Source organism: Bifidobacterium parmae (genome assembly GCF_002860365.1).
Classification (GTDB): Bacteria; Actinomycetota; Actinomycetes; order Actinomycetales; family Bifidobacteriaceae; genus Bifidobacterium; species Bifidobacterium parmae.
The window spans coordinates 278,603-325,665 of sequence record NZ_NMWT01000028.1 but is presented as its reverse complement, the minus strand read 5'-3'; the positions used below and the strand labels follow the sequence as shown (position 1 = coordinate 325,665).

At 66.6% G+C, this 47,063-nt stretch carries 39 protein-coding genes, 1 tRNA gene and 2 rRNA genes (1 of these 42 cut by a window edge); 31 read left to right on the top strand and 11 right to left on the bottom strand.

Going from position 1 to position 47,063, the window contains the following annotated elements; genetic code table 11:
- Both Uis4E_RS10710 and rrf read left to right on the top strand, forming a co-directional pair.
- Window positions 1–448, top strand: a 23S ribosomal RNA gene (locus Uis4E_RS10710); the annotation flags it as partial.
- Between the two features lie 171 nt (window positions 449–619).
- A 5S ribosomal RNA gene (rrf, locus tag Uis4E_RS10705) occupies window positions 620–736 on the top strand.
- 384 nt (window positions 737–1,120) lie between these two features.
- Here rrf and Uis4E_RS10700 read toward each other — a convergent pair.
- Window positions 1,121–1,744 carry a DUF47 domain-containing protein gene (locus Uis4E_RS10700; RefSeq protein ID WP_101623120.1) on the bottom strand — a complete coding sequence of 208 codons (624 nt, stop codon included), beginning with the start codon at window positions 1,742–1,744 and terminating at the stop codon, window positions 1,121–1,123.
- 46 nt (window positions 1,745–1,790) lie between these two features.
- Entirely contained in the window at window positions 1,791–2,843 is a 1,053-nt protein-coding gene (locus Uis4E_RS10695; RefSeq protein WP_101623119.1) for an inorganic phosphate transporter, read from the bottom strand.
- Window positions 2,844–3,034: 191 nt separating this feature from the next.
- Between Uis4E_RS10695 and Uis4E_RS10690 the strand changes: the two genes are divergently transcribed.
- The 5 genes from Uis4E_RS10690 to Uis4E_RS10670 all read left to right on the top strand — a co-directional run bounded on the left by Uis4E_RS10690 (window position 3,035) and on the right by Uis4E_RS10670 (window position 11,254).
- Entirely contained in the window at window positions 3,035–4,516 is a 1,482-nt protein-coding gene (locus Uis4E_RS10690; protein ID WP_101623118.1) for a DUF1846 domain-containing protein, read from the top strand.
- 108 nt (window positions 4,517–4,624) lie between these two features.
- Window positions 4,625–6,514: a DUF6020 family protein gene (locus Uis4E_RS10685; RefSeq protein WP_133125458.1), complete on the top strand. Its 1,890-nt coding sequence runs from the start codon at window positions 4,625–4,627 to the stop codon at window positions 6,512–6,514.
- Window positions 6,511–7,992: a lipopolysaccharide biosynthesis protein gene (locus Uis4E_RS10680; protein WP_101623116.1), complete on the top strand. Its 1,482-nt coding sequence runs from the start codon at window positions 6,511–6,513 to the stop codon at window positions 7,990–7,992. Before Uis4E_RS10685 ends, Uis4E_RS10680 begins: the two co-directional genes overlap by 4 nt.
- A complete protein-coding gene (locus Uis4E_RS10675) occupies window positions 7,992–9,071 on the top strand; it encodes a glycosyltransferase family 2 protein (protein WP_101623115.1) in 1,080 nt (359 codons plus the stop codon). The genes Uis4E_RS10680 and Uis4E_RS10675 overlap by 1 nt, the downstream gene beginning before the upstream one ends.
- Before the next feature lie 68 nt (window positions 9,072–9,139).
- The gene (locus Uis4E_RS10670; protein WP_133125457.1) at window positions 9,140–11,254 is read left to right on the top strand and encodes a hypothetical protein; all 2,115 of its coding nucleotides are present in this window, start codon (window positions 9,140–9,142) and stop codon (window positions 11,252–11,254) included.
- A 46-nt stretch (window positions 11,255–11,300) separates the two neighbouring features.
- Here Uis4E_RS10670 and Uis4E_RS10665 read toward each other — a convergent pair whose 3' ends face one another.
- From Uis4E_RS10665 to Uis4E_RS10655, 3 genes are all read right to left on the bottom strand, one after another.
- Window positions 11,301–12,782 carry an ATP-binding protein gene (locus Uis4E_RS10665; protein WP_101623113.1) on the bottom strand — a complete coding sequence of 494 codons (1,482 nt, stop codon included), beginning with the start codon at window positions 12,780–12,782 and terminating at the stop codon, window positions 11,301–11,303.
- Window positions 12,783–12,869: 87 nt separating this feature from the next.
- Window positions 12,870–13,118 (bottom strand): helix-turn-helix transcriptional regulator, encoded by a 249-nt coding sequence (locus Uis4E_RS10660; RefSeq protein ID WP_101623112.1) that lies wholly within the window; start codon window positions 13,116–13,118, stop codon window positions 12,870–12,872.
- A gap of 11 nt (window positions 13,119–13,129) precedes the next feature.
- Window positions 13,130–13,930, bottom strand: a complete 801-nt coding sequence (locus Uis4E_RS10655) for an AIM24 family protein (RefSeq protein ID WP_101623111.1) — start codon at window positions 13,928–13,930, stop codon at window positions 13,130–13,132.
- Between the two features lie 262 nt (window positions 13,931–14,192).
- Between Uis4E_RS10655 and nhaA the strand changes: the two genes are divergently transcribed.
- Window positions 14,193–15,560 (top strand): Na+/H+ antiporter NhaA, encoded by a 1,368-nt coding sequence (gene nhaA, locus Uis4E_RS10650; protein WP_101623110.1) that lies wholly within the window; start codon window positions 14,193–14,195, stop codon window positions 15,558–15,560.
- A 137-nt stretch (window positions 15,561–15,697) separates the two neighbouring features.
- Here nhaA and Uis4E_RS10645 read toward each other — a convergent pair whose 3' ends face one another.
- Window positions 15,698–17,062 (bottom strand): nucleobase:cation symporter-2 family protein, encoded by a 1,365-nt coding sequence (locus Uis4E_RS10645; RefSeq protein WP_101623109.1) that lies wholly within the window; start codon window positions 17,060–17,062, stop codon window positions 15,698–15,700.
- 90 nt (window positions 17,063–17,152) lie between these two features.
- The gene (locus Uis4E_RS10640) at window positions 17,153–17,734 is read right to left on the bottom strand and encodes a xanthine phosphoribosyltransferase (protein ID WP_101623108.1); all 582 of its coding nucleotides are present in this window, start codon (window positions 17,732–17,734) and stop codon (window positions 17,153–17,155) included.
- 184 nt (window positions 17,735–17,918) lie between these two features.
- Between Uis4E_RS10640 and Uis4E_RS10635 the strand changes: the two genes are divergently transcribed.
- The 11 genes from Uis4E_RS10635 (at window position 17,919) to mltG (ending at window position 30,021) form a co-directional block, all read left to right on the top strand.
- Entirely contained in the window at window positions 17,919–20,600 is a 2,682-nt protein-coding gene (locus Uis4E_RS10635; RefSeq protein WP_101623107.1) for an ATP-dependent helicase, read from the top strand.
- Window positions 20,601–20,809: 209 nt separating this feature from the next.
- Window positions 20,810–21,202 (top strand): DUF4418 family protein, encoded by a 393-nt coding sequence (locus Uis4E_RS10630; RefSeq protein ID WP_101623106.1) that lies wholly within the window; start codon window positions 20,810–20,812, stop codon window positions 21,200–21,202.
- Between the two features lie 20 nt (window positions 21,203–21,222).
- Entirely contained in the window at window positions 21,223–22,440 is a 1,218-nt protein-coding gene (locus Uis4E_RS10625) for an ABC transporter permease (RefSeq protein WP_101623150.1), read from the top strand.
- 1 nt (window position 22,441) lies between these two features.
- Window positions 22,442–23,206, top strand: coding sequence for an ABC transporter ATP-binding protein (locus Uis4E_RS10620; protein ID WP_101623105.1), 765 nt, complete (start codon window positions 22,442–22,444; stop codon window positions 23,204–23,206).
- A gap of 206 nt (window positions 23,207–23,412) precedes the next feature.
- On the top strand, window positions 23,413–24,039 hold the full coding sequence (gene rpsD / locus Uis4E_RS10615; protein WP_101623104.1) for a 30S ribosomal protein S4: 627 nt from the start codon (window positions 23,413–23,415) through the stop codon (window positions 24,037–24,039).
- A gap of 167 nt (window positions 24,040–24,206) precedes the next feature.
- Entirely contained in the window at window positions 24,207–24,881 is a 675-nt protein-coding gene (locus tag Uis4E_RS10610) for a histidine phosphatase family protein (RefSeq protein ID WP_101623103.1), read from the top strand.
- Window positions 24,882–24,917: 36 nt separating this feature from the next.
- Window positions 24,918–25,310, top strand: a complete 393-nt coding sequence (locus tag Uis4E_RS10605; RefSeq protein WP_101623102.1) for a DUF948 domain-containing protein — start codon at window positions 24,918–24,920, stop codon at window positions 25,308–25,310.
- Window positions 25,310–25,546: a hypothetical protein gene (locus tag Uis4E_RS10600; protein ID WP_101623101.1), complete on the top strand. Its 237-nt coding sequence runs from the start codon at window positions 25,310–25,312 to the stop codon at window positions 25,544–25,546. The genes Uis4E_RS10605 and Uis4E_RS10600 overlap by 1 nt, the downstream gene beginning before the upstream one ends.
- A gap of 132 nt (window positions 25,547–25,678) precedes the next feature.
- Window positions 25,679–28,372 (top strand): alanine--tRNA ligase, encoded by a 2,694-nt coding sequence (alaS, locus tag Uis4E_RS10595; protein WP_101623100.1) that lies wholly within the window; start codon window positions 25,679–25,681, stop codon window positions 28,370–28,372.
- Window positions 28,373–28,377: 5 nt separating this feature from the next.
- Window positions 28,378–28,833, top strand: coding sequence for a Holliday junction resolvase RuvX (gene ruvX, locus Uis4E_RS10590; RefSeq protein WP_101623099.1), 456 nt, complete (start codon window positions 28,378–28,380; stop codon window positions 28,831–28,833).
- Between the two features lie 9 nt (window positions 28,834–28,842).
- Window positions 28,843–30,021 (top strand): endolytic transglycosylase MltG, encoded by a 1,179-nt coding sequence (mltG, locus tag Uis4E_RS10585; RefSeq protein ID WP_101623098.1) that lies wholly within the window; start codon window positions 28,843–28,845, stop codon window positions 30,019–30,021.
- A gap of 102 nt (window positions 30,022–30,123) precedes the next feature.
- Here the strand turns inward: mltG and Uis4E_RS10580 are convergent, their stop codons facing one another.
- The gene (locus tag Uis4E_RS10580; RefSeq protein WP_101623097.1) at window positions 30,124–30,582 is read right to left on the bottom strand and encodes a prepilin peptidase; all 459 of its coding nucleotides are present in this window, start codon (window positions 30,580–30,582) and stop codon (window positions 30,124–30,126) included.
- Between the two features lie 111 nt (window positions 30,583–30,693).
- Between Uis4E_RS10580 and aroC the strand changes: the two genes are divergently transcribed.
- The 11 genes from aroC (at window position 30,694) to Uis4E_RS10525 (ending at window position 43,636) form a co-directional block, all read left to right on the top strand.
- Complete coding sequence (aroC, locus tag Uis4E_RS10575; RefSeq protein ID WP_101623096.1) at window positions 30,694–31,887, top strand: chorismate synthase; 1,194 nt, start codon at window positions 30,694–30,696, stop codon at window positions 31,885–31,887.
- A gap of 8 nt (window positions 31,888–31,895) precedes the next feature.
- Entirely contained in the window at window positions 31,896–33,518 is a 1,623-nt protein-coding gene (locus Uis4E_RS10570) for a bifunctional shikimate kinase/3-dehydroquinate synthase (protein ID WP_101623149.1), read from the top strand.
- Window positions 33,519–33,543: 25 nt separating this feature from the next.
- Window positions 33,544–33,993 carry a type II 3-dehydroquinate dehydratase gene (locus Uis4E_RS10565; RefSeq protein WP_101623095.1) on the top strand — a complete coding sequence of 150 codons (450 nt, stop codon included), beginning with the start codon at window positions 33,544–33,546 and terminating at the stop codon, window positions 33,991–33,993.
- Between the two features lie 30 nt (window positions 33,994–34,023).
- On the top strand, window positions 34,024–35,436 hold the full coding sequence (locus tag Uis4E_RS10560; RefSeq protein WP_101623094.1) for a DUF2142 domain-containing protein: 1,413 nt from the start codon (window positions 34,024–34,026) through the stop codon (window positions 35,434–35,436).
- 63 nt (window positions 35,437–35,499) lie between these two features.
- A complete protein-coding gene (locus Uis4E_RS10555; RefSeq protein ID WP_034528073.1) occupies window positions 35,500–37,161 on the top strand; it encodes a CTP synthase in 1,662 nt (553 codons plus the stop codon).
- 236 nt (window positions 37,162–37,397) lie between these two features.
- Window positions 37,398–38,897, top strand: coding sequence for a Fe-S cluster assembly protein SufB (sufB, locus tag Uis4E_RS10550; RefSeq protein ID WP_034528076.1), 1,500 nt, complete (start codon window positions 37,398–37,400; stop codon window positions 38,895–38,897).
- Window positions 38,898–38,901: 4 nt separating this feature from the next.
- Window positions 38,902–40,137, top strand: a complete 1,236-nt coding sequence (gene sufD, locus Uis4E_RS10545; RefSeq protein WP_101623093.1) for a Fe-S cluster assembly protein SufD — start codon at window positions 38,902–38,904, stop codon at window positions 40,135–40,137.
- Between the two features lie 31 nt (window positions 40,138–40,168).
- The gene (gene sufC, locus Uis4E_RS10540) at window positions 40,169–40,948 is read left to right on the top strand and encodes a Fe-S cluster assembly ATPase SufC (RefSeq protein WP_034528082.1); all 780 of its coding nucleotides are present in this window, start codon (window positions 40,169–40,171) and stop codon (window positions 40,946–40,948) included.
- 99 nt (window positions 40,949–41,047) lie between these two features.
- Entirely contained in the window at window positions 41,048–42,319 is a 1,272-nt protein-coding gene (locus tag Uis4E_RS10535) for a cysteine desulfurase (protein ID WP_101623092.1), read from the top strand.
- 69 nt (window positions 42,320–42,388) lie between these two features.
- The gene (gene sufU / locus Uis4E_RS10530) at window positions 42,389–42,946 is read left to right on the top strand and encodes a Fe-S cluster assembly sulfur transfer protein SufU (protein ID WP_101623091.1); all 558 of its coding nucleotides are present in this window, start codon (window positions 42,389–42,391) and stop codon (window positions 42,944–42,946) included.
- Window positions 42,947–43,045: 99 nt separating this feature from the next.
- Window positions 43,046–43,636, top strand: coding sequence for a metal-sulfur cluster assembly factor (locus Uis4E_RS10525; protein ID WP_101623090.1), 591 nt, complete (start codon window positions 43,046–43,048; stop codon window positions 43,634–43,636).
- Between the two features lie 100 nt (window positions 43,637–43,736).
- Here the strand turns inward: Uis4E_RS10525 and glgC are convergent, their stop codons facing one another.
- From glgC to Uis4E_RS10510, 3 genes are all read right to left on the bottom strand, one after another.
- Window positions 43,737–44,984, bottom strand: a complete 1,248-nt coding sequence (gene glgC / locus Uis4E_RS10520; RefSeq protein ID WP_101623089.1) for a glucose-1-phosphate adenylyltransferase — start codon at window positions 44,982–44,984, stop codon at window positions 43,737–43,739.
- 142 nt (window positions 44,985–45,126) lie between these two features.
- Window positions 45,127–45,993 carry a TrmH family RNA methyltransferase gene (locus Uis4E_RS10515; RefSeq protein WP_101623088.1) on the bottom strand — a complete coding sequence of 289 codons (867 nt, stop codon included), beginning with the start codon at window positions 45,991–45,993 and terminating at the stop codon, window positions 45,127–45,129.
- 111 nt (window positions 45,994–46,104) lie between these two features.
- Window positions 46,105–46,196 (bottom strand) — tRNA-Leu (locus Uis4E_RS10510).
- Between the two features lie 100 nt (window positions 46,197–46,296).
- Between Uis4E_RS10510 and Uis4E_RS10505 the strand changes: the two genes are divergently transcribed.
- A protein-coding gene (locus tag Uis4E_RS10505) for a 16S rRNA (uracil(1498)-N(3))-methyltransferase (RefSeq protein WP_101623148.1) crosses the window boundary here: on the top strand, window positions 46,297–47,063 show its 5' portion. It continues 31 nt past the right edge of the window; the window shows 767 of its 798 coding nt (coding positions 1–767); it begins with the start codon at window positions 46,297–46,299; its stop codon lies off the right edge, out of view.

Sequence of the window (47,063 nt, the reverse complement as noted above, 5' to 3'; positions counted from 1 at the left end):
CTGATCATTCCCAAGAGTCCATATCGACGGGATGGTTTGGCACCTCGATGTCGGCTCGTCGCATCCTGGGGCTGGAGCAGGTCCCAAGGGTTCGGCTGTTCGCCGATCAAAGCGGCACGCGAGCTGGGTTCAGAACGTCGTGAGACAGTTTGGTCTCTATCCTCTGCGCTCGTCGGAATACTGAGGAGACCTGCCCATAGTACGAGAGGACCTGGGTGGACGAACCTCCGGTACGCCGGTTGTCACGCCAGTGGCACCGCCGGTTGGCTGCGTTCGGAAGGGATAACCGCTGAAAGCATCTAAGCGGGAAGCCCGCTCCAAGATAAGTATTCCCAGGGAACTACGGTTCCTGAGACCCCCCATGAAGAACACGTGGTCGATAGGCCGGACGTGGAAGCCCCGCGAGGGGTGGAGCCGACCGGTACTAACGGGGAAGCGCGACACACACATCCCAACCCCTGGTTGGGACGGCATCAACCTCTTCTGCGAATCATGAACGACACGGAGCAACCGTGACGACACGACACAACGAATCAGCAGGCGTCCACCATCCGGTCCCCAAACCACCAGCGTTCAGGATCACGGAACCACATGGTCCCGTCCCTGATAATTGAAGATTTGCGGCGGTCATAGCCCAGGAGAGACGCCCGGTCCCATTCCGAACCCGGAAGCTAAGACCTGGCACGGCGATGGTACTGCACCCGAGAGGATGTGGGAGAGTAGCACGCCGCCGCACCACACGTGAAACGGACCCCCGGTCGAGCCACACGGCTCCCGGGGGTCCACGCATACCCACACACACTCGCCCCCGCCGGCGGGGGCTCCCGCGAAGCGGGTGGGGGTGGCCGCCCGGACCCCGCAACCCGGACCACCCTCCGACGCGCTGCGCGCGCCACCTCCCGCCAGCGGGAGGAACACCGGACCACGCACCGGCGAACCCCCTCAGCATGCCCCACGCGGCAACCCCCTCAGCCGGCGAACCGGCAGCTCCCCCTTTAGGGGGAGCAAAGAAGGCCCCCATGACCACAGTCACAGGGGGAGCAAAGAAGACACGCGCCACTCAGGGGAGAGGGCGCGTGAAGTCTTGGCTTGAGTTTCGGACGGGGGCGGACGGGGCCGGTCAGCTGTTTTTCATGACGATGTTGTCGATGGCGTTGGCGGCGTTCTCGCAGTCGTCGGCGCACTGTTCGAGATGGCGGTACACGTCATGCCAGGCGAACACCTGCAGCGGATCGCCGCCCGTGGTGTGCAGGGTGCGCATCGACTTGACGAACAGATGGTCGGCATCGGTTTCGATCGTGTTGATGGCGAACACAAGTTCGCGCAACGTCTTCGACCGTTTGAACCGGGGGAGCTCGTCGACGAGTTTCTCCAGCTGCTCGCAGGCGCGGACGATCATATCCGTCATCTCGACGGCGTCGTCGCGCATATCGGTCACATTGTCGTAGTACAGGCGGTCGAGCACGCCTTCGATGCTGTCCGTCACATCGTCGAGCGCATGGCTCAGTTCGGCGATGTCCTCGCGTTCGAACGGTGTGATGAACGCGGTCACCAGCTCGTCCATGATGCCGTGACGGACCTTGTCGGCCGCCTGTTCGATGCGGTGCATCTCATCGGTGCGCGCTTCGAGCGTCGACGGATCGAAACCGTGCATCACGTCGGACAGCAGATGCGCCGCCTCGCACGCGTAGGCCGCGCTCCTGCGGAATCCGTCGAAGTAGAAGGCGTCGTTCTTTCTCGCCATGAGTGGTTCTCTCCTTTGCACATACCGTGGATACGGGTCGGGATCGTTAGAACACGACCATGAACAGTTTCGCCATGATGAAGCTGATGATGCCGCAGCCGGGGAACGTGAACACCCAGGTGAGCATCATGTCGCGCACCACGCCGAAGTTGATGGCGGACAGGCGGCGTACGGCGCCGACGCCCATGATCGCGCTGGTCTTCGTATGCGTGGTGGAGACGGGAATGCCGAGCACCGTCATGACGAGCAGGCATAATGCGCTGGCCAGGTCGGCGGAGAATCCTTGGTATTTCTCCAGCTTGACCATGTCCATGCCGACCGACTTGATGATCTTCTCGCCGCCCACCGAGGTGCCGACGCCCATGATCGTGCTGCACAGGATCATCAGCCACACGGGGATGACCACGCCCGCGACGGACGGCTGCCCGTTGCAGAACGCCATGCCGAGGAACAGCACGCCGATGAATTTCTGACCGTCCTGCGCGCCGTGCATGAAGCTCATCGCGGCGGCGCCCACGATCTGCGCGCCGGTGAAGAAGCCGTTCGTGCGTCGGCGGTCGAACCCGGCGCAGATTAGCGTCACGATCTTGCACACGATCCAGCCCATCGCGAAGCCGAACAGGAGGCTCGCGGCCAAACCGTACAGCACCTTCACCCATTCGCCCATGTCGACGGCGTCCACACCGCCGTGGATGGCGATGGCGGCGCCGGTCAGACCGGCGATGAGACTGTGGCTCTCCGAGGTGGGGATGCCCAGTATCGACGCGCCCACGCTGTAGACGACGATCGAGAACAGCGCGGCGCACAACGCGATCAGCGCGGCGTCCGTGTCCCCTCCGAAATCGACCATGTTGCTGATCGTCGAGGCGACGGACGCGTTGAGCTGCGTCATCAGGAACACGCCCAGGAAGTTGAACACGGCCGCCATGATCACCGCGGAGCGTACGCGCATGCACCGCGTGGTCACGCAGGTGGCGATCGCGTTCGGCGCATCCGTCCAGCCGTTGACGAAGATCACGCCCAATGTCAGCAACGTTGTGACGGCGAGTGCGGGATTCGACAGCACCTGCTGTACGAAATAGGCAAAGGACACATCCAAGGGACTCTCGTCTCCTTCTTCTTCGAGGGGGCGTATGGCCGACATAGGGATTATAACGGATGATCGGCTACGTAGTCGCGCGTCGCGTCCTCGTGGCGCACGCATGGCATCGTCTATACTGTTGTGGTCAATGTTTCGGTATTTCAGGCCGATTCGTGCCGTTCCGCCGTTCGAAAGGGTTGCCACAGGACATGCGACAGGGATTCGACAACGACAAGTACATCGAGCTGCAGGCCGCGAGGATCAAGGAGCGCATCGCCCGGTTCGGCGGCAAGCTCTATCTCGAATTCGGCGGCAAGCTGTTCGACGACCATCATGCGTCGCGCGTGCTGCCCGGATTCGAACCGGACGTGAAGTTCCGCATGCTCGAAAGTCTCTCCGACGACGTGGAGATCGTCATCGCCGTGAACGCGAACCATATTGAGAAGGCGAAGACGCGCGGCGACCTCGGCATCACCTATGACGAGGACGTGCTGCGGCTCATCGACGTGTTCCGCTCGCGCGGCTGCTATGTGGGTTCCGTGGTGCTCACCCAGTATGCGGGGCAGCCGGCCGCCGACGCGTACCGCCGTCGGCTCGCGCGCCTCGGCGTCACCTGCTACCTGCATTATCCGATTCCCGGCTACCCGCACGACATCGAACGCATCGTCTCCGACGACGGCTACGGTCGCAACGACTACATCGAGACCAGCCGTCCGCTCGTCGTCGTGACCGCGCCCGGCCCCGGCTCGGGCAAGCTCGCCACCTGCCTGTCGCAGCTCTACCATGAGCACAAGCGCGGCGTCGAGGCCGGCTACGCGAAGTTCGAGACGTTCCCGATCTGGAACCTGCCGCTCAACCATCCGGTGAACATCGCGTACGAGGCGGCCACCGTCGATCTGGACGACGCGAACATCATCGACCCGTTCCATCTGGAGGCGCACGGCGAGACCACCGTCAACTACAACCGCGACGTGGAGGCGTTCCCCGTGCTCAAGGCGCTGATGGAACGCATCATGGGGGAGAGCCCGTACCAGAGCCCCACCGACATGGGCGTCAACATGGCCGGCTATGCGATCGTCGACGACGAGGCGTGCCGTAAGGCCGCGGACATGGAGATCGTGCGCCGCTACTTCACCGCCGCCGTGAACTTCAAACGCACCGGCGCGGGCGAGGAGCAGATCGAGCGTCTGCGTTCCATCATGAAGAAGGCGGGCGTGGACGAGGACCTGTCGCCGGCGCGCGCCGCCGCATTGCACCGTGAGAAGGAGACCGGCGCTCCGGCCGGCGCGATGGTCCTGCCCGACGGGAGCGTCGTCACCGGCAAGACGGGCGTGCTGCTCGGCGCCGCCAGCGCGCTGCTCATGAACGCGTTGAAGGCCGTCACCGGCGTGGACGCCGACCTGCCGGTGATCGACGACAAGGCGATCGAACCGATCTGCCGTCTCAAGACCGAGCATCTCAACAGCGTGAACCGTCGTCTCCACTCCGACGAGACGCTCATCGCCCTGTCCATCACGAGCGCCACGGACGAGACCGCCGCGCGCGTGATCGCCGGACTGGAGCGATTGCGCGGCTGCGACGCGTTCTTCTCGGTCATCATCTCCGCAGCCGACGAGGCGCTCTACCGCAAGCTCGGCGTCAACGTGTGCTGCGAACCCAAGTACGAGCGTCTGAGCCTCTACCACAAGTAGACGTCCCGCGCCGGCACGGGACGGCGGACGTTACCGGCACGCCAGCATTGGATGAACTTTAGGCCAAATGGAACGTAGCGGCATGACGGCACGCCTATCGTCGTAACCATGGTGTTGGGGAGTATCGGACCGTCGGCCGTGGCGCGGCTCGCGCTGTGCGCCGCCGGCGGGCTGACGGTCTCCTTCGCCGACCGTATGGCGGTGCGCGCCGTGGCCGGACCGTTCGACGGCGGATTCCGGCTGGAGGCGTGTACGGTCGCCGTCGTCCTGTACGCGGCGTTCACGGCGGGCGAACGGCTGCTGTCCGCCCGCCGTCGCCAAGGTGCGGTCGACGGTATTCCCTCGCCCCTGACGCGATTCGCAGCCCGGGCACACGCGTCGTTCGACCGGTTCGAGACCCTCCGCGCCCCCGTGAGACTGGCGGTCTGTACGACGTTCATCCTCGTCTGCTGGACGCCTGTCATCGTGATGATGGCACCGGGCACGATATGGTACGACACGGGCGACCAGATCGCCCAGTTCCTCGCCGTCGTCTCAACGGACGGGACCATGGGCGCGGTCTCATCCCACCATCCGCTGCTGGACACCATCGTCTTCGGAACGGCCGCATGGGCGGGGGAGGGTCTGCTCGGCGGCTATGGTGTGGGGCTCGCCTGCTATCTCGCCATTCAGGTGGCCGTCACCTGCACGGAACTGGCCGGCGTATGCCTGTACGCGCGCCGCGTCGGATGCGGCCGCACCGGCGCGGCCTGCATGCTGCTGTTCTTCGCCGTGTTCCCCGCGTTCCCCATCTTCACGATGTCGATCGTGAAGGACACGCTGCACATGATGGCGCTCATCCCGTGGCTCGTCATGGTCGCTGAAACGACGCGCACGCGTCTCGCCGCATTGGATTCACGACGGTTCCTCATCGGGTTCGCCGTCGTCTCGACGCTGTGCGCGCTCACCACGATGACCGGTCTGGTCATCGTCATCCTCACCCTGGCCTGTCTGCCGCTGTTGCGCGCGCGCCGCGGCCGACGGCTCGCGGCGCTCGCCTGCATGCTCGTCGTGACGTTCGTCGCCGGCGTGGCGTTCCCCGCGATGGTGCGCGGCCCGCTCCGCGTGCGCGGTGAGGACGCGAACCAGCTGCTCGTCGTGCCCATGCAGATGACCGCACGCTACGCGCTCGACCATCCCCATGACGTGACCGACCGGGAACGGCGGATCATCGACAAGGTCAACCATGTGCCGTTCGAACGGATGGCGTCACGCTACAACCCGTATCTCGCCGACCCGGTCATCCAGTATTCGCTGCGCGATCCCGCGGCCGTGCCCGACTACCTGCGCATCTGGGCCGCCATGGGCCTCAGGCACCCGGACTCGTACGCGGCCGCATTCGCCGCCTTGGAATCGGGGTGGTTCTCGCTGCGTCGCACGCCGCTGAACACCACGAACCGGGGCATCTCCCTGGAACGGTTGTCCCGGCACGCGGACGAGGCGACCGGCAACACCATGTGGTTCCAGATCGACGACGCGATCAGCCCGTCGTTCCGCACGCTGGCGAAACGGTCGCCGCGACGGGCCGTCGACCGTCCGGCCGCCTACCGTCTCTGGGATACGTGGCGTGAGACGCCGATCCTGAACCTGCCCACGTTCACCGCGGTATGGACGTTCATCCTGCCGTTGTTCCTCGCCTTCAGCCTCATCGGCCGCGCCGGACTCCGTCGGGAGCGCGCCGCGTCCCTCCCGCAGGCGTCGCCGCGCCGCTCATGGTGGCCGTTCGCGATCCCGCTGGTCTGGTCGCTGCTCTCGCTGCTGCCGAACGCGATCTCGATCCCGTTGAAGCCCACGGCCACACGCTACATGATGTGGGCACCCGTCACGATCGCGCTGATGCTGGCCCTGCTCCACGCCGACATGACCGCGCCGGAACGGCTATGGGCCGACATCGACGAACGCGGCACAGCGTGCGACACGAGTGACACGGGGCACGGCATCGGGAGGACCGACGCATGAGACGTGGCCTCGTCCTCAACCTGATTGGCAACGTCGCGTTCTTCGTCGCCGGATACGCGATCCACTGGTTCCTCGGCGGTTTCGCCTCGCCCGCCGACTACGGCGTGGTCGGCACGGTCATCACCGTGCTCGACTTCGAATACCTGTTCGTCAGCAACGGCGCCCGGCAATCCCTGTCACGCAACATCGCCTCCCACCGTCATGACGGCCGGCAGGTGATCGTGCGCACGCTCGCCGTGCAGACGGCCATCATCGCCGTGTTCTTCCTCATCGACTTCGCCGGAGCCCCGCTGTTCGGCCTCATGCTCGGCGATGACTCGCTGGACCGCTACTTCCGCTACGCCGCGTTCCTCGTGCCGGCCAACGGACTGTACGTCGTCATGCTCGGCATCAACGACGGGCTCCAACGCTTCGGCCGCAGCGCGTTCCTCTCCACGTTCTACCCGATCGTCAAACTGGGCACGATCCCGCTCATCATCCTCGTGTTCCCGCACGAACCGGTCATCGGCGTCGAGGCCGGCTATTGCGGCGCCATGATCCTGACCATCCTCATCGGCCTCGCCATGCTCCTGCCCGCATGGAGCCTGCTGCCATCCGGTGACGGTACGCCGTTCCGATGGCGCGACGCCATGCACGGCACGCTCTCGTTCTCCCTGTTCTTCATCATGGCGTCGCTGGTCCTCAGCGTCGACACGCTCGTCGTCAAGGCCGAACTGCCCGATCGGATGGCCGGATACTACACGGGCGCCATGAACTTCGGCAAGACCACGTACTACCTGCTGCAGGCGTTCGCCGTGATCATCCTGCCGGTCGTCTCGCGCCTGATCGCCGAAGACGCGCACGACGAGGCGCTCGCCAAGGCCCGCGGCCTGTTCCTGCTCGCGTTCGCCCTCGTCGCGCCGATCGCGGCGACGGTCTCCGCCACCGCGCCCGACCTGCTCGCCGCGTTCTACTCGCCCGCCTACGCCGCCGCCGCGCCGGCGCTGTCGTGCCTCGCGTTCTCGAGTTTCTTCATGGGCGTCACCGTGATCCTCAACATGACGCTCAACGCCGAACGGGACACACGCTTCTCCGACCTGCTGTCGCTCGTCTCCCTCGCCGTGGTCGTGCCGTTGTTCGTCGTCACGACCCGTCACGGCATCACGGCGCTCGCCGTCTCCAGCATGGCCGCGACGTTCACCGCCATGACCGTCTCGTACGTCGAGGTCCGACGCCGGTTCGGCGACGTGATGGACCGTCGCACGTGGGTGGCGCTCGGCTGCGACGCGGCGTTGTGGATCGTCATGTCGGTGGTCTCGCGGGCGTTCGCCGTGACGGACTTCCTCGCGCTCATGGCGGTGTACGCGGTCGTCTACGGCGCGTTCGCGGCCATGCTCGTACGGATCGGCGTGCTCGACGTGCGCGGGATTGAGATGATGCTTTCGAAACGGACACAGGATCCCGACGGATCCGCGACCAAGGAAAAGGATGGCGACTGATGCACGTGTTCGTCCAGATACCCTGCCTCAACGAGGCCAAGACGCTGCCGTTGGTCATGGCGCGCATGCCGAAGAGCATCCCAGGCGTCGACCGGCTCGACGTGATGATCATCGACGACGGATGCACCGACGACACGGTCGCCGTCGCCAGGCGTCTCGGCATCCGCCACATCGTACGTCACAACGGCACGATGGGACTGGCGCGCGCCTTCCGCGACGGCGTCGACTACGCGCTGAAGCACGGCGCCGACATCGTCGTCAACACGGACGGCGACAACCAGTACCCGTCCGAACGCATCGGCGACCTCGTCCGCCCGATCGTCGAAGGACGGGCCGACATCGTCGTTGGCGACCGACAGACCGCCACGATCAGGGAGTTCAGCCCGTTCAAACGGCTCATGCAGCGATTCGGCTCATGGGTCGTCAACCGCGCCGCCGGCACGGACATCCCCGACGCGGCGAGCGGGTTCCGCGCCTATTCGAAACGTTCGCTCCTCCAACTCAACATCGTCACCGAATTCAGCTACTGCATGGAGACGATCATCCAGGCCGGATACAAGCGCATCGCCATCACCTCCGTGCCGATCGTCACCAATCCGAAGACGCGCAGCTCGCGACTGTTCCACAACATCTTCGAGCACATGGGCAAGTCCGCCGGCGCGATCGTGCGCAGCTTCCTCATGTTCCGGGCGCATTCGGTGTTCACCTGGTCCGCGATCCTGCCCGGCATCGCCGCCCTCGTCGTCTTCATGCGCTATCTCGCGTTCTTCTTCGCCGGACAGGGGCGCGGCCACATGCAGTCGCTGCTGCTCGGCGTCATGTTCTTCATCTGGATGGTCGTCTCCCTGCTGCTGCTCATCGTCTCCGAAGTGCTGCGCACCCAGCGCAAGCTCGAGGAGGACGAGCTGGAACGCGTCAAGGAGATCGCGTATGCGCCGGCCTCCCGCCGCCTGTGGGCGGACGGGGACGACGGCGGCGACGGTGACGCCGGTGACGTGACGAATGGCGGTGACGACGGCGACGGCCCGGACTCCGGTACGCCGACGGACCGTCTCGGCGCGAAGGGAGGCGAGCGGTGAGCCCGATGCCGGATTCCCGACGTTCCGTACTCCGGCCATTCCGGTCATTCCGGTTCTCGCCGTGGACGGTGCCCTGCGCCGTCGCGGCCATCGTGATCGTCACGCTCGAACTGTTCGTGTTCAATCTGCCGTTCTGGCAGACGCTCGGCGCGACGCCGCGGCAGGCGCACGACGACGGCGTCGGCAACGGGCTTGTCATCGAACGCGGCGGCGTCGCCGTCGTCACCGATCCGGAACACGCCTGGCGCGACATCTCCTCCGACGAGAAGATCGACTACCTGTACATCGACCACGCCGCCTCCGAACGCCCGCGGCAGGGCGACGACGTGCGCTGGCAGGTGTCCACGATGAAGGAGACCGACTCCGGCTGGTACGATGCGAACGCCGACGTCGGCTATTCGCCGTCGGCCGAACACTCCCGCTACCAGCGGATCGGCGATGGGACGACGCACGTGCGCCTGCGCTACCAGATGGACAAGGGCTCGGTCATCCCATACAACACGATCACCGTCAACCCGCGGGTGCCGCTACGCTTCAGCCCGATCCGCCTCATCGTCGAGATCCTCGCCGCGCTGCTCGTCATCATATTCCGCCCATCCTCGCCGCTCTACCGTATGAGACTGGACCTGCGCAGGCGCGATCGCCGCATGCCCGTCATCGCATGCGCCGCGCTCACCTGCATACTGCCGCTCGCCCTGTTCGCCATGGCCGCACCGCAGGAGAGCCCCGACCCCGTGTACTGGGATTTCTTCGCCTCCTACCAGGCGACCGACCAATACCAGCGGCTCGCCGACGCGATCCTCCACGGACGGACTTGGCTCGACTATCCGGTCAACACGGCGCTCGCCGCCATGGACAACCCGTACGACACGCGCATGCGCACGATGACCGCGTTGAACAACCCGGACACGCCCGTCTACTTCGACGTGGCCTTCCACGACGGACGGTACTACTCGTACTTCGGTGTACTGCCCGCGTTGCTCCTGTTCGCCCCGTTCAAGGTTGTCACCGGCATGCGGCTGCCCACCAACGCGGGCGTCGCCGTCGCCGTCTCGTTCGCCTCGCTCGCGACCGCGCTGCTCGCCGTCCAGCTCGCCCGACTCGTCGCGCGGCGCAGGCCGGTCTCCCTCGGCGCCACGCTGCTCGGCATGACCGCCATGATGTTCGGCAACGGCATCGCCATGCTCGTCCAGCTCGGCCTGTTCTACCAGATTCCGCAGGAGACGGCCGTGGGGTTCGCCTCGCTCGGGCTCGCCCTGTGGATCGAGGCGAAACTGCGCGGCCTGGAGCGGCATCTGCCGCTGCTCTCCGCGGGATCGGCGTGCATGGCGTTGACCATCGCCTGCCGGCCGCAGGTCATCCTCGCCACGTTCGTCGCGATCCCGCTGTTCGCCGACGAGATCCGCGGCCTGTGGACGCGCGGGCTGCATGACGCGCGGGCGGCGGCCCACGAGACGCGCGTATGGGCGTGCGCGGTCGTCCCCTATCTCGTCGTCTTCCTGCCGCAGTTCGCCTACAACCAGGCGCGGTTCGGCAAGCTCACCGACTTCGGCGCGAAATACAATCTCACCGGTTACGACATGACGCACGCGCACGCGCCGTTGACCCAATACTTCTCCTTCGTGTTCCAATACCTGTTCCAGCCGCCGAACCTCAACGCGCACTTCCCGTTCGTCCAGCCGCAGACCGTGCCGTTGACCACGTGGCGCAGCGAACACCCGATGTTCGGCGGATGGCTGTTCACCGCCGCGCCGTTCGCGCTGCTGCTGTTCACCATGACCGTATGGAGGTTCGCGCTCCGGCGCATCGCCGCTACGAGGCTCGTCATCGGGGCGTTGGGCGCGTTCGCCGCCACGTTCGTCATCGACGCGCGCATCACCGGCGTCGACTTCCGCTACGAGATCGACTTCGGCTTCATGCTCATGACCGCCGTGCTCGTGCTGCTCTACACGATCGACGGCGCGGCGAACGGGCCGGCGGAGAGGACGGTCGCGTTCGCCGCCATAGACGGTTCCGACGGTGCGGACGGGTGGCGCGGCGTGGCGCGTCGGCTCGTGTTCGGCTCGCTCACGGCATGCGTCGTGGCTGCGTTCCTGTTCCTGTTCCTCAAACAGTTCGCCTCCGGCATGAACATGCCGACGAGGATCTGGTGGGACGCGGCATCCTGGTTTGTGTTCATGTGACGCGCCGGCTGCGCGGCGGGCCGACGGCTGCGCGGGAGTTTCCGGGTCAGACACTCGCCAACCGGTAGCGTTGGGTCGGGTCGTCGCGCAGGCGCACCTTGGTGACCCGGCCCTCGCGCAGCAGTTCGCGCATGCCGGTGGTCACCGCCAGCGGCGTCAGCTGCAGCTCGTGCAGGATCTCCCGGAGGCTCATCGCCGAATGACGTTCCAGCACGCCCGTGATCGCCTTGGCGATGTCGCTGGGGGTTCCGGCCACGGCGGTCCGGTGCCTGGTGATCGTCATCGTGAACGTGTTGATCGTGTTGCGCGTCGTCGCCGGCTCGATGCCCGCCTCGCGCAATGTGGCGGCGATGCGCTGGTAGCCGTCGCCGCCTTCCGGGTTCACGTAGCCGCCGCCCGGATAGGGGGTGGATTCGAGCAGCGTGAACAGGAATTGGTTGCGGGTGGAGACGAACGGCACGCCCGTGACCGGATGGGGGTTGGCGAGCACGTCATGTGTCACCGTGCCGTACAGGCCGCCGGGGTTCGTGATCTCGATGCGGTCGGTGAACACGTTGATGTTGACCTGCGTGCCCCGGGCGTCGGGGGAGTAGTCGCGGTGGGTGAGCGCGTTCGCGATCGCCTCGCGCAGCACGACGGGCGGATAGTCGGGTTTCTTCGCGCCGATCCAATGCATGAGCGCGTCGACCGCGTCGTCGATCATCACCGGGATCGGCCCCACGATGGTCTGCGAGGCGACGAGCCGCTCGTCCCCGCGGAACACGTCGTCGCGGCTCGTCCCCGGGAACACGGCGATCGAGACGCTCAGACGCGGATAGTATTTCTGCGGGTAGCGGCCGAGCGCGAGCAGTCCGGCGAGCGTGGGCCGCAGCACGCCGCCCACCGCCCTGACATCGGAATCGTCATGGCGCAGCACCTCCAGATCGAGCAGCATGTCGGTGTCGCCGCGATCGGCGAACACATGCGGGTGCTGTTGCCTGACACGGGCGAGCAATCCGGCGACGAGCCCGGGATCGAGATCGTCGGGCGTGGCGTGCGGCACGACGTCCAGATCGTAGGTGGGCTGCAGATGCTCCTCGATGAGCCGGTCCACCTCATAGGAGGTCATATGCCGGTCGCCGTCGCCGGTGCGGATGTAGGAGCCGCCGTAGGGTCCCCGTTCGGTGATGAAGCAGGGCTTGTCGCGGGGGATCATCTCGTCGATGCGGGCGAACACGAGGTTCGCGCCCTCGAACGGGCAGGTGACGATCACCGGGCGCACGACCGGCGTCATCTTCTCGCACGCCTGGCTCAACGCCTCCTGCATGGCGCGCGCGTTGAACCCCTCGACCGGCGTGAACCCGTTGCGCTCGCTCAGGCCGAGGATGATCCAGCCGCCCGAGCCGTTCGAGAACGCGGACAACGTGTCCGTGATCGTCGAGGAGATGCGCCGCGCGCACTCCTTGACCTCGCACTGCTGCGTGTCGTTGCCGATCAGACGCATCAGACCGATCAGCTCGGTCATCTTCGCGGTGTAGTCATCGACCATGGCGGGCCTCCTTGCCACCATTGTGCCGTATGCCCGGCCGGCTCCGGCGTCTCCGCGCCTTCTCGCCGCCGGGCGTTCACCCGGAATTCACGCGTCGAAGCTGATGGTGAGCGTGCGGCCCATGCCGTGCGCGAGCGCCTCCAGCGTCTTGAACGACGGGTTGATGTGCGCCTGCTCGATGCGTTGGATGGTGATGCGCGAGACGCCGGTCGCGTCGGCCAGCTGCTGCTGGGTCATCCCCGACTCCCTGCGCGCCCTGAGCAGGGCCGCGCCCACCTCCGGGTAGACGCGCGGCCTGTCGGATGCGGATGCGTTGCCTTCCTTACCTTCCGTCATGGTGTTTCCTTTCACACGGTGCCGGTACCGGCGTTGATGTTGAACGTGGGGCCGGAGACCGGGGCGAGCAGCACGCGGCCGACGCCACGGTACACGTTCACCAGGCCTTCGCCGCTCGCGGCGGAGCCGATCAGCGTCTTGCCGGAGCGTTCCACCGTGAACTGCAGCCCGCTGGTCCACGCGATGGCGAAATTCCCGTCGATCTTCAACTCGTCGTTCTCCAGATCGACGGTGATGAGCTCGGACGCGGGGACGGGGGACTCCAACGCGACCGTGCCCTGCCCCTCGAGCGCGAGGTTGAACAGTCCCTCGCCGCCGGCGACCATCGCGCTCGGACGCGACACCATCACCGCGCGCTGCCGCACGGTCGACTCGCATGCGTAGAACAGGCCGTCGTTGACCGTCATCGAACCGCCCATCTGCGCCGCCGGGTCGATGAGCAGGATGTGACGGTACGTGGGTTCGAGCACCAGCGTGCCGATGCCCTGGTATTCGGGTTTGACAGCGGACTCCTTGGTCACCGCGCCGCGCGCCATCTTGCCGATGAAGTCGCCTACGCCCTTGACTCCCGTCGTGGCCTGGATGTGGCCGGCGGTCCACTGCATCGCGCCGGCCTGCACGGTGATGCCGGTCTTGCCGTCGAGCGTGCACACCACCTGACGGCGGCGCACGTTCATCTCGGACGCGAAATACGCGCCCGCCGCGCCCCCGTAGTCGACGGACAGGTCCCGCTTCCATTCGATGACCTGGAACGGCCCCTGCCTCGCGACGATGGCGACGTCGTCGTTGTCGGTGAAGTTGTAGATGCGCATGGAGCCCCCTCGCTGTCGTGGTTCATGGCGCGGAAGACGCTCCTTCCGCCCACACACCAACATACATCATCGCCGTCGGAGCCGGCGCGGGGCCGGAGCGGGGCCGGAGCGACGGCGGCCGACGCGGTTTCGCGGGCGGCGGAGGGATGTTTGGGGGAGTCCGGTAAAATACGGAGGTTGAATCCTCGCGGCCGCGCATGACGGGCATGACCAGCCATACCGGGCGGCCGACTCCATTCATTCAAGCAGTCAGGAGCCTCACATGACCTCGCACCCTCCGATCCACGAGGGCATCCTCGAACCGGGCGCCGTCAGGATACACAAGGGCAAACGCCGCCTCATCCGGTTCACCCACTCGTCCACACGCGCCACCATGCTCATGGTCGGCGCCGCGCTCGTCGCGTTCCTCATCGAGAACACACCCGCGTTGCCGTACTTCAACGAATTCTGGCATTCCGTGCACCTCGCGTTCTCCATCGGCCCGCTCCACGCGAACATCAGCCTCGAACACTTCATCAACGATTTCCTCATGGCCCTGTTCTTCCTCATGGTCGGACTGGAGATCAAACACGAGATGCGCGCCGGCGAACTCACCGAACCTCGCAAGGCCGTCCTGCCGATCGTCGCCGCGGCCGGCGGCGCGATCCTTCCCGCCCTCGTCTACCTCGCGGTCAACATGGGTGGCGAACACGCGGGAGGCTGGGGCGTGCCCATGGCCAACGACATCGCCTTCTGCCTCGGCCTGCTCGCCCTGCTCGGCAGCCGCGTGCCCGCGGGCCTGCGCGCCTACCTGTCCACGCTCACCATCGCCGACGACATGATCGCCATCGGCGTGATCGCCCTGTTCTACACGTCCGACCTGAACCTGCCGTGGCTGATCGCCGCGCTCGTCATGCTCGCCGTCCTGTTCGCGTTCAACCGGCTCCACATCCACGACCTGCCGCCCTACCTCGCCGTCGGATTCGTCATGTGGGTGTGCGTGCTGTTCTCCGGCGTGCACGCCACGCTCGCCGGCGTGATGCTCGCGCTCGCCGTCCCCGCCCGATCCGAGATCAAGCTCGACCGTGTGGGCGCATGGTTCGCGAAGCGCGTGCGCTCCGCCGAGGACCGTTACGATCCTGGCGAGCCGGACATCGCGCAGAAGGAGTACCTGCGCGAGGTGGAGTCGATCCGGCGCGTCTCCAGCGCCACGATCCCGCCGACCATCCGGTTGGAGAACGGTCTGCACACGTTCGTCTACTTCTTCGTGCTGCCCCTGTTCGCGTTCTCGAACGCCGGCGTCGTGCTGCACGGCATGTCCGTGGGCGAGATCGTGACCAGCCCGGTCGCGATCGGCGTGTTCCTCGGCCTGTTCGTCGGCAAGCCGCTCGGCATCTTCCTCGCCACGTGGGCGACCGTGCGCCTCGGCGTCTCCGGACTGCCGGACGGCGTCAGATGGGGGCATATCGCCGGCGTGTCCATTCTGGGAGGCGTCGGATTCACGATGGCGATCTTCGTGACGAACCTCTCGTTCACGGACATGCAGACCGCGGCGATCGCGAAGACCGCGATTCTCGCCGCGTCGATCCTCGCCGGGGCGATAGGATTCCTCGTCCTGCGCCGTCAGGTGGCGGATGTGGAGGAGGAGTAGCACACGACTCAGCGCCGGCATGGTCACGCACGCCAGCCGAATACGCAAAAGGGCGGGGTCCTGAACCGAAATATGGTTCGGGACCCCGCCCTTCGTCATACGGCCGTCGGCCCTTGTCCGGGCTCAGGCCGTCGCCGTCACTCGGCGTCCGCCTGCTCCTTCGGCGCGGAGAGGAAATGCTCCTCGCTCGGCAGGACGGCGTTGAGGATTACGGCCACGACGAACGCGACGGCGATGCAGTTCGAGGCGAAGATCTGCTGGAACAGCGCCGGGAACTGGTCGAAGATGTCGCTCACCTGCGTGAAGCCGATGCCGATCGTCAGGCTCAGCGCGGCGATCGTGATGTTGCGCTGCGTGAAGCCCGCCTCCGCGATCATCTGGAAGCCGGACAGGATGATGTTGCCGAACATCATGATCGTGCAGCCGCCGAGCACCGCCTGCGGCAGCGAGTTGAACACCTCGGCGATGGCCGGCACGAAGCTCGCCACCACGAGGATCAGGCCGCCGGAGAGAATCACCTTGCGGTTGACGACCTTCGTCATCGCGACCAGGCCGATGTTCTGCGCGAACGAGGTGAGCGGCAGGCAGCCGAACAGGCCGGACACGGAGGAGATCAGGCCGTCGCCGGCGATCGCGCCCGCCGTCTCCTTCTCCGTGGGAAGACGGTTCAGGCCGACCTTGGTGAGCGCGGCCGTGTCGCCGAGCACCTCGACCGAGGAGACCACGTACAGCAGGCCGAGGGAGATGATCGCGCCCCAGTCGAACACCGGCTTGAACGGCATGAACTGCGGCACGGAGACGATGGCGAGATGCTGGAAGCCGGAGAAGTCGACCTTGCCCATGCAGATGGCCGCCACATAGCCGACGACCAGGCCGAACAGCACGGACAGCTGCTTCGCCGTGCCCTTCATCAGCAGCTGGAACGCGAGGCAGGCGACCAGCGAGATCAGACCCAGCGTGAGGTTCTGCCAGGAGCCGAAGTCCTTCGCGCCGCTGCCGCCGCCGAAGCTCGTCGCGCCCACGTTGAGCAGCGAGAAGCCGATCGACGTGACGACGATCGCCGAGACGATCGGCGGCACGAAACGACGCCAGTACTTCGCGGTCAGGCCGAGCACCAGCTCCAGCAGGCCGCCGACCATGACCGCGCCGACGACCGCGCCGTAGCCCTTGTCCGCGCAGATCGCGACCGCCGCCGCCACGTACGTGAACGAGATGCCCGTCACCATCGGCAGACGCGAGCCGATGCGCCACGCGCCGTACAGCTGCAGGCAGGTGCCGAGACCCGCCACCAGCAGGCCCGCCTGGATGACGGCCGCCGACTGGGCGGCGCTCATCTTCGCCGCCGAGGCGACGATGAAGATCGGGGCGAGGTTCGCGACGAACATCGCCATCACATGCTGCAGGCCGAACGGGATGCCCTTCCAGAAGGAGACCGGCGCGTCGAGGGAGGTCAGCGCCTCCATCGAGATGCCGGCCTTCCCGACGTTCTTCTTCTCTTCCATGATGTCCTCTCTTGAATCCTTGCGACATGAACGGCCCTCCCCGAGGCGGAGCCGCCAAGGGGAGGGCGCGATCACACCGTCATCGTACGGTCAGCGACGGAACTCGATGTCGCCGGTCTCGGCGTCCATGCTCTCGACGATCGCGAGGGAGTCCACGTCGTACCCCTCCGCGCGCAGCTTGTCGCCGCCGCCCTGGAAGCCCTTCTCCACCGCGATGCCGATGCCCTCGACCACCGCGCCGGCCGACTCGCACAGGTCGATCAGGCCGCGCAGCGCCTTGCCGTTCGCCAGGAAGTCGTCGATGAGCAGCACATGGTCGCCCGCGTTGAGATACTTCTTCGCGACGATCACCGGGAACTCCTTCTGCTTCGTGAAGGAGTAGACGGTGGTCGTGTACTGGTCGCCGTCCAGGTTGATGGACTGCGCCTTCTTCGCGAACACGACCGGCACGCCGCCGAAATGACGGGCGGCGACGCAGGCGATGCCGATGCCCGACGCCTCGATCGTGAGGATCTTCGTGATCGTGCGGCCTGCGAAATGCTCGGCCCACGCGGCACCCATGTGGTCGAACAGGGTCACGTCGCACTGGTGGTTCAGAAAGGCGTCCACCTTCAGCACGTCGCCCGGCTTGACCGTGCCTTCCCTGCGGATACGCTCCTCGAGTTCCTTCATACAACCCCTTTGGATGAATAACGGGTAACGGATGATTGAACCGACAGTCTACGCCGCGCGCATGACCGGCGCACCCCGCCCGCACGACGACGGCATGTGGTAGACATGGATGGCCGAAAACAGGGGGCGTGCGTCCTCCGGAGGAACCAATCGGACGACATCACCAGACGACAAAGGGAGCAACGTGCAGCAGGATCCGGACGTCATCGCAAGAAGCGCCGACGAGCTCGTCGGCGACCTCAACCCGCAGCAGTCGCAGGCCGTGCAGTACCGCGGGCCCGCGCTGCTCATCGGCGCAGGCGCCGGATCGGGCAAGACCCGCGTGCTCACCCGACGCATCGCATGGATCCTGAGCCGGTTCGGCGCATGGCCCAGCCAGATCCTCGCCATCACCTTCACCAACAAGGCCGCCGCCGAGATGCGCGAACGCCTCGAAACGCTCATCGGACCCGTCGCCCAACGCATGTGGGTGTCCACCTTCCACTCCGCATGCGTGCGCATCCTGCGACGCGACGGCAAGGCCATCGGACTCAACAGCGGATTCTCCATCTACGACTCCGCCGACTCCGAACGTCTCGTCAAGATCATCGCCACCGAATTCAACATCGACGTCAAACGCTACACGCCGCGCTCCATCCTCGGACGCATTTCCGACTACAAGAACCAGCTCATCGGCGTCCAAACGCAGCTCGCCCAGTACGCGCCCGACTTCAAACCCGGCCAGCGCGGCTACAAGATCGGCACCGTCGGCGACATCGAAGCGCTGTACGCGGTCGTCTACGCCGAATACCAGCACCGGCTCGCGCTCGCCAACGCCGTCGACTTCGACGACCTCATCGTGCGCACCGTCGAACTGCTGCGCGACCATCCGGACGTCGCCGAGTACTACCACCACCGCTTCCGCTACATCCTCGTCGACGAGTACCAGGACACCAACCACGCGCAGTACGTGCTCGTGCGCGAACTCGCCGGCGTCGACGCGGGGGAGGGGAAGGCCGTCGCGCCCGCCGTCCCGCCGCACGAGGCGACCGCCGGGCGGCAGGGGCCGGCGTGGATCACCGTGGTGGGCGACTCCGACCAGTCGATCTACGCGTTCCGCGGCGCCGACATCCGCAACATCCAGGACTTCGAGCAGGACTTCCCCGACGCGAAGACCATCATGCTCGAACAGAACTACCGTTCCACGCAGACCATCCTCGACGCGGCGAACGCCGTCATCTCCAACAACGAGGGGCGCAAGCCGAAGAAGCTGTGGACGGCGCTCGGCAAGGGCGAGCCGATCGTCGGCTACGCGGCCGACAACGCGCAGCAGGAGGCGCAGTGGGTCGCCGGCGAGATCGCCCGACTGCACGCCGAGGAGGCCATCGCCTACTCGGACATGGCCGTCATGTACCGCGCCAACGCGCAGTCCCGCTCCCTTGAGGAGGCGCTCATCAACGCGGGACTGCCGTACCAGCTGGTCGGCGGCACCAAGTTCTACGAGCGCCGCGAGGTCAAGGACGCGATGGCCTACCTGCAGGCCATCGTCAACCCGAACGACGACGTGAACCTGAGGCGCATCCTCAACGTGCCCAAGCGCGGGCTCGGCGCGCGCGCCGAAGGCATCATCCTCGACTACGCGCGGGCGCACGGGGCGAGCTTCTTCGCCGGCCTCATGCACATGGACGAGATCGAGGGCATCCCCACCCGGACGCTCAAGCAGCTGCACGCGTTCCGCGACCTCATGGGCGGACTGTCCGCGTTCGCGCGCGCCAACGAGACCAAGCCGAGCGAGATCGTCGCCGAGGTGCTGGAGAAATCCGGACTGCTCGAGGAGCTGCGCAAGTCCACCGACCCGCAGGACGAGTCGCGCGTCGAGAACCTCTCCCAGCTGCAGTCCACCGCCGCCGAATTCGAGCAGAAGACCCCGGACGCCACGCTCGCCGGATTCCTCGAGACCACGGCGCTCGTCGCCGACTCCGACCAGCTGCCCGGCGAGAACGAGGATTCCGGCAAGGTCACGCTGATGACCCTGCACACGGCGAAGGGCCTCGAATACCCGGTCGTGTTCCTGACGGGCATGGAGCAGGGCACGTTCCCGCATTCGCGTTCCATGGAGGACACGAGCGAACTGCAGGAGGAGCGCCGTCTCGCCTACGTGGGCATCACGCGCGCCAAGCGCCGCCTGTACGTGACGCGCGCCGCCGTGCGCGCCCAATGGGGTCAGGCGGCCGACATGATGCCCAGCCAGTTCCTCGACGAGATCCCCGAGAACCTCATCGACTGGAAGCGCCGCGAGGCCGGCGTCGAACGCATGCGCTCCAGCTGGGACGACGACGAGTTCGGCGGATGGGACGACGGCATGCCCTCGTCCGGCCCGACCTTCGGCGGCTCCTACGGGTCGTCATCCTACGGTTCCGGTTCGCGCTCGTACGGCGGGGGCTCCTACGGCGGTTCGTCGTACGGCTCCGGCTCCCGCTCGTATGGTTCCTCCTCGTACGGATCGGGTTCGCGCGGTTCGTCCGGTTCGTCGCGTCGCGGCTCGGCCTACGGCTCGTCCACGTACGGTGGTTCATCCGGCTCCCGGTACGGTTCCTCCTCGTACGGTTCCGGTTCCGGCTCGCGTTCCGGCAAGGTCACGACGCGTCGCGTCACGCCGAAGTCCGCGTCGTCCGGCCACGGCGTGCCGGCCTCGTCGCTGACGAAGGACAACGGCCTCGACGTCAAGGACTTCGCGATCGGCGACCGCATCACCCACGACCGCTACGGCATGGGCAAGGTCGTCGACGTGCAGGACAAGGGACGTAACTCGGTCATCACCGTCGACTTCGGCACCGACGGCGTCAAACGCCTCATGCTGCGCGTGGCGCCTATCGAGAAGCTCTGACGGCTTCTCGATAGGCGCCCTTCGCGGCTGCCGCCGCTCACCTCGCCTACGGACGCCCCACCGGGCCGTCCGTTTGACGGCTCGGCCATCGAGAAGCTCTGACCTGTAGCAGGGACGCGGGCGAAAGTCAAGACTTGTGTTCCATGGGATTATCTGCCCATAATGCCTGACGTTCCGGAATCGGAACCGCAGCACAGGAAGAGAGAACCATGAAGAACAAGCTCATCGCATCCGTCCCCTCCGTCATCGTCGGCGCCCTGACCGCCATCGCGCCGCAGACCTTCGCGCACGCCTGCCAGGGGCACGATACGTTCGGCGCCTGCCACTGGTCGCAGCAGGCCGCCACCGGCATCGGCATCGTGATCCTCGCCCTCGGCGTCGTCGCCTTGTTCGTCGGACCGAAGACCCGCATGGGTCTCAACATCGCCGTCATCGCCGACTGCCTGCTGCTGCTCGCCGTGCCCACGATCCTCATCGGCATCTGCCCGGGCGCGATGATGCACTGCCGCATGGTCATGCTGCCTACCCTCATCGTGCTCGCCGTGCTCGGCATCGTCTTCGCGGCGATCGGCACGTGGCTCGACTCCCGGTCCCGCGCGTGACGACGCGACACGACGACGCCATGGACGCGCACGTCACGCTCCGCGGCCTTCCCCTCGCGAACCTCGCACGCAAACCCCTGCGCACGACGGCGCTGCTCGCCGTCGTCACCGTGCTCGCCATCGCCCTGTTCGGCGGAACCATGCTCGGCATGAACCTCGGCAACGGCATGCGCAGCATGGAGCGCCGACTCGGAGCCGACCTCATGGTCGTGCCGCAGAACAGCGCGAACCAGGCCGAAGCGCTGCTCACCGGCTCGAACTCCAGCACGTTCTACTTCACCCACGACATCGCGCGCAAGATCGAACAAGCCGACGGCATCGCACAGGCCACCGAACAGACCTACATCTCGTCGCTCGCCGCCGCATGCTGCGAGGAGAAGCTCCAGATCATCGGCTACGATCCCGCCACCGATTTCGTCATCGCGCCATGGGTGGCCTCCCAGTTCCAAGGCGATCTGGAGGACGGGCAGATGGTCGCCGGGGCGAACGTCAACGTCTCCACGGACGGCACCATCGAACTCTACGGACGTAGCTGGCCGGTCGTCGCCCAACTCGCGAACACCGGCACCGGGCTCGACAACTCCGTGTTCATCAACCGGAACACCGTGCCCGACATGGTCGAAGCGTCCGCCGCGGTCTCCAAGCGCGTCATGCCCGAGGAATACGCGGGCAAGGCCGTCTCCACCGTGATGATCAAGGTGAAGGATGGCTACGATCCGCAGACCGTCGCCGCGAACGTCAAACGGATCGACACGCGGTTCGCCGATCTCGGCTACGTGTACCCGGGAGGCGTGACCGCGGCGACGAAGACCGCGCTGGGCGCGCTGACCGGCTATATGACGGCGTTCGTCGCCGCGTTGTGGGCGATGGGCTTCGTCGTCCTGCTCGCCGTGTTCGCGGCCAGCGCCAACGAACGCAAACGCGAATTCGCGTCGCTGCGCATCATGGGCGCCACGCGCGCCATGGTCAACGGCGTCATCGCGAAGGAGGCAGCCGTCGTCGGGGCGGCCGGCGGCGTGATCGGCGTCGCGGCTGGCGCGTTGGGCATTCTGCCGTTCAGCGCGCTCATCGGCAGCAGACTCCAACTGCCGTACCTGCAGGCCGGCCCCTGGACGGTCATCGGCCTCGCCCTGCTCGCCATCGCCTGCTCCACGGCGGTCGGCGTCGTCTCGTCGTTCGCCGTCATGGGCAGGATCTCCCGCGCCGACGCCGACATCATCCTCAAGGAGGGGCGCTGACATGACGGCCGAAACAGAGCGACGATCCCCGGACACGACCCCGCTGCTGCGCATCGACGACCTGACCCGGACCTTCACACGCCGAGGCAGGCCGTTCGACGCGGTGAGCCATGTGACCCTCGAACTGGACGCCGGCGGGTTCGTCGCCATCGTCGGACGCTCCGGCAACGGCAAAAGCACGCTCATCAACATGATCGCCGGCCTCGTGCGGCCCACCGGCGGATCCGTCGAAGTGGACGGTCTGCGCATCGCCGACCTCGACGACCGCGGACTGTCGCTCCTGCGCAACCGGACCATCGGATTCGTCACGCAGGAGCAGACGCTGCTCGGCAATCTGCCCGTGCTCGACAACGTGATTCTGCCCGCCACGTTCTTCCCGGATGAGAAGAACGAGACGGTGCCGTCGGAAGAACGCGATGGCGGGGACGGGGAAGGCCGTGATCGGCTCGTCGATCGCGCTCTGCGGCTGCTGGAACGGCTCGGCGTCGACGGTCTCGCGGGGTGCTATCCACGAGAACTGTCCGGAGGCGAGATGCGTCGCGTGTCGATCGCCCGCGCCCTCGTCAACGATCCGAAACTCATCATCGCCGACGAGCCGACCGGCGACCTCGACGCGGACAGCACCACGACGGTCATGCGCCTGTTGCGCGAACGTGCGGACTCCGGCGTCGGCGTGCTCATGGTCACGCACGACGCGGATGCGATCGACTACGCCGACACGGTGTACCGCATGGACGCCGGGACGTTGTCCCGGGCATGGGTGTAGATTAGACGACTGGTGTCTGCCGCAAGGTGGACGTCATCTGGAGTCTTAGCCCGTCAACGGGTCGGCAGCCGGAATCGTCAGAATCCGAATGATACGGCCGCTCGTGAGCAATCACGATGAAGCGTTGGAGAGGCCCGACTCAGCGCGAAACGCCGCATAGGCGCCTCGCGTTCCGTTCAGATAACGACAGAAAGAGAACAACCGAAATGACGAACGTTCAGCGTTCCCGCCGTCAGGTGCGCCTGTCCCGCGCCCTCGGCATCGCCCTGACCCCGAAGGCCCAGCGCATCTTCGAGAAGCGCCCGTACGCTCCGGGTGAGCACGGCCGCACCCGCCGCCGCACCGAGTCCGATTACGCGGTGCGTCTGCGCGAGAAGCAGCGTCTGCGCGCCCAGTACGGCGTGTCCGAGAAGCAGCTGCGCGCCTCCTACGAGAAGGCCACCCGCACCGCCGGCCAGACCGGCAACGCCATGCTGGCCGATCTCGAGGTCCGCCTCGACAACCTGGTCCTGCGCGCCGGCTTCGCCCGCACCACCGCCCAGGCCCGCCAGTTCGTGACCCACCGCCACATCCTCGTGGACGGCAACATCGTGAACCGCCCGTCCTACCGCGTCAAGCCGGGCCAGACCATCCAGGTCAAGGCCAAGAGCCAGACGATGGTCCCGTTCCAGATCGCCGCCGAAGGCGTCCACCGCGATGTCCTGCCCGCGGTCCCGGGCTACCTCGATGTGAACCTGGCCTCCCTCAAGGCCACCCTGACCCGCAAGCCGGAGGCCGAAGAGGTGCCGGTGCAGGTCAACATCCAGTACGTGGTCGAATTCTACGCCCGCTGATCCGGGCCCACTTCTGTATCACATACAGTCAAGGACATACCGCCGAAACCCCGTGCTCCCGGAAGGGACGCGGGGTTTCCGCGTTTCCGGGCATCCGGCGTCGTCGTCGCGGCGTTCGCCGTCTCCGGGAGGGGCCGGCGCGCCGCTCCCCGTTGTAGAGTGGTGCCATGATTCTCCACCTGCATCTCGTCCGACATGGACAGACCACGTTCAACAAGTACAACCGCCTCCAGGGCTGGTGCAACGCCCCCCTGACCGAATCCGGACTCGCCGACGCCGACAAGGCCGGACGCAAGCTCGAAGGCCTCGACTTCGCCGCCGCCTACTGCTCGGACACCTCCCGCGCCGAGACCACCGCGAAGCGCATCCTCGACATCAACGAGGCCGCCGGGCACCGACGCCCCGCGCTCGTCGCCGACATGCACTTCCGCGAGCAGTGCTACGGCTACTTCGAAGGGCAGGACATGTCGCTCGCATGGACCGCCGCCGGCGGCCCCCACGGCGCGAAGAACTACAACGACATCGTCGCGAAGTTCGGGCTCGCCGCCACCCGCGACTTCCTCAAGGAGGCCGACCCGTTCCACGATGCGGAATCCGACGAGGAGTATTGGACCCGCGTCGAGGGGGCGTTCGCGCTCATCGCCTCGAACCCCGATCTCAGGGACGGCGACCACGTGCTCCAGATCTCGCACGGCAACACCCTGCTGAGCCTCGGGCACCGCTTCGGCGGGCCCGATCTCGACCTGAGCGAGAGGCCCGCGAACGGCTCCGTCACGCTCGTCGACTTCGATACGGACAAGCCGTTCGCCGAGGCGATCGCCATCGTGTCGTATGGCAAGTGATAGTCTTGTGCGGGTAACTGTGTACTAGGAGGCAATATGGGAGTTGGAGAGATCGCCGGTCTCGTCGCCGCGATAGCGTTCGCCGTGCTCGCCGGGTTCATGATCTATCCGCTGATCCGTCTGGGCAAGCTGTTCGACCAGATCGCCGACACCGTGCGCGAATCGGGCGAGCACGCCATCCCGGCGCTCGACGAGGGCGTCACCACCGTCAAGCAGGTCAACAAGTCGCTGGAGGACGTCAACAAGATCTCCGCCGCCGCCTCGACGACCGCCAACAACGTGGGCGCGCTCACCGACCTGTACGGATCGTTCCTCGGCAAGCCGGTCATCAAGGTCGCCTCCGCGGCGTACGCCCTCAAGTCCACCGCGCAGTCCTTCCTCGTCCGCCAGTCCGCCGGGCGCCCCGACGACCAGACCAAGGGGGAGTGATGTTCAAACGCATCTTCTGGGTCGGTCTCGGCTTCTCGCTCGGCGTCATCGCCGTCACCAAGGCCCAGGCCTACGTCAAGGCCAACACCCCGGACGCGGCGCGGCAGTTCCTGCTCGGCCCCGATCAGGACCATGTCGGCATGAAGACGCTCGAAGGGCTCGTCAACGAGTTCAACGCCACGCGCCGAGCCCGCGAGGCTGAACTCAACAAGCAGTACATCGGCGAAGGCCGCTGAGACGGTCCCGCGTCGTGTGCCGCCCGCGCCGTACGGGCGGCACACGCATGATGTAGGACGACTACGGCGAAGGCACGTTCCCATAGGGCCCTCATGCCCGCACAAACACACAACAAGGAGTTCCATCCGCTTATGCGCACCTCAGAAATCGCGAAGCGCTACCTCGACTATTTCGCGGCGCACGACCACATGGTCGTCCCCTCCGCGTCGCTGATCTCCCCGAACCCGACCACGCTGTTCACCATCGCCGGCATGGTCCCGTTCATCCCGTACCTCATGGGCGAGCAGACCCCGCCCCACAAGCGCATGGCCTCCAACCAGAAGTGCGTGCGCACCCTCGACATCGACGAGGTCGGCAAGACCACGCGCCACGGCACGTTCTTCCAGATGATCGGCAACTTCTCCTTCGGCGACTACTTCAAGGAGGAGGCCATCCACTACGCGTGGGAGCTGCTCACCTCCCCGCAGGACAAGGGCGGCTACGGCTTCGACCCGGAGAAGCTGTGGATGACCACGTTCACCGACGACGAGGAGGCCCGCTCCATGTGGGTCAACGAGGGCGTCGACCCCGAGCACATCCAGAAGATGGGCATGGAGGACAACTTCTGGACCACCGGCGGCCCCGGCCCCGGCGGCCCCTGCTCCGAGATCTACGTGGACCGCGGCCCCGCCTTCGGCAAGGAGGGCGGCCCGATCGCCGACGAGAACCGCTACATCGAGATCTGGGACCTCGTGTTCGAGAACTACGAGGTCGACAACGTCAAGTCCAAGACCGACCTGCACATCGTCGGCGAGCTCGAGAACAAGAACATCGACACCGGTGCGGGCCTCGAGCGCCTCGCCTACCTGCTGCAGGGCAAGAACAACATCTACGAGACCGACGAGGTCTTCCCCGTCATCGAGGCCGCCGAGCGCCTCTCCGGCCGCAAGTACGGCGAGGACGAGGCGATGGACGTCAAGTTCCGCGTCGTGGCCGACCACGTGCGCTCCGCGCTCATGATCATGTCCGACGGCGTGCGCCCCTCCAACAACGGCCGCGGCTACGTGCTGCGCCGCCTGCTGCGCCGCACCATCGAGGCCATGCGCGTGCTCGGCGTCGAGAACGAGGTGCTGCCCACCCTGTTCCCGACCTCCAAGGCCGCCATGGAGCCCAGCTACCCGGAGCTCAACAAGACGTTCCACGAGGTGAGCGAATCCGCGTACGGCGAGGAGGACGCCTTCCGCCGCACCCTCACATCCGGCATCGAGATCCTCGACGTCGCCGTGAAGAAGGCGAAGAAGGACTCCGCCGAAGGCAAGTCCGAGGCGGTCGTCTCCGGCGACGACGCGTTCAAGCTGCACGACACCTACGGCTTCCCGATCGAGCTTACGCTCGAGATGGCCGCCGACCAGGGCGTGAAGGTCGACGAGGCCAAGTTCCGCGAGCTCATGGCGGAGCAGAAGGGCCGCGCCCGCGCCGACGCCCTCAAGAAGCGCCACAACGTGGACCTGTCCGTCTACGACGACTTCAAGAAGACGCTCGTCAAGCCGATCGACTTCCTCGGCTACACCGACATGTCCGCCCGCGCCACCGTGCTCGGCATCATGCAGGAGGGCAAGGGCTCCGTGCCCGCCGTCACCGGACCGGCCAACATCGAGGTCGTGCTCGACCGCACCCCGTTCTACGCGGAGGCCGGCGGCCAGCTCGCCGACCAGGGCGAGATCCTGTCCGACGACGGCGCCGTGCTCGAAGTCGACGACGTGCAGAAGCCGATCAAGGACCTCATCGTCCACCAGTGCCGCCTGACCGAGGGCACGCTGGTCGTCGGCACGCAGGTGAACGCCAGCATCGACCTGGCCCGCCGCGGCGCCATCGCCCGTTCGCACACCGCCACGCACATGGTGCACAAGGCGCTGCGCGAGGAGCTCGGCCCGCAGGCCACCCAGCGCGGCTCCGAGGACGCCCCGAACCGCCTGCGCTTCGACTTCCAGTGGTCCAAGGCCCCGACCAAGCAGGTGATGAGTGCCGTCGAAGAGCGCGTCAACGACCGTCTGCGCGACAATCTCGTCGTCACCACCAAGGAGATGAAGTTCGACGACGCCATCGCGCTCGGCGCGATGCACCTGTTCGGCGAGAAGTACGGCGACATCGTGCGCGTCGTGTCCATCGGCGAGGACGGCTGGAGCCGCGAGCTGTGCGGCGGCACCCACGTCGACCACGTCGGCAAGATCGGCGCCATCAACATCATGTCCGAATCCTCCATCGGCTCCGGCGTGCGTCGCGTCGACGCCGTGGTGGGCGCCGGCGCCTACGAGTTCAACGCCCGCGAGCACGCGCTCGTCTCCCAGCTGAGCGACAAGCTCAACGCCCGTCCGGACGAGCTCGCCGAGCGCGTCAACGCGCTGCTCGCCAAGCTCAAGGAATCCGACCGCCGACTGGCCTCCATGTACGAGAGCCAGCTCGCCGCGGCCGTCCCGGAGCTCGTGAAGCGCGCGCAGGCCTCCCAGGCCCCCGTCAAGGTCGCCGCGAAGAACGTCGGCCACTTCGGCTCGTTCGACGCGCTGCGCAAGACCGTGCTCGACGTGCGCTCCCGCCTCGGCGAGGAATCGCCGGTCGTCGTGGCCCTCGCCGGCGTGAGCGCCGACGACAAGCCGATGGTCGCGGTCGCCACGAACGAGGCCGCGCGCAAGCTCGGCATCAAGGCCGGCGATCTCGTGCGCGGCGCCTCCAAGGTCCTCGGCGGCGGTGGCGGCGGCAAGCCGGACTTCGCCCAGGGCGGCGGCGCGGACGCGTCGAAGATCGACGACGCGATCGCCGCGCTCGAGCACGAGGCGCTGAAGGGCTGAGCCGTTTGACTTGGCTTGGCATCGATCTGGGTGATGCTCGGGTCGGACTCGCATTGTCCGACCCGGAGCTCACCCTCGCACACCCCATCGGCAACATCCAGGCGTACGGGGATTCGTTCCGCGCCTTGGACGACGTGATCTACGTCATCGAGGACGAACAGGTCGACCACGTCGTCATCGGCCTGCCGCTGCTGCTCAACGGCGACGAGGGAAAAAGCGCCAAGAAGGCGCGCCGTTGGGCCTCCAATCTCGTCAAGCGCATCAACCGCATGGTCGAGGACGGCGACATCCACCTGAATACGACACCTGACGTAGAATTGATGGACGAGCGACTGACCACGGTGAGCGCGCATCGACAGCTGCATGAGGCGAACATCGCCGGACGGAAGCACCGCCCGGTGGTGGACCAGCAATCCGCCGTCGTGATCCTGCAATCCGCGTTGGATCGCAAAGAGCGATAGGGAGAAGTGATGTCCGAAAGCTTCAACGATTTCTTCGAGGAGAACGCACTCAAGGTCTCCGGCAATTCGGCCGCCCCGGCGGTCGAGCCGCCGAAGCCGCCGAAGTCGCGCAGGGAGATGCGCAAACGCCGTCGCAGGGGGCAGCGCAAGCGTCTCATCGTCGTCATCTCCGTGCTCGTCGTGCTCGCGCTCATCGGCGTCGGCTGCTTCTTCGGATACCGGCGCATCGCCGCGATCCGCGCGGTCAACGAGTACAACAGGAGCATCTCGCAGGAGTTCAAGGGCAAGGCGTACGGCACCGTCTACTTCACCATCGAGCAGGGGCAGGATTCGCTGACCGTCGGCAGAAACCTCGTCAAGGCGAAGATCGTCAAGTCCGCCGAGACGTTCGCGGCCACGGTGTCCGCCAACTCGGCGACGCTCTACCCGGGCACGTACGAGATGCAGTACCACATGCAGTCCGCCGACGCGGTCGAGATCCTCTCCGACCAGACGAAGGCCACCGGATTCCTCGACGTGAAGTCCGGCGAACGCGTGTCCGACGTGATCGCGAACGCCGCGCAGCTGAGCGGCATCGACGAATCTGAATTCCAGTCCATCGTGGACGGTGGGGGCAGCGGCATCCTGCCGGCCGAGGCGAAGGGCAAGTTCGAGGGCTGGTTCGAGCCCGGCCAGTACGACGTCAAGTCGAAGAAGTCGGCCTCCGACATCCTCAAGATGATGGTCGACAAGCGCATCGCCAAACTCGACGAGCTCGGCGTGCCCACCGGCGACGAACGCGAACGCATCCTCAACATCGCGTCCATCGCCGAGGCCGAGGTGAACTCGAAGGACTACTACGGCAAGGTGACGCGCGTCATCCTCAACCGTCTCGACAAGAACATGACCCTCGGCATGGACTCCACCGTCGCCTACGGCAACAACGTGAAGTCCGCCGACATCACGCAGGCCATGCTCGACGATGCCTCCAACCCCTATAACACGCGCATCAAGAAGGGTCTGCCTCCCACGCCGATTTCCAACCCCGGCGACGACGCGATCAACGCCGCGCTCCACCCGGAGGACGGCGACTGGCTGTACTTCGTGACCGTGAATCTCCAGACCGGCGAGACCAAGTTCACCGACAACGAGGACACGTTCAACGAATACGTGCAGGAATACAAGAACAACAACGCCGACGCGAACTGACGCTCGCGGCACGACGAATCCATGTGGGTCTCCTCCGGTGAACGGGGGAGACCCACATGCGTATGCGTGCATGAGTACATACGCACGCATGCGACGTTCGCCCTACAGCAGCACGGCGATGACGCCGGAGACGACGATCACCGGCACGAACGGGGCCTTGCCGGCGCAAGGCGTCCCGCGCTGCGGGTCGAGACGGGTCCACAAGGCCACGAACACGATTCCCAGCACGCCCATCGCAAGCCACCAGAAGGCCACATGGATCAATCCGTATGCGCCCACGGCGAGGCCCGGCGGCAGCATCGCCGTCACATCGCCCAGCCCCAGCGCGCCTGGTTTCGCCAACGCGAGCAGCAGCTGGACTCCCGCGCACAGGACCGTGAACAGCAGCGCCTGCAGCACGGTGAAGAAGTCATTGGACATCGCCGCCCACGCGAAATCCGCGGCGAGCTGCGATCCGCATCCGACCGCCACCCACGTGCGCGGCACACGGCGCCGCCGCACGTCCTCGACGGCGAGGGCGACGCCGCAAATGAGACCGGGCAGACAATACAGGTATGGCATGCCTTAACATTAACCCCTAGTTGCAGAACGCGAGAGTCGTCCGCGCCGCGGCCACGGGGCAAGTCCCGGCCGGCGGCGCGACGGCGCAGGACCATGGAGGAGCGAGAGATTATGTTGCGTTGGCAGACGGCGGGGGAGTCGCACGGCGAGGCGCTGGTCGCGATGATCGAGGGACTGCCCGCGGGGGTGTCCGTCACCAGCCAGGACGTGGTGGACGCGCTGGCCCGCCGCCGTCTCGGCTACGGCCGCGGTGCGCGCATGAAGTTCGAACAGGACAAGGTCAGGCTGCTGACGGGCGTACGCCACGGCTCCACGCTCGGCGGTCCGATCGCCGTCGAGATCGCCAACACCGAGTGGCCGAAGTGGACCGAGGTGATGAGCGCCGACCCGCTCGACCATGAGATTCCGCGCGAGGGCCGCAATGCGCCGCTGAGCCGCCCGCGTCCCGGCCACGCCGATCTGACCGGCATGCGCAAGTACGGCTTCGACGACGCCCGTCCGGTGCTCGAACGCTCCAGCGCGCGCGAGACCGCCTCGCGCGTCGCGCTCGGCGCGATCGCCGCGAAGTTCCTCGAACAGGCGTTCGGCATCCGCACCGTCGCCCATGTGATCTCCATCGGCGGCGCCGGCGTCGAGGATGCCGACGACGCCGCGCTGCCCACCCCGGACGACGTCGCCGCGCTCGACGCCTCCCCGGTGCGCACGCTCGACAAGGCCGCCGAGGAGCGCATGATCAAGCGCATCGACGAGATCAAGGCGAACGCCGACACGGTCGGCGGCGTCATCGAGGTCATCGCCTACGGCGTGCCCGCGGGCATCGGCACCTACGTGGAATCCGACCGTCGCCTCGACGCCGCCCTCGCCTCCGCCGTCATGGGCATCCAGGCCATCAAGGGCGTCGAGATCGGCGACGGCTTCCTCGAGGCGGTGCGCCCCGGCTCCGCCGCGCACGACGAGATGGTGCCCGGCGACGACGGCCGCATCACCCGTCTCACCAACCGTGCCGGAGGCATCGAAGGCGGCATGTCCAACGGGCAGCCGATCCGCGTGCGCGCCGCCATGAAGCCGATTCCGTCCATCCCGCGTGCCCTGCGCACCGTCGACGTCGCCAACGGCGAGGCCGCGCAGGCCATCAACCAGCGTTCCGATTCGACCGCCGTGCCCGCCGCGTCCGTCGTGGCCGAGGCCATGGTGCGTCTCACGCTCGCCAAGTACGCGTTGGAGAAGTTCGGCGGCGACAGCGTCGCCGAGACGCGACGCAACTGCGAGAACTACCTCGCCTCCTGGCCGGAGCACATGAGGTGAGGCGCGGCATCATCCGCCCGAAGGCCGTCATCATCGGCATGATGGGCGCCGGCAAGACGCGTGTCGGCAAGGAGGTGGCACACCTCATGCACCTGTCGTTCGCCGACGCCGACATCGAAATCGAACGCGAGGTCGGGATGAAGATCCCCGCCTACTTCGAACGGTACGGCGAACCCGCGTTCCGCGAGGTGGAGGCCGACCTCATCGCCGACTATCTGGAGGACTTCGACGGCATCTTCTCCCTCGGCGGAGGCGCGCCGATGACCCCGTCCACACAGGACGCCCTGGCCGACTACATCGCCGACGGCGGACGCGTCGTCTACCTCGACGCCGACCCGCACGAGGCGATGGAACGCGCCAACCGCGGCGGCGGGCGGCCCATGCTCAACGGCGACGCGAACGCGCGATGGAGAAAACTGTACAAACAGCGCGACCCCGTGTTCCGCGAAGTCGCGAACGTGCATGTGCGCACGCGCAGACAGACGCCGCAGATGGCGGCGAGGAAGGTGATGGACATGATCGGCGAACGCACGGTCCACGTGACCGGCAGCGGCATCGAACCGTATGACGTGGTGATCGGCGAGGGGGCGATGAACCATCTCGCCGACGTGCTGGGAAGCAAGGTCGCCAAGGTCGCGCTCATCCACACGCAGCCCGTGCAGCGCCATTCGGACCGTGCACGCACCCTGCTGCGCCAGGGCGGCTACGACGTCATCGACATCGTCGTGCCCGACGCCGAGGCCGGCAAGACCGTCGACGTGGCGAACGGCGTGTGGAGGCGTCTCGGCGACGAGGGCTTCACCCGTTCCGACGCGATCGTCGGCGTGGGCGGGGGAGCGGCCACCGATCTGGCCGGCTTCATCGCCGCCACGTGGATGCGCGGCATCCGTTACGTGAACTGCCCGACCTCGCTGCTCGCCATGGTCGACGCCTCCACCGGCGGCAAGACAGGCATCAACACCGAGGCCGGCAAGAACCTTGTCGGATCGTTCTACACGCCGGCCGGCGTGCTCGCCGACACGAAGACGCTCGCCTCGCTGCCGAACGACATCTTCATCGAAGGGCTCGGCGAAGTCGCGAAATCCGGCTTCATCGAGGACACGGAGATCCTGCGCATCCTCGAGGAGCACGCCGACGAGCTGCGCGCGTTCGATGGGGCGACGTTCCTCGGATCCGGGCTTGAGGACGTGGTCTGCGAGCTCATCGAACGCACCGTCACCGTGAAGGTGCACCACGTGTCCGCCGACCTCAAGGAGAAGGGCAAGCGCGAGTTCCTCAACTACGGGCACACGCTCGGCCACGCCATCGAGAAGCTCGAACATTTCCGCTGGCGTCACGGCAACGCCGTCGCCGTGGGATGCGTGTACGCGGCCGAACTCGCCCACCAGCTCGGTTACATCGACCAGGAGCTCGTCGACTACCATCGCGCGCTGCTCAGCTCGCTCGGACTGCCGATCTCCTGGAACGGCGGCACGTTCGACGACGTGCTCGCGCTCATGCACAAGGACAAGAAGGCCCGCGGCAACAAGCTGCGCTTCGTCGTCCTCGACGGCACGCCCGGCCACATGATCCACCTCGAGGATCCGCCGGCCGACGCCGTGCGCGAGGCGTTCCGCCGCATCCAGCACTGACCCAGCAAGGAGGAGGGAGAGAACCATGTCCACCAAAGTCATCGTCGTCAACGGGCCGAACCTCGGGCGTCTCGGCGTGCGCCAGCCCGACGTGTACGGCCGTCAGGACCTCGCCGAACTGCGCCGCCTGTGCGCCGCATGGGGGAGCGAACTCGGCCTCGAGGTCGAGGTGCGCCAGACCGACGACGAGTCCGAAATGGTGCATTGGATGCATCAGGCAGCCGACGAGAAGACGCCGGTCGTCATGAACCCGGCCGCGTTCACCCACTACTCGTACGCGCTGGCCGACGCCGCGCACATGGTCGGCGACGCGGGCCTGCCGCTCATGGAGGTGCACATCTCCAACCCGTCCGCACGTGACGAGTTCCGCAAGCGCTCCGTGATCTCCCCGGTCGCCACCGGCACCATCACCGGCATGGGCTTCTACGGCTACAAGCTGGCGCTCGACGCCGTCGCCCACATCGTCAACGGCTGATCTTCGGATCGTTCCGGGAACCTTCCGCATATGAGTCGTACCGACGGATCGAAACGCACCGGCGCCGGCGGGGACGGCAGGGCGTGGCTTACGACGCTGCGCGCCCTCATGCCCATCGTCGTCGCCATAGGCACCCTGCTCGTCGGCGGGCTGTTCATGACGCATATGCCGCCGTGGCGCATCCCCGACATCTGGTCCCACGTCTACCGGGTGGACGGCATCCTCAACGGCGACGTGCTCGCCCGGCCGGTCACGTCGATGAGCTACCTGCATCACCGCGACGGCAACGTGGGCGGTCATGTCGACTGGGAGTGGATCGAGTTCTCGCTGCATCGCGACGAAGGGCACGACCCCACGATCATCCTCCCCGACACGATCACCGTCTCGGACGCCTCCGGCGCCGACGTGCCGTACAACAACACGGCGACGAACTCGCCGGCGGCCTACCTGCCGCAGCTCGCCGGCTTCGCGCTGGGACGGGCGCTGGGACTGACGGCGGGCGCGACCTACCTGCTCGCCGAGACGATCATGCTCGTCGTGTATGCCGGCTGCGCCGCGGCGGCGGTCGCCCTGCTGCCCAGGTGGAGGGTGCTCGTCGGACTGGTCATGCTGTGCCCGGTGCTGCTGTACCGCTACTCGTTCGCCATATCCGCCGACTCGCTCACCCAGGCGTTGGCGTTCCTGCTCTCCTGCATGCTGCTGCGCATGCTGCACCGCCGCATGGGCGTCCCCGGGTATGCCGCGACCGCCGTCGTATGCGTGCTGCTCGCGATGTGCAAGTTCATCTACGCGCCGCTCGCATTGCTCGCGTTGCCGGCCGCGTGGGCCGCGTCGCGCGGTGGCGGGACCTTCCGGCATGACGCCGGCGGCGATGGGATTCCGTCGCAGGCCTCGTCACGATCGACGCCCCGCTCCGGCCTTCCCGTCGCGGCGATCGGCGTCGTCGTCTCGATGGCGTGGCTCGCCGTATGGATGAAGCTCACCGGATGGTTCGTCACCACGCCGATGATGGTCCCCTATACGGAGATGGAGCAGCGCAAACACGCGATGCTCACCGACCCGCAGGCGCTGCTGGCGACGCTCAAGGCGATCGGTCTGTCCGTCGTCACCGGCCGGGCGAACCTCGGACGGCCCGTGGACACGTGGCTCATCCGCTGCTGCTGGACGGCGATGCTGGTCATGGTCGTCATACTCGCCGTGGCCACCGCGCGCAGGGCCATGGGCATGCGGGAGACGGTGTTCTGGTGGTGCGCTTCGGCCGTGATGGTCGGCATCGTGCTGCTCACCTATCTGGCGTTGTGGCTCCAGTACACGCAGGCCGGCTCCGCCATGGTCGAGGGCATGCAGCACCGCTATTTCCTGCCGTTGACGGTCCTCGGGGCGCTGTGCGTCGCCGAAAGCGCGTCGCACCTAGAACGACGTTCGCGTTCCGTGGCCGTGTAAGGCGAGGCAACGCCTCCTCGGGCGAACACGCCGGGTCACGCACGGGTGATAGAGTGAAATTCCATGGTTAGAAGAACACATGGCAATTCGCAAGAGCACGTCACCAAGCACATCTTCGTCACCGGCGGCGTGGTCTCCTCCCTCGGCAAAGGCCTGACGGCGTCCTCGCTCGGCCGTCTGCTGCGTTCCCGCGGTCTGCATGTGCTGCAGCAGAAGCTCGACCCGTACATCAACGTGGATCCGGGCACGATGAACCCGTTCCAGCACGGCGAGGTGTACGTGACCGAGGACGGCGCCGAGACGGATCTCGACATCGGCCACTACGAGCGCTTCCTCGATGTGTTCCTTTCGCAGAAGGCGAACGTCACCACCGGTCAGATCTACCAGGAGGTGCTGCGCAAGGAGCGCGCCGGCGAGTACCTCGGCCAGTGCGTGCAGGTCATCCCGCACATCACCAACGAGATCAAGTCCCGCATGCGCGCCCAGGCCGCGGACGACGTGGACGTGATCATCACCGAGATCGGCGGCACCGTCGGCGACATCGAATCCCAGCCGTTCCTCGAGGCGGCCCGCGAGGTGCGCCGCGAACTCGGCCAGGAGAACTGCATGTTCGTGCATGTTTCCCTCGTGCCGTACATCTCCGCCGCCCACGAGCTCAAGACCAAGCCGACCCAGCATTCCGTGATGATGCTGCGCCAGCTGGGCATCACGCCGGACGCGCTCGTGCTGCGCTCCGACCGTCCGCTCAACCAGTCCATCAAGGACAAGATCTCCCTCATGTGCGACGTGGACGCGGAGGGCGTGGTCAACTGCGTGGACGCGCCCAGCATCTACGACGTGCCGAAGATCCTGTTCAACGAGGGCCTCGACGCGTACGTGGTGCGCGAGCTCGGACTGCCGTTCCACGACGTCGACTGGGACGAGTGGGCGGACCTGCTCGAACGCGTCCACCACCCGAAGCACGAGGTCAACATCGCGATCGTCGGCAAGTACATCGACCTGCCGGACGCCTACCTGTCCGTCACCGAGGCCATCAAGGCTGGCGGCTTCGCCAACTGGGCGAAGGTGAACGTCAAGTGGGTGGCGGCCGACCGTTGCGAGACCGAGGAGGGCGCGGCCGCCGCGCTCGACCAGGTCGACGGCATCGTCGTGCCCGGCGGCTTCGGCATCCGCGGCATCGACGGCAAGATCGGCGCCCTCAAGTTCGCCCGCGAGCACAAGCTGCCCGCGCTCGGCCTGTGCCTGGGCCTGCAGTCCATGGTCATCGAATACGCCCGCCACGTGCTCGGCATCGAGGACGCGAACTCCACCGAGTTCGAGCCGGACTGCGTCAACCCGGTCATCGCCACGATGGAGGAGCAGAAGGACATCGTCGCCGGCAAGGGCGACATGGGCCACACCATGCGTCTCGGCTCCTACCCGGCCGACCTCGAGGAGGGTTCGCTGGTCGCCGAGCTGTACGGCTCCACGCACGTCACCGAGCGTCACCGCCACCGCTACGAAGTGAACGTGGCCTACAAGGACCGCCTGCGCGAAGGCGGCCTGCGGATCTCCGGCCAGAGCCCGGACGGCGAGCTCACCGAGTTCGTCGAACTGCCGCAGGAGGTCCACCCGTTCTACGTGGCCACCCAGGCGCATCCGGAGTTCAAGAGCCGCCCGACCAAGCCGCACCCGCTGTTCGCCGGCCTCGTCAAGGCCGCGCTCGACCACCAGCGCGAACGCTGACCGCCGGGCGGGGCGCGGGCTGCGACCGCAGCCCCGTAGCCGGCCCGTTCCGCATGGCGCGTCGTGACCGTCCCGGTCATGGCGCGCCTTCGCGTATCCGCGGCTTTGGGCGTGCAATCCGCCCTCCCGTAACCAAGCTCACGTTCATCCACAGCCGACATGCGGTGTCGGCTGTGGAGTTCGCGCAGGGGTTCTGCTACGTTGACGTAGGAATGTTGTGACCAACGGAAGGCAGGATGGTGAGCGAAACACAAGCGCCAAACGCCGCCGCTGACGTGGAGATGAGCCAGTACGTGGCCGATCGATCCCGCGTCAACGAGGAGAAGATCAGACAGGATGACGAGATCATCCAGCAGTTCGGCGACTACAGCTACGGCTGGCATGATTCCGACGCGGCCGGCGAGGCCGCCAAGCGAGGCATCGACGAACAGGTCGTGCGCGACATCAGCGCCGACAAGGGCGAGCCCGAGTGGATGCTCGACATGCGTCTGCGCGGCTTCAAGGCGTTCCTCGACAAGCCGATGCCCAAGTGGGGCGTCGACCTGTCGGGCTTCAACGCCGACGACTTCAAGTACTACGTCAAGCCGATCGAGAAGCAGGCGAAGTCGTGGGAGGAGCTGCCGGACGACATCCGCAACACCTACGACCGCCTCGGCATCCCGGAGGCGGAGAAGAACCGTCTCGTCTCCGGCGTGGCCGCCCAGTACGAGTCCGAGGTCATCTACAACTCCATCCAGGAGGACCTGAAGAAGCAGGGCGTCATCTTCGTCGACACGGACACCGCCGTGCGCGAATACCCGGACCTCGTCAGGAAGTACTTCGGCACCGTCGTGCCGCCCGAGGACAACAAGTTCGGCGCGCTCAACACCGCCGCATGGTCCGGCGGCTCGTTCGTGTACGTGCCGAAGGGCGTGCACGTGGACATCCCGCTGCAGGCGTACTTCCGCATCAACACGCCCGCCATGGGCCAGTTCGAGCGCACGCTCATCATCGCGGACGAAGGCTCCTACGTGCATTACGTGGAGGGCTGCACCGCCCCGATCTGGTCCGAGGACTCGCTGCACGCCGCCATCGTCGAGATCATCGTCGAGAAGCACGCGCGCGTGCGCTACACCACCGTGCAGAACTGGTCGAACAACGTCTACAACCTCGTCACTCAGCGCGCCTACGTGCGCGAGGGCGGCACGATGGAATGGGTGGACGGCAACATCGGCTCCAAGGCCACGATGAAGTACCCGGCCTGCATCCTCGCCGAGCCGTACGCGAAGGCCAGCACCATGTCGCTCGGCTTCGCCGGCAAGGGCCAGTACCAGGACACGGGCGCGAAGATGATCCACCTCGCCCCGCACACCAGCTCCACGATCGTCGCCAAGTCCATCTCGCGCGGCGGCGGCCGTTCCGCCTACCGCGGCCTGGTCAAGATCGTCAAGGGCGCGGAGGGCTCCTCCAACTCGACCGTGTGCGACGCGCTGCTCGTCGACGACTTCAGCCGCTCCGACACGTACCCGCATGTGGACGTGCGCGAGGACGACGTCTCCATGGCCCACGAGGCCACCGTCTCCAAGATCTCCGAGGACCAGCTGTTCTACCTGATGAGCCGCGGCCTGTCCGAGGAGGAGGCGCAGGGCATGATCGTGCGCGGCTTCGTCGAGCCGATCAGCCGCGAGCTGCCGATGGAATACGCGCTCGAACTCAACAGACTCGTCGAACTGCAGATGGAAGGATCGGTGGGCTGATCCCATGGCCGAAACCGAAAACAAGGCGGCGGAACTGAACATCCCGGTCGCCGACCCGAACGACCCGTACAAGATCCCGGCGGCCATGCCGTCCAGCGCCGACCGCGCGCCCCGCTCCTTCGAGGTGTCCGCGTTCCCGGTGCCCACGCGCGACCAGGAGGACTGGCGCTACACGCCGATCGACCGCATCGGCGAGTTCTTCGACGTGTTCACGCCCTCCGGCGAGACCGAGATCGAAGTGTCGATGATCGACGGCTCCCCGCTGGCCGAGGGCGTCACGCTCAGCCAGGTCAGGCTCGGCGAGGGCGCGTCCGGCACCGTCTCCAAGCCGAACGACCGCGTCTCCGCCGTCGAATGGAACTCCGGCTCCACGGCGACGATCCTGCGCCTCGACGGCGAGATCGCCCGGCCCGTGCTCGTCAAGGTGCACGGCGCGGGCGAGGACCTCGACGCGTTCCATCTCGTCATCGACGCCGCGGACCGCGCGCACGCGGACGTCGTCGTCGAACACGACGGCGACGCGCGCCTCGCCGAGGGCGTCGAGATCACGACCGGCAAGGACTCGCACGTCTCGGCCACGTTCATCCAGGAGTGGGACCGCACGGCCAAGCACGTCGGCAACCACCGCATCCACGTCGGCGAGGGCGCGTCCCTGCGCCACTCCGTCGTCACGCTCGGCGGCGACGTGGTGCGCATCCGCATGGACCAGGACTTCGGCGGCGAGCAGGGCGAGCTCAACATGCTCGGCATCTACTTCGTCGACCCGGGCGAGCACATCGAACACCGCACGATGGTGGTGCACAACCATCCCGACTGCAAGAGCCGCGTCGTCTACAAGGGCGCGCTCGACGGCAAGGGCGCGCACTCCACGTGGGTGGGCAACGCCCTGATCGAGCCGACCGCCCCCGGCACCGACTCGTACGAGCTCAACCGCAACCTCGTGCTCACGCCGGGCGCCATCGCCGACTCCGAGCCGAACCTCGAGATCGAGAACGGCAACATCATCGGCGCCGGACACGCCTCCTCGGTGGGCCGCTTCGACGACGAGGAGCTGTTCTACCTCGAATCCCGCGGCATCCCGGAGGCCGAGGCCCGCAAGCTCGTCGTGCGCGGCTTCTTCGGCGAACTCGTCGAGGAGATCGGCATCCCCGCCGTCTCCGACCATCTCATGGACGTCATCGACCGCCGACTGGCGCGCGGCGAGGACGCGGCCATGGCGCAGGTGCTGGAAGACAAGTAACCCAAGACTTTTCGGACTGTTAGGAGAACCAATGTCCACTCTCGAAATCAAGGACCTCTACGTCCACGTCGAAACCAAGGAAGGCACCAAGCAGATCCTCAAGGGCGCCTCCCTGACCGTCAACTCCGGCGAGACCCATGCCATCATGGGCCCCAACGGCTCCGGCAAGTCCACGCTCGCCTACACGCTGGCCGGCCACCCCAAGTACGTGGTCGACTCCGGCGAGGCGCTGCTCGACGGCCAGGACATCCTCAAGATGACCCCGGACGAGCGCGCCAAGGCGGGCCTGTTCCTCGCCATGCAGTACCCGGTCGAGGTGCCCGGCGTCTCCATGACCAACTTCCTCAGGACCGCGAAGACCGAGGTCGACGGCGAGGCGCCGTCCATCCGCACGTGGACCAAGGAGCTGTCCGCCGCGATGAAGCGCCTCAAGATGGATCCGAAGTTCGCCACGCGCTCCGTCAACGAGGGCTTCTCCGGCGGCGAGAAGAAGCGTGCCGAGGTGCTGCAGCTCGAACTGCTCAAGCCGAAGTTCGCCATCCTCGACGAAACCGACTCCGGCCTCGACGTGGACGCGTTGCGCATCGTGTCCGAAGGCGTGAACCGCGCCAAGGAGGCCAACCAGTTCGGCATCCTCATGGTCACGCACTACACGCGCATCCTCAAGTACATCAAGCCGGACATCGTGCACGTGTTCGCCGACGGCCACTTCGTGAAGACCGGCGGCCCGGAGCTGGCCGACGAGCTCGAGGAGAACGGCTACGACGCGTACCTGCCGGAGGGCGCGGACTCCGAGTCCGCACTCGCCTGACATCGGCGGACAGCCGGTTCCGTCCGGCTTTCACGGTTCCAGCGGAGCCGTGGGAGTCGGCGGAACGCATGTGAATGTCACGAAATGGGGGAAATGACAATGGTTGATTTCGCAGCGATCAGGGATGAATTCCCGATTCTGGACCAGGAGATCCACGGGCATCCGCTCGTGTACCTCGACTCGGCGGCCACCTCGCAGAAGCCGCAGTGCGTGATCGACGCGGAGAGCGACTTCTACCGCACGATCAACGCGGGCGTGCACCGCGGCGCCCACGAACTCGCGGCGCGTTCCACGGTGGCGTTCGAGGAGGCGCGCGCGAAGGTCGCGCGTCTCGTCGGCGCGAATGCCGAGGAGGGCAACGAGGAGATCGTCGTCACCGGCGGCGCCACGGCGGGCCTGAACCTGCTGGCCACCGCGTTCGGCAACGCGTCGCTCGGCCGTGGGGGAGCGGCCGCCAAGCGTTTCGCGTTGAAGCCGGGCGACGAGATCGTCGTCTCGAAGGCGGAGCACCATTCGGTGCTGCTGCCGTTCCAGGAGCTCGCCTACCGCACCGGCGCCACGTTCAAGTGGATCGACCTGACCGAGGACGGCCGCGTGCGCACCGACGATCTCGACGAGGTCATCACCGAACGCACGAAGGTCGTGGCCGTCACGCATGTGGGCAACACGACCGGCGCCATCACCGACATCGCGCCGATCGTCGCCCGCGCGCACGCCGTGGGCGCCGTGTTCATCCTCGACGCCTGCCAGTCGGTGCCGCACCTCAAGGTCGACTTCCACGCGCTGGACGTCGACTTCGCCGCGTGGAGCGCGCACAAGATGTACGGCCCCACCGGCGTCGGCTTCCTGTACGGCAGGCGCGAACTGCTCGAAGCGCTGCCGCCGGCCAACTTCGGCGGATCGATGGTCGAGCTCGCGTGGATGGACCAGCCGGCCCAGTACATGGAGCCGCCGGCCCGCTTCGAGGCCGGCACGCAGCCGGTCGCGCAGATCGTGGCCGCCGGCGTCGCCGCCGAATGGATGATGAACATCGGACTCGAGAACATCGAGGCGCATGAGCGCACGATCGCCGCCGAACTGCTCAAGCTCGGCGACATCGACGGCATCCGCATCCTCGGCCCCCGCGAGAACGTGGACCGCATTGGCACCGTCGCGTTCGACGTCAAGGGCGTGCACCCGCACGACGTCGGCCAGTATATCGACGCGCAGGGCATCGCCATCCGCGTCGGCCACCACTGCGCCCAGCCCGTGCACCGCCACTTCGGCCTGTACGCCTCCAACCGCGCCTCGTCCGGCGTGTACAACACCGTCGAGGACGCGCAGTCGCTCGTTGAGGCGGCGAAGGGCATCCGGAAGTTCTTCGGGGCCTGACGTGGCGCCCGGAGTCCGCGACTCCGCACCGTCCACGTCTGTCCGAGGGGACGATACGATAAGGAAACTATGAACGATTACGGCATGAGCGGCGACGACCTCGAGCAGATGTACCAGGAGGTCATCCTCGAGGCCGCGAAGAACCCGCACGGCAAGGAGCATTTCGCGGCGGACCTCACCAAGGAGGGGGCCGGCGCGCAGGCGTCCGGCGACACGGTGGTGCGCGCGAGCCACGAATACTGCACGCCCGGCGAATCCCACCAGTTCAACCCGACCTGCGGCGACGAGGCGACCGTGCACGTGGAGGTCTCCGACCAGGAGCCGCACACCATCGAACGCGTCGTGTGGGACGGCCAGGGGTGCTCCATCTCCCAGGCCAGCCTGTCCGTCATGGTCGACCTGGTCGACGGCAAGACCGTGGACGAGGCCATGGAGCTCGAACACACATTCCACAAGCTCATGGAATCGCGAGGCAAGGGTCTCGGCGACGACGATCTTGAGGAGTCGCTCGGTGACGGCATCGTCTTCCAAGGCGTGTCCAAGTATCCGATGCGCATCAAGTGCGCGCTGCTCGCCTGGGAGGGCCTCAAGGATTCCGTCGCCAAGGCGTTGGCCGCCAAGCGGTGACGCCTCCCCATATTTCCCCATACGTGTACGCGTCGCCGAGGGCGAAAAGCCATGGGCGACGCGTACAGTGGATACGACCCGACGATTTTGGAGTGAACTATGAGCGATAATCTCGTGCCCGAACCCCAGCCCAGCGTGTTCGACGCGGTGAACGACGTGCTGCAGGACGAGGAGGCCGCCCGCCGCGTGATGGCCAACCCGGCCCTCGCCAAGGGCTTCCCGAACGGACATCCCGCCGAGCCGACCTCCGGCGACGACGAGATGTGCGCATGCGGACGCCACAAGAAGAGCGAATGCGGCCACGGCGACGACGCGGAGTCGGACGACAGCCACATCCCGCTGAAGTTCGTCGACGACATCGGCCGCGCCACCGCGGAGGATGTGCGCGAGGCGCTGCACCAGGTCATCGATCCGGAGCTCGGCATCGACGTCATCGACTTGGGTCTCGTCTACGGCATCGAGATCGATGACCTCGGACGTGCGATCATCACGATGACGCTCACCACGCCCGCCTGCCCGCTGACCGACCTCATCGAGGACGAGTGCGCGAGCACGCTTGCCGGCCTCGTCGAGGAGTTCCGCATCGACTGGACGTGGCAGCCGCGCTGGACGATGGACAAGATCACGCCGGAGGGGCGCGAGCAGCTCGCCGCCCTCGGCTTCAACTTCGACAACCTGCCGAAGTACTGATCCTGATTTGAACTGCCGACTCCGGCCCGCCGGCCGGAATACGGGGAGGCCCCGAACCGGGAACCGGTTCGGGGCCTCCTTTGCGTCTTTGGAAGGACCGTCAGTCGTCGACGATGGTGTTCTTCGGGACGACGGTGATGCCCTCGGGCGTGACGGTGAAGCCACGGGCGAGATCATGCTCGGTGTCGATGCCGACCGTCGAGTTCTCGGTGAGCACGACGTTCTTGTCGAGGATGGCCTTGTACACGCGAGCGCGACGGTTCACGACGACGCCGTCGAACAGCACGGAGTCCACGACCTGAGCCCACGAGTGGATGCGCACGTTCGGCGACAGCACGGAGTGATGCACCTCGCCGCCGGAGACGATCACACCGGGGGAGACGATCGAATCGGTCGCGTGGCCGAGACGGTCGCGGCCGGCGTGCACGAACTTGGCCGGCGGCAGGGTGCCGGAGTTCGTGTAGATCGGCCAGGCCTGGTTGTACAGGTTGAACTCGGGCACGTAGGCGATCAGGTCCATGTGCGCGTCGTAGAACTGCTTGATCGTACCCACGTCGCGCCAGTAGGCGTGGTCGGTGGGCGTCGAGCCCGGGATCTCGTTCGAGTTGAAGTCGTACACGCCGGCCTCGCCGCGCGCGGCGAAGTACGGGGCGATGTCGCCGCCCATGTCGTGCTTCGTGTTCTCGTTCTTCTCGTCCTTGGCGAGCGCGTCGAACAGGGCGTCCGTGTTGGCCACGTAGTTGCCCATGGAGGCGAGGAACGAGTTCGGGTCGTCCGGAAGGCCCGCGCAGGTCTCCGGCTTCTCCAGGAAGCTCTTAATCTGGTTCGGGTGGTTCGGGTCGACGTCGATCACGCCGAACTGCTTCGACTGTTCGATCGGCTGGCGGATGCCGGCCACGGTGAACTCCGCGCCGGACTCGATGTGCTGCTCGACCATCTGGCCGAAGTCCATGCGGTAGACGTGGTCGGCGCCGACGATCACGACGATGTCCGGCTGGACGTCCTCGATGATGTTGATGGTCTGGTAGATGGCGTCCGCGGAGCCCAGGTACCAGTGCTTGCCGAGACGCTGCTGCGCGGGGACCGGGGAGACGTAGTTGCCGAGCAGCGAGGAGAAGCGCCACATCTGGGAGATGTGACGGTCCAGCGAGTGCGACTTGTACTGGGTGAGCACGACGATGTGGCGGTAGTCGGAGTTCACCAGGTTGGACAGCGGGAAGTCGATGAGGCGGAACACGCCGCCGAACGGGACGGCCGGCTTCGCGCGGTCGCGAGTCAACGGCATCAGTCGGGTGCCCTCGCCGCCCGCCAACACTATCGACAGAATCTTCTGCTTGTTCTTGGCCATTGTCGTGTTGCTCCTCTCAACAACCAACAGCGCCCTTCGGCGCCGCGCTCGGGTTCGGGCCCGGGCTTCCTCGCTCCGGACTCACAATGACAATGATTGCACAAAAACCGCGACACGCCCGAATCGTGTCCAGCGCGTCGCGTCAGCGCATGCGCGTGGCGTAGAAGGCGACGGCGCTGGAGGCGGCCACGTTGAGCGAGTCGACGTCGTGGCTCATCGGGATCTTCACCGTCAGATCGGCGCGGGCGATGGTGTGGCGCGACAGCCCGTCGCCTTCGGTGCCGAAGATGAGCGCGAGGCGGTCGATGCGGTCGGGGTCGGAGGCGTCGGCGTGGAGACGGCGCGTCAGTTCGTCGAGGCTGATCGAATCGTCCTCCAACGCCATCGCGACGGTGGTGAATCCGAGGGACTTCAGCTCGTCGATGCCCTGGAACGGCCAGTAGCGCTTGTCCTCGCCGCCGATGCGCGTCCACGGGATCTGGAAGACGGTGCCCATCGACACGCGGGCCGCGCGGCGGTACAGGGGGTCGCCGCAGGAGGGGGTGACGAGCACGGCGTCCACGTCGAGCGCGGCCGCGGAGCGCATCAGCGCGCCGACGTTTGTATGGTCGACGATGTTCTCCATCACGGCGACGCGGCGCGCGTCCCGGCAGACGTCGGCGACGGAGGGCAGCGGCCAGCGGCGCATCGCCGCCAGCGCGCCGCGGTGCAGACGGTAGCCGGTGAGACGCCTCAGCTGTTCGGGGGAGGCGACGTAGACGGGGACGTCCGCGCCCCACCGCGCGTCGATGGCGTCGAACGTGTCGGCCATGCCCTCGATCCACGGCTCCTCGACGAGCAGGGAGATGGGTTCGCGCCCCGCCGCCAACGCTCGGTCGATCACCTTCGGCGATTCGGCGATGAACAGGCCCTTGGCCGGTTCGAGACGGTTGCGCAGCTGGATCTCCGTGAGATTGACGTAGGCGGACACGCGTTCGTCGTCGATGGATTCCAGATGGACGAAACGCATGGCGGGTGCCTCCTGTGATGATGTGATGAGTGTGGCGGGCCGCATCGCCGGGATGCGGGGACGACTTGCATGCAGATACAAGAAAACCCCTTGTCTCCAAGGGGTTTTCGTTGGTGCCCGAGACGGGACTTGAACCCGTACGCCCGTTAAAAAATAGGCACTAGCACCTCAAGCTAGCGCGTCTACCATTCCGCCACCCGGGCAGGTGCGTTGTCGCTGTGAAGCAACGAGTGATTACAATACACGGTTTCCAGGCTTGCGCAATCACCGGCGTGTCGCGGTGAGGCTGATAGCCTTGTGGGCATGACGAAAGCCCTGTTCCTCTTGGATTCCGACCATGACGACGTCCCCGTGAATTCGGACGAGCTCAACGCCGGGTGGAAGCTCACGCTGCCCGCGCAGGTCAGACGGCATGCGGTGCAGTCGATGCGCCTCAAGGCCGGCGACGAGCTCCAGTTGTCCGACGGCCGGGGTCTGCGCGTCACCGCGGTGCTCGACGACCCGGACAACGGCGTCGCCGAGGTGCGCGAGTTCGTGCGCGAGCCCGCGCCCGTGACCCGCCTCGCGCTCGTGCAGGCGCTCGCGAAGAACGGGCACGACGAGCAGGCCGTCGACATGGCCACGCAGATCGGCGTCGACGAGGTGATCCCCTGGCAGGCGGACCGTTCCATCGCCAAATGGAAGACCGGCCGCACCGACCGCAAATGGCGGACCACGCTGGACGCGGCCACCGAACAGTCCCGTCGCGCGTGGCGGCCCGGACTGGGGGAGTGCGTCTCCTCGAAGCAGATCGTCGCCATGTGCCTGCGCGCCAACGTGCACGGCGACCTGGTCGTCGTGCTCCACCAGGACGCCACCGACACGTGGACGTCGGTGGAGGGGCTCGTGTCCGAGCTTATGGACCGCTGCCTCGAGGACGCCAAGGCCCGCACCGTCTACGTGGTGGTCGGCCCCGAGGGCGGCATCAGCGAGGACGAGGTCGCCGCGTTCACCGGGGCGGGCGCGCACAGCGTCGTGCTCGGCTCGAACATCCTCAGGGCGTCCGCCGCGGGGCCCGTGGCCCTGTCCCT

Bases quoted from the DNA above. Each gene is read 5' to 3' on its own strand.
- Uis4E_RS10555 (WP_034528073.1), top strand. From the start codon at position 35,500: ATGGTTAGAAGAACACATGGCAATTCGCAAGAGCACGTCACCAAGCAC.
- Uis4E_RS10605 (WP_101623102.1), top strand. From the start codon at position 24,918: ATGGGAGTTGGAGAGATCGCCGGTCTCGTCGCCGCGATAGCGTTCGCC.
- aroC (WP_101623096.1), top strand. From the start codon at position 30,694: ATGTTGCGTTGGCAGACGGCGGGGGAGTCGCACGGCGAGGCGCTGGTC.
- alaS (WP_101623100.1), top strand. From the start codon at position 25,679: ATGCGCACCTCAGAAATCGCGAAGCGCTACCTCGACTATTTCGCGGCG.
- Uis4E_RS10660 (WP_101623112.1), bottom strand. From the start codon at position 13,118: ATGACGGAAGGTAAGGAAGGCAACGCATCCGCATCCGACAGGCCGCGC.
- Uis4E_RS10600 (WP_101623101.1), top strand. From the start codon at position 25,310: ATGTTCAAACGCATCTTCTGGGTCGGTCTCGGCTTCTCGCTCGGCGTC.
- mltG (WP_101623098.1), top strand. From the start codon at position 28,843: ATGTCCGAAAGCTTCAACGATTTCTTCGAGGAGAACGCACTCAAGGTC.
- Uis4E_RS10630 (WP_101623106.1), top strand. From the start codon at position 20,810: ATGAAGAACAAGCTCATCGCATCCGTCCCCTCCGTCATCGTCGGCGCC.
- Uis4E_RS10700 (WP_101623120.1), bottom strand. From the start codon at position 1,744: ATGGCGAGAAAGAACGACGCCTTCTACTTCGACGGATTCCGCAGGAGC.
- Uis4E_RS10625 (WP_101623150.1), top strand. From the start codon at position 21,223: ATGGACGCGCACGTCACGCTCCGCGGCCTTCCCCTCGCGAACCTCGCA.
- sufB (WP_034528076.1), top strand. From the start codon at position 37,398: ATGGTGAGCGAAACACAAGCGCCAAACGCCGCCGCTGACGTGGAGATG.
- glgC (WP_101623089.1), bottom strand. From the start codon at position 44,984: ATGGCCAAGAACAAGCAGAAGATTCTGTCGATAGTGTTGGCGGGCGGC.
- Uis4E_RS10680 (WP_101623116.1), top strand. From the start codon at position 6,511: ATGAGACGTGGCCTCGTCCTCAACCTGATTGGCAACGTCGCGTTCTTC.
- sufC (WP_034528082.1), top strand. From the start codon at position 40,169: ATGTCCACTCTCGAAATCAAGGACCTCTACGTCCACGTCGAAACCAAG.
- Uis4E_RS10580 (WP_101623097.1), bottom strand. From the start codon at position 30,582: ATGCCATACCTGTATTGTCTGCCCGGTCTCATTTGCGGCGTCGCCCTC.
- Uis4E_RS10690 (WP_101623118.1), top strand. From the start codon at position 3,035: ATGCGACAGGGATTCGACAACGACAAGTACATCGAGCTGCAGGCCGCG.
- Uis4E_RS10655 (WP_101623111.1), bottom strand. From the start codon at position 13,930: ATGCGCATCTACAACTTCACCGACAACGACGACGTCGCCATCGTCGCG.
- Uis4E_RS10685 (WP_133125458.1), top strand. From the start codon at position 4,625: ATGGTGTTGGGGAGTATCGGACCGTCGGCCGTGGCGCGGCTCGCGCTG.
- Uis4E_RS10675 (WP_101623115.1), top strand. From the start codon at position 7,992: ATGCACGTGTTCGTCCAGATACCCTGCCTCAACGAGGCCAAGACGCTG.
- Uis4E_RS10610 (WP_101623103.1), top strand. From the start codon at position 24,207: ATGATTCTCCACCTGCATCTCGTCCGACATGGACAGACCACGTTCAAC.
- Uis4E_RS10565 (WP_101623095.1), top strand. From the start codon at position 33,544: ATGTCCACCAAAGTCATCGTCGTCAACGGGCCGAACCTCGGGCGTCTC.
- sufD (WP_101623093.1), top strand. From the start codon at position 38,902: ATGGCCGAAACCGAAAACAAGGCGGCGGAACTGAACATCCCGGTCGCC.
- Uis4E_RS10665 (WP_101623113.1), bottom strand. From the start codon at position 12,782: ATGGTCGATGACTACACCGCGAAGATGACCGAGCTGATCGGTCTGATG.
- Uis4E_RS10645 (WP_101623109.1), bottom strand. From the start codon at position 17,062: ATGGAAGAGAAGAAGAACGTCGGGAAGGCCGGCATCTCGATGGAGGCG.
- Uis4E_RS10535 (WP_101623092.1), top strand. From the start codon at position 41,048: ATGGTTGATTTCGCAGCGATCAGGGATGAATTCCCGATTCTGGACCAG.
- nhaA (WP_101623110.1), top strand. From the start codon at position 14,193: ATGACCTCGCACCCTCCGATCCACGAGGGCATCCTCGAACCGGGCGCC.
- Uis4E_RS10640 (WP_101623108.1), bottom strand. From the start codon at position 17,734: ATGAAGGAACTCGAGGAGCGTATCCGCAGGGAAGGCACGGTCAAGCCG.
- rpsD (WP_101623104.1), top strand. From the start codon at position 23,413: ATGACGAACGTTCAGCGTTCCCGCCGTCAGGTGCGCCTGTCCCGCGCC.
- Uis4E_RS10560 (WP_101623094.1), top strand. From the start codon at position 34,024: ATGAGTCGTACCGACGGATCGAAACGCACCGGCGCCGGCGGGGACGGC.
- Uis4E_RS10525 (WP_101623090.1), top strand. From the start codon at position 43,046: ATGAGCGATAATCTCGTGCCCGAACCCCAGCCCAGCGTGTTCGACGCG.
- Uis4E_RS10515 (WP_101623088.1), bottom strand. From the start codon at position 45,993: ATGCGTTTCGTCCATCTGGAATCCATCGACGACGAACGCGTGTCCGCC.
- Uis4E_RS10620 (WP_101623105.1), top strand. From the start codon at position 22,442: ATGACGGCCGAAACAGAGCGACGATCCCCGGACACGACCCCGCTGCTG.
- sufU (WP_101623091.1), top strand. From the start codon at position 42,389: ATGAACGATTACGGCATGAGCGGCGACGACCTCGAGCAGATGTACCAG.